The 41,014-nt window shown below is 33.5% G+C and carries 33 protein-coding genes, 1 tRNA gene and 1 pseudogene; 23 read left to right on the top strand and 12 right to left on the bottom strand.

Annotated features, from left to right (window positions below; translation table 11 throughout):
- Window positions 1–33: 33 nt before the first annotated feature.
- Entirely contained in the window at window positions 34–735 is a 702-nt protein-coding gene (locus AC4PRO_RS16310; protein ID WP_492118131.1) for a HipA family kinase, read from the bottom strand.
- 154 nt (window positions 736–889) lie between these two features.
- Window positions 890–1,741, bottom strand: a complete 852-nt coding sequence (locus AC4PRO_RS16305; RefSeq protein ID WP_492118130.1) for an NAD(P)H-hydrate dehydratase — start codon at window positions 1,739–1,741, stop codon at window positions 890–892.
- Between the two features lie 236 nt (window positions 1,742–1,977).
- Here AC4PRO_RS16305 and gcvT point away from each other — a divergent pair, with 236 nt between their 5' ends.
- From gcvT to AC4PRO_RS16285, 4 genes are all read left to right on the top strand, one after another.
- Window positions 1,978–3,060 carry a glycine cleavage system aminomethyltransferase GcvT gene (gcvT, locus tag AC4PRO_RS16300; RefSeq protein WP_492118129.1) on the top strand — a complete coding sequence of 361 codons (1,083 nt, stop codon included), beginning with the start codon at window positions 1,978–1,980 and terminating at the stop codon, window positions 3,058–3,060.
- A gap of 301 nt (window positions 3,061–3,361) precedes the next feature.
- Window positions 3,362–5,398, top strand: coding sequence for a S41 family peptidase (locus AC4PRO_RS16295; RefSeq protein ID WP_492118128.1), 2,037 nt, complete (start codon window positions 3,362–3,364; stop codon window positions 5,396–5,398).
- Window positions 5,399–5,500: 102 nt separating this feature from the next.
- Window positions 5,501–6,214 (top strand): YebC/PmpR family DNA-binding transcriptional regulator, encoded by a 714-nt coding sequence (locus AC4PRO_RS16290; protein ID WP_492118127.1) that lies wholly within the window; start codon window positions 5,501–5,503, stop codon window positions 6,212–6,214.
- Window positions 6,215–6,296: 82 nt separating this feature from the next.
- Window positions 6,297–7,154, top strand: coding sequence for an EamA family transporter (locus AC4PRO_RS16285; protein ID WP_492118126.1), 858 nt, complete (start codon window positions 6,297–6,299; stop codon window positions 7,152–7,154).
- 325 nt (window positions 7,155–7,479) lie between these two features.
- Here the strand turns inward: AC4PRO_RS16285 and AC4PRO_RS16280 are convergent, their stop codons facing one another.
- Both AC4PRO_RS16280 and AC4PRO_RS16275 read right to left on the bottom strand, forming a co-directional pair.
- Complete coding sequence (locus tag AC4PRO_RS16280) at window positions 7,480–7,779, bottom strand: type II toxin-antitoxin system RelE/ParE family toxin (protein WP_492118125.1); 300 nt, start codon at window positions 7,777–7,779, stop codon at window positions 7,480–7,482.
- Window positions 7,779–8,024 (bottom strand): type II toxin-antitoxin system ParD family antitoxin, encoded by a 246-nt coding sequence (locus AC4PRO_RS16275; RefSeq protein ID WP_492118132.1) that lies wholly within the window; start codon window positions 8,022–8,024, stop codon window positions 7,779–7,781. Before AC4PRO_RS16275 ends, AC4PRO_RS16280 begins: the two co-directional genes overlap by 1 nt.
- An 85-nt stretch (window positions 8,025–8,109) precedes the next feature.
- Between AC4PRO_RS16275 and AC4PRO_RS16270 the strand changes: the two are divergent.
- Window positions 8,110–8,373: pseudogene (locus AC4PRO_RS16270) on the top strand (IS91 family transposase); the annotation flags it as partial.
- A gap of 225 nt (window positions 8,374–8,598) precedes the next feature.
- Here the strand turns inward: AC4PRO_RS16270 and AC4PRO_RS16265 are convergent.
- The 5 genes from AC4PRO_RS16265 to AC4PRO_RS16245 form a co-directional block, all read right to left on the bottom strand.
- On the bottom strand, window positions 8,599–10,929 hold the full coding sequence (locus tag AC4PRO_RS16265) for an outer membrane beta-barrel protein (RefSeq protein ID WP_492118124.1): 2,331 nt from the start codon (window positions 10,927–10,929) through the stop codon (window positions 8,599–8,601).
- A 97-nt stretch (window positions 10,930–11,026) separates the two neighbouring features.
- A complete protein-coding gene (locus tag AC4PRO_RS16260) occupies window positions 11,027–11,731 on the bottom strand; it encodes a response regulator transcription factor (RefSeq protein WP_074722481.1) in 705 nt (234 codons plus the stop codon).
- A gap of 384 nt (window positions 11,732–12,115) precedes the next feature.
- Window positions 12,116–13,096 (bottom strand): hypothetical protein, encoded by a 981-nt coding sequence (locus AC4PRO_RS16255; RefSeq protein ID WP_492118123.1) that lies wholly within the window; start codon window positions 13,094–13,096, stop codon window positions 12,116–12,118.
- A gap of 203 nt (window positions 13,097–13,299) precedes the next feature.
- A complete protein-coding gene (locus AC4PRO_RS16250; protein ID WP_492118122.1) occupies window positions 13,300–15,231 on the bottom strand; it encodes an amino acid permease in 1,932 nt (643 codons plus the stop codon).
- 300 nt (window positions 15,232–15,531) lie between these two features.
- Complete coding sequence (locus AC4PRO_RS16245; RefSeq protein WP_492118121.1) at window positions 15,532–18,447, bottom strand: FAD-binding and (Fe-S)-binding domain-containing protein; 2,916 nt, start codon at window positions 18,445–18,447, stop codon at window positions 15,532–15,534.
- A gap of 247 nt (window positions 18,448–18,694) precedes the next feature.
- Here AC4PRO_RS16245 and AC4PRO_RS16240 point away from each other — a divergent pair, with 247 nt between their 5' ends.
- The 15 genes from AC4PRO_RS16240 (at window position 18,695) to AC4PRO_RS16170 (ending at window position 35,146) form a co-directional block, all read left to right on the top strand.
- The gene (locus tag AC4PRO_RS16240; RefSeq protein ID WP_492118120.1) at window positions 18,695–20,272 is read left to right on the top strand and encodes a glycoside hydrolase family 10-like protein; all 1,578 of its coding nucleotides are present in this window, start codon (window positions 18,695–18,697) and stop codon (window positions 20,270–20,272) included.
- On the top strand, window positions 20,256–21,530 hold the full coding sequence (locus tag AC4PRO_RS16235) for an MFS transporter (protein WP_492118119.1): 1,275 nt from the start codon (window positions 20,256–20,258) through the stop codon (window positions 21,528–21,530). Before AC4PRO_RS16240 ends, AC4PRO_RS16235 begins: the two co-directional genes overlap by 17 nt.
- 174 nt (window positions 21,531–21,704) lie before the next feature.
- Window positions 21,705–23,312: a glycoside hydrolase family 3 protein gene (locus AC4PRO_RS16230; protein ID WP_492118118.1), complete on the top strand. Its 1,608-nt coding sequence runs from the start codon at window positions 21,705–21,707 to the stop codon at window positions 23,310–23,312.
- A gap of 209 nt (window positions 23,313–23,521) precedes the next feature.
- A complete protein-coding gene (gene nhaC / locus AC4PRO_RS16225) occupies window positions 23,522–24,979 on the top strand; it encodes a Na+/H+ antiporter NhaC (RefSeq protein ID WP_074722495.1) in 1,458 nt (485 codons plus the stop codon).
- 185 nt (window positions 24,980–25,164) lie between these two features.
- Window positions 25,165–25,803, top strand: a complete 639-nt coding sequence (locus AC4PRO_RS16220) for a peroxiredoxin (RefSeq protein WP_074722497.1) — start codon at window positions 25,165–25,167, stop codon at window positions 25,801–25,803.
- A 184-nt stretch (window positions 25,804–25,987) separates the two neighbouring features.
- Window positions 25,988–26,296, top strand: a complete 309-nt coding sequence (locus AC4PRO_RS16215; RefSeq protein ID WP_074722705.1) for a thioredoxin family protein — start codon at window positions 25,988–25,990, stop codon at window positions 26,294–26,296.
- Between the two features lie 40 nt (window positions 26,297–26,336).
- Window positions 26,337–26,594: a DUF6952 family protein gene (locus AC4PRO_RS16210; protein ID WP_074722499.1), complete on the top strand. Its 258-nt coding sequence runs from the start codon at window positions 26,337–26,339 to the stop codon at window positions 26,592–26,594.
- 188 nt (window positions 26,595–26,782) lie between these two features.
- On the top strand, window positions 26,783–27,280 hold the full coding sequence (gene tpx, locus AC4PRO_RS16205) for a thiol peroxidase (protein ID WP_074722501.1): 498 nt from the start codon (window positions 26,783–26,785) through the stop codon (window positions 27,278–27,280).
- Between the two features lie 10 nt (window positions 27,281–27,290).
- A complete protein-coding gene (locus AC4PRO_RS16200) occupies window positions 27,291–27,665 on the top strand; it encodes a diacylglycerol kinase family protein (protein WP_074722503.1) in 375 nt (124 codons plus the stop codon).
- Between the two features lie 22 nt (window positions 27,666–27,687).
- Window positions 27,688–30,126, top strand: coding sequence for a DNA translocase FtsK (locus tag AC4PRO_RS16195; protein ID WP_492118117.1), 2,439 nt, complete (start codon window positions 27,688–27,690; stop codon window positions 30,124–30,126).
- A gap of 4 nt (window positions 30,127–30,130) precedes the next feature.
- Window positions 30,131–30,772: an outer membrane lipoprotein periplasmic chaperone LolA1 gene (gene lolA1, locus AC4PRO_RS16190; RefSeq protein WP_139174206.1), complete on the top strand. Its 642-nt coding sequence runs from the start codon at window positions 30,131–30,133 to the stop codon at window positions 30,770–30,772.
- Between the two features lie 8 nt (window positions 30,773–30,780).
- Complete coding sequence (locus AC4PRO_RS16185) at window positions 30,781–32,220, top strand: LptF/LptG family permease (protein WP_074722509.1); 1,440 nt, start codon at window positions 30,781–30,783, stop codon at window positions 32,218–32,220.
- A gap of 9 nt (window positions 32,221–32,229) precedes the next feature.
- A complete protein-coding gene (gene ribB / locus AC4PRO_RS16180; protein ID WP_074722511.1) occupies window positions 32,230–33,363 on the top strand; it encodes a 3,4-dihydroxy-2-butanone-4-phosphate synthase in 1,134 nt (377 codons plus the stop codon).
- Window positions 33,364–33,529: 166 nt separating this feature from the next.
- Window positions 33,530–33,617 (top strand) — tRNA-Ser (locus tag AC4PRO_RS16175).
- Between the two features lie 281 nt (window positions 33,618–33,898).
- Window positions 33,899–35,146, top strand: a complete 1,248-nt coding sequence (locus tag AC4PRO_RS16170) for a site-specific integrase (protein ID WP_492118116.1) — start codon at window positions 33,899–33,901, stop codon at window positions 35,144–35,146.
- A gap of 567 nt (window positions 35,147–35,713) precedes the next feature.
- On the opposite strand, the gene AC4PRO_RS16165 is transcribed toward AC4PRO_RS16170, so the two are convergent.
- From AC4PRO_RS16165 to AC4PRO_RS16155, 3 genes are all read right to left on the bottom strand, one after another.
- Complete coding sequence (locus AC4PRO_RS16165; protein ID WP_492118115.1) at window positions 35,714–36,418, bottom strand: hypothetical protein; 705 nt, start codon at window positions 36,416–36,418, stop codon at window positions 35,714–35,716.
- Between the two features lie 5 nt (window positions 36,419–36,423).
- Window positions 36,424–36,633: a DUF6140 family protein gene (locus AC4PRO_RS16160; protein ID WP_074722591.1), complete on the bottom strand. Its 210-nt coding sequence runs from the start codon at window positions 36,631–36,633 to the stop codon at window positions 36,424–36,426.
- Window positions 36,634–36,921: 288 nt separating this feature from the next.
- The gene (locus AC4PRO_RS16155; protein ID WP_492118114.1) at window positions 36,922–38,172 is read right to left on the bottom strand and encodes an HNH endonuclease; all 1,251 of its coding nucleotides are present in this window, start codon (window positions 38,170–38,172) and stop codon (window positions 36,922–36,924) included.
- 743 nt (window positions 38,173–38,915) lie between these two features.
- On the opposite strand from AC4PRO_RS16155, the gene AC4PRO_RS16150 reads away from it, so the two are divergent.
- From AC4PRO_RS16150 to AC4PRO_RS16140, 3 genes are all read left to right on the top strand, one after another.
- The gene (locus tag AC4PRO_RS16150; RefSeq protein ID WP_492118113.1) at window positions 38,916–39,761 is read left to right on the top strand and encodes an RteC domain-containing protein; all 846 of its coding nucleotides are present in this window, start codon (window positions 38,916–38,918) and stop codon (window positions 39,759–39,761) included.
- Between the two features lie 111 nt (window positions 39,762–39,872).
- Window positions 39,873–40,151 (top strand): helix-turn-helix domain-containing protein, encoded by a 279-nt coding sequence (locus AC4PRO_RS16145; RefSeq protein ID WP_492118112.1) that lies wholly within the window; start codon window positions 39,873–39,875, stop codon window positions 40,149–40,151.
- 87 nt (window positions 40,152–40,238) lie between these two features.
- Window positions 40,239–40,946, top strand: coding sequence for a transcriptional regulator (locus AC4PRO_RS16140; RefSeq protein WP_492118111.1), 708 nt, complete (start codon window positions 40,239–40,241; stop codon window positions 40,944–40,946).
- Window positions 40,947–41,014: the final 68 nt, after the last annotated feature.

The raw sequence follows: 41,014 nt of genomic DNA, 5'->3' as shown, positions 1-41,014 counted from the left end.
CCAAAATGCAACAAAAAAACTAACTTTGAATAACTAACTAATTAATGGACTTGTTGCGATAGGTCCTTGAATCCGCCCCAGAGGAATAAGATCTACTATCGATTGCAAGGTTTCTGTCGTTAAAAGAGTTTTGAATAAAGCATCTGCTTCTTGCAACATCGAAGCTTGCGGCAACAATACATGGTCTTTAATAAGCGCAAACGGGCTTTGGGCGTGTTTCTCCCAATTAGTCCAAGAGTGATGAAAGTAAAAACTTGCACCATGATCGATAAGCCATAACTCTTTGTGCCAAATCAACATATTGGTATTCCTAAAGGTTCGATCGACATTAGTGATAAAAGCATCTAACCAAACAATCTGCGAAGCCAGCTTAGCATCTACTACTGTGACCACAGGATCAAAATTGATAGCTCCTGAAAGAAAATGTAACGCTAAATTGAGTCCTTGACTTCCTTGCAACAAATCCTGAATTTCCTCATCGGCTTCCGTACGACCAAAGGCTTCATCGAGATTTGCATACACTAGCTCGGGAATTTGTAACTTTAAAACACGAGCAATCTCCCCTCCTATTAATTCAGCGATTAAGGCTTTCACCCCATGACCGGCTCCCTTGAATTTTAAAACATATTTAAAATCATCATCGGCTTCCGCCAAAGCTGGTAAAGAACCACCTTCGCGCAAAGGCGCAATGTATCGGGTAACATTTACAGTTCTAAGATTGAAGTTGCTTTTCATATTCGGAATTTACTGAGGTACAAACTTACAAATAAGTAGGACTAAATTAATACATGTTTCAAATAATGATTTTCTTCTATGCCTCAATAACTCGTTCTTGGTATAATAAGATTCCTCCTTCGTCGGAATGATATTTTTGCGTTTAAAACAATAATTACTCCAAATTTTCTAAACTTAAATATGCTTTTCCAATAGTCGAAATAATATCGGATGCGAGAAACGATTGATATCCCGTTTCTGGCAAAGCGATATCGGCCGTTAAACCATGTAAATAAACTCCCAAAATAGCTGCATCAATAGATTCATAGGATTGTGCCAGTAAACTCGTAATTATTCCGGTTAAGACATCCCCGCTTCCGGCTGTGGCCAAAGCAGCGTTCCCTGTGGTGTTCCTATACACCGTTTCGGCATCAATAATATGCGTTGGCGCTCCTTTCATGACCACAATCACATCATAATGCAACGAAAACGCAATTGTTTTCTCGAATTTATCTTCCTCTGAATCCCATTCACCTATTAGTCGTTCCAGTTCTTTAGGATGCGGCGTTAGTATCGTTTTTGAAGGTAATAACGTAAGCCAAGATCTATTTTTTGATAAAATATTCAATGCATCAGCATCTACTACTAATGGAATGTTGTTGGTTATCAAGAATTCATGCAGCGCTTTTTGCGTTGGTTCCTCCTGCCCCATTCCAGGACCAATTCCTACTGCCTGCGGTTTGATGTCGAATGCAATCGCCGAAAGGTATTTTTTCTCTACATCCGTTAAAACCATGGCTTCGGGAATAGCTATTTGCACAATTTGGTAGCCGCATTTAGGAACAAAAGCCGTTACTAAGCCACAACCCGTTCTCAAAGATCCTTTTGAAGCCAGTACTGCTGCGCCTATTTTACCATAACTTCCCGCAATAATTAGCGCATGTCCTTGAATGCCTTTGTGCGTATGTGCATCAATTGGTTTGTAACGTTTGAGTATTTCGTTTTGGTCAATGTATATAGGACTCATCTGATCATTTTTTTGTTTAAAATTACGTTTTTTATCTGAAACAGATTCGTTCTGAATCACGAAATTGCCTAGCCCAGATAGAAATGGAAATCCTTTTACTTTTATATTTAAAAAGTAAAAGATTGCAATGGATAGCTGAAAATAGCTCCTAAAAACTATTGAATTTACATAAATAATGCCTTAAATATGATAATTTTTGAATAAATTAGCCACTTCAAATTTTATATACACACACAATGAAAAATACTGCGCTTACGCACATACACGAGAGTTTGGGAGCAAAAATGCTTCCGTTTGCTGGATACAATATGCCTATTTTATATGAAGGAGTGAATGCTGAACACGAAACGGTACGGAATGCTGTAGGTGTTTTTGATGTTTCACACATGGGAGAATTCTTGCTTTCGGGACCAAATGCTTTGGCTTTGATCCAAAAAGTGACTTCAAACGATGCTTCTGTATTGACAATAGGAAGAGCACAATATTCTTGTTTGCCAAACGATAAAGGTGGTGTTGTAGATGATTTAATTATTTATAAGATAAAAGAAGAGCAGTATTTGCTGGTTGTAAACGCGTCTAATATTGACAAAGACTGGGATTGGATTTCGGCTCATAATGATTTAGGAGTGGATATGAAAAACATTTCTGAAGACTATTCATTATTAGCAATCCAAGGACCAAAAGCGGTTGAAGCGATGCAAGCCTTGTCTTCCATTGATTTGGCAGCTATCAAATACTATCATTTTGAAGTAGCTGATTTTGCAGGAATTGATAATGTGATAATCTCTGCAACAGGTTACACTGGTTCAGGTGGTTTTGAAATTTATTGTAAAAATACCGAAGTAGAACAAATCTGGAATAAGGTTTTTGAAGCTGGAGCGGCATACGGAATCAAACCAATTGGTTTAGCGGCACGTGATACTTTGCGTCTTGAAATGGGTTTCTGTTTGTACGGAAATGATATTAGCGACACCACTTCTCCACTTGAGGCTGGATTGGGTTGGATTACTAAATTCACAAAAGAGTTCACTAACTCAGAGAATTTGAAAAAACAAAAAGAAGAAGGAGTAACTAGAAAATTAGTTGCTTTTGAAATGCAAGAGCGTGCAGTGCCTAGACATGACTACGAAATAGTGGACGGAACGGGAGCTGTAATCGGGATTGTAACTTCAGGAACAATGTCTCCATCGATGAATAAAGGAATTGGATTGGGTTATGTAACTGTAGCGAATAGCGCCATCGATAACGACATCTATATTCGCATCAGAAAAAATGATGTTCCTGCTAAAGTGGTAAAATTGCCATTCTACAAGAAATAAATCAGCATTTATTCTATAACCGCCGCTCATTCGCTTATTTTTTACAACATCACTCCATATGTTTTAAGAATCAGCGAATTAGCGGCTTTTTTTTATAATGTGTTTTCGTTTATATAGTAAAATTTTATACTAGTACTTTTTATAAAACAGTCCAATTGTCAGTTCGGACTATATTGTACTTTTTTTGGGTATTAGATTTAAATAATCATAAAAAATTAGCTGAAATCCAGTGCTTTACGTAACTTTATATTTAAGCAAAATTGCTTACTTTTTAGCTTTTTTAGAAATTAATAAAGTGGAGATGAAAATAATTTCACTGGTCTTCTTGCTAACTTCTTTTTCGCTTTTCGCCCAGAGTGATACTAAAACATGTGTTTTACTTTCTAAAATGAATACGCTCATTCAAAGCGAACATATTCAACCAAAACCAATAGACGATAGCTTATCCATTTTTGTATTTGACAACTTTATTGACGCGCTAGATCCTTCCCGAAATATTTTACTAAAATCAGAATACGAAGTGCTTTCCCATAAATACCGTTTGGAACTAGATGATTTAATTCATGCCAACGATTGTTCTTTCCTGTCTGACATTGTCACGGTATACAAGGCCGCACTTATGAGAAACAGAGCTGTTTTAGAAAAAATGAAGAATGACACCATCGGTTATAACGTGAAAGATACGATTCGGTTTTATAAAAAAGCATTCCCTTTTTACCTAGAAGAAAATCAAGTAGAAAAAGCCTTGAGAAAAAAAATAAAATATGAAATTCTTGATGATATTGTTTCTCAGAACAACAATTTAGACACAATATCAACTTCGTTCAATATTTTAGAAGCAGTATCTAAAAACCTAATTATAGCAAATGAAATTTGCAAAATAAATGTGGTTTTGCAAAAAGAATCTGGTTTTGAAGAAAATCTTTTGGATAATTTTTGCAGTTATTTCGACCCACACACTGCCTATTTCAATGTCGATACCAAGTCCAGTTTTGTGGCTTCGTTATCAAAAGAGCAGCTATCATTAGGGATGAACGTAAGTTTGAACGACCGCAATGAAATTATTATTATTAAAATGAACCCCAATGGTCCTGCCTTTCAAACTGGAGGAATTAAAAAAGGAGATCAAATAATTGCTGTTTCCAACCTTAAAGAAACATTACAAGTTTCCTGTGTTACCCTAGAATCTATTTCGAATATGATCCTTTCTGATTCCAATAAGAAAATCCTACTAACTCTGAGAAGAAACTCTGGTAAAAACTTTGAGGTACTGGTAGAAAAAAAACGTTTAAAAGACGATGCCAATGTCGTTTATAGTTTTATTATTGCGAATAACAAACGGAACTACGGCTATGTAAAAATTCCTAGCTTTTACTCGGACTTTGAAGGCAACAGCGGCAAAGGCTGCGCAGATGATACAGCACTAGAAGTTCTAAAACTCCAGAAAGACTCTATTCAAGGTGTTATTATTGATCTAATTGACAATGGAGGAGGCTCCATAGAAGAAGCTATAAAACTTGCGGGAATGTTTATTGACACCGGTCCTGTCTCCATTTTCTTGGACAATAAAAAAGCACAAACTATTGTAAATGACCCTTATCCGGGGATGATTTACAAGGACCCGATAGTGATCCTAATAAACGGAAATTCAGCTTCAGCAAGTGAGTTTTTTGCCTCAGCATTACAAGACTACAACCGCGCGCTATTGATGGGAGGCGCGACTGTGGGAAAAGCAACCATGCAATCTATAGTGCCATTAGAACCAAATGACGCGGAAAACTTTGTAAAAATAAGCACTCATAAATTTTACCGGATTACCGGAAAAAGTAATCAAGCTATTGGAATTATTCCTAATGTACTAGTTCCCGAAATTTATGAAACTATCTATTCTAAGGAATGTAACAATCCTACTGCTTTTATAAATGACAGTATTGTAGCTAACCTTGTTTATAAGGAATACTTAAAAAATAGTGTTATAGCAAAAATCGTTAAAAAAAGTAACGATAGAATTGCCGTTAATTCCAATTTTAATGAAGCAAAAAAAATCAATAAAAAAATTGACGCTTTAATAAAGACCCCAAAATTACCTAGACCAGTGACTATAGACACAATAATTAAAGACCAATCTGAAATCAATGCGATGTGGAAGGAAATTACTGCATTCGATACAAAAAGTAACAATTTGTTTATTCATAATTCAAAACTCAATAATTATCTATTGACAATTAACCCTTCGGAAAGAGCCAATAATGAATTCCAACTGGAGGAATTGAAAAAAAACCACTATTTAAATGAAGCTATTGCGATAATTAATGATTTAAATAGCGCTAAAAAATAGTGAAACGAGAATATTACCCTAATTTCACAAAAAGAACAGAAGAGGGTTTTGGTAGAAATAAGGAATAGCTGTATTTTTGCAGTTCATTATAATAAATAAGAAATGGGAAGAGCGTTTGAATTTAGAAAAGGGAGAAAAATGAAACGTTGGTCAGCAATGGCTAAAGCATTTACAAGAATTGGAAAAGACATCGTAATGGCTGTTAAGGAAGGTGGACCAAATCCTGATGCTAATTCGCGTTTAAGAGCTGTTATCCAGAATTCAAAGGCCGCAAACATGCCTAAAGAAAATGTAGAACGTGCCATTAAAAAAGCAACTGATAAAGATACCGCTAATTATAAAGAAGTTTTGTTTGAAGGTTATGCTCCTCATGGGATTGCGCTTTTAATTGAAACGGCTACCGACAATAATAATAGAACTGTTGCCAATGTGAGAAGCTATTTCAATAAATGCAATGGAACGATGGGAACGCAGGGTTCTGTTGAATTTATGTTTGACCACACTTGTAACTTCCGCATTCCGGCAGACGGACTTGATCCTGAAGAGTTAGAATTAGAATTAATCGATTTTGGTGCCGAAGAAGTTTTTGAAGATGAAGACGGAATATTAATTTATGCGCCTTTCAACAGTTTTGGAACGATCCAAAAAGAGCTTGAAAATCGCAATCTAGAAATCCTCTCTTCTGGTTTTGAAAGAATTCCTCAAAACACGACAAAACTAACAGAAGCCGAAATGGCTGATGTAGAAAAATTGATTGAAAAAATGGAAGAAGATGATGATGTAATGAACGTTTATCATACCATGGAAGAAGCATAAACTTCATCCTGACCCTATATAAAACTCTAGCTTCGGCTGGAGTTTTTTTTGTTTCAAATTGTATAATATAAAATTACCCCCCATGTTATTCCTTATTTTAAGCATTTTATGTAGCGTTACGGTAGGCATTATTTTTAAACTATCACGCAACTACAACATCAGCGTTATTCAAATTGTCAGCTGGAATTACCTTTTTGCTTTAGTATTGTGTTTCTTTACTTTTAGCCCAGATTTGAACGCCATAGATCACACAGCACCGTGGTCCATCTATATCACATTAGGAATTTTGCTACCATCGATATTTATCTTTTTGGCCGCCTCGATAAAACATATGGGAATCGTAAAAACCGATGCTGCCCAAAGGCTTTCTCTTTTCATACCGCTACTTGCAGCCTGGCTTATTTTTAACGAAGAATTCAATCTATTAAAGATTACGGCTTTTTTGATAGGCTTTCCTGCCTTATTACTTATCCTTTCTAAACCAGCGGCCAATACCAACAATAAATGGATGTATCCTGCTGCAGTACTCATTGGATTTGGACTCATAGATATCCTTTTTAAACAAATTGCTTTATACACCAGCCTTCCATTTACGAGTTCGTTATTTGTGATTTTCGCAGTAGCACTAATGCTGATGATTGCAGTAATCTTGTACGATGTTATCGTTCGAAAAACACGATTAACAGCCATCAATATTCTTTTTGGTGGATTAGTAGGTGCTTTTAACTTTGGGAATATCCTTTTCTATCTAAAAGCACATCAAGCTTTTGCTGACAATCCCTCGACGGTTTTCGCGGCAATGAATATGGGTGTTATTATTCTGGGGAGTCTTTTGGGTATTCTCGTTTTTAAAGAAAAAATGAGTAAACGAAACTATGTGGGTCTTGGATTAGCATTAATTTCTATTGTACTGATTGCGCTTTCGCAAATGGATATTTAGCGTGCAGTTTCTATGGCTGTGGCCAAAGAAGGTTGAAAAGCCTTATTTTCAATTTTAGCGTCTCTAGGATTTATGGAACTTTAAAAATTGGAATATGGATGAAACGAATTTTAGATAATTATCAATAATATAAAAAAAACCGTTTTTATCAGTGTCATCCGTGGCTTTTATTTTTGAGTATGTATTAGCTGACACATCGATCTATTACTATCAAGCGTACCTTCTTTGTTTATCTTTAATGATGCAACGCACATCTAATTTTTTTGATTTAGTTTACGGGCACGGAACAAATTATTTAGGAAAGGCTGGTAGCCAGTAGCTTTTTTTACTCCGCTAATCTATTTTCAATATCCATTCTTTCGTATAAAACTCGTACGACTTCAATTTCATTTGTCTTGTCTTTTTTGAAGAAAATTAAATGTGATTTTACTTTTGAATATTTATATGATTTTCTAATGTTTTCGGAGTCAAGAGCCATCTCAAAATTAGCTACGATATATTCAATTTCGTCAATAATTAAGTTATAATATCTATCTGCTGCTTCAACAGACCAATTTTCTGCCGTATAAATCCAAATGTTGTTAATATCTTCTAACGCCTTTTCACTAATTATATACGCTGACATTATTTTTGAAAATTAGCTTTTAGCGTTTCTAGATTTATATCGCGGTCAAAATTTCTAATTTCACTACTCTTTTCTCCCATTTTTAATTCATTTATAAGAGATTTTGCTTTATTTTCTTCTTGCTCAAAAACTCTCAAAGCAGTTCTAACAACTTCACTTACTGAACTATACTTTCCTGTAGAAATTTGTTCATTAATAAAATTTTCAAAATAGTCTCCTAATAATATCGATGTATTACGTGCCATAATTTTTTTTTCAAAGATACCAATAATTGGTATTAAATTCAAAAAAATTCCTTTTTTACGAAAAAGTTAACGCTAACGTTTTGGCTTTGTGTTGCATATTTTGCCCAAACGCTTTGTAAAAATATGTCATTATGGTTTTTTGAGTAGCACTTGGAAACGGGAGAAATTAAAGGTTCTACAGGAAAAACTAAAGGTAAAAATACTGGAAAGAGTAGAGAAGAAACCTTTTCTACCCAAATGTCCTTGTTGCAAGAGGGATAATTTACATAGAATAGCCGTTTTTGACCAGCGTGGTCCGCCTGCTTGGTATCTTGGCGATAGCCAAAGTTCAGGTCCCTGTGAAAATTAACTTTGTGGGTAAGGGAAATTGTGTCTAAAATTCAAGGAAATCACGATAAAAACCACTGTAGTCGTACTGCAAAAAAAAAGAGGAAACTAAGTCCTCTTGTAATCCTTCAAATTATTTTACGATAACTCCATAGAGTTAGTGGAATCTCAACCGGTTCCGTTCAACCGCGGGTTCATTGTTAGCTTTTCAAGCCCAACGAGCCCTTAGCTGTTGTGTGTTGTTTTTTTATCTAATTCTATTAGAATTTTCGTCAATATTTCTTTCTTGATAATTTGAATCTTTAATCCTTCCAAATTTATAACGTAATGAAAATGATATTTCTCGAGTATCAGTATAATATATTCCTTTTGATGCTATATCGTTAATAGTAAAGTTTTCATTAAAATTCATATTCCTAAAAACATCATTAAAGCTCAACGTACAATCAAAATTTTTTAATAATGTTTTAGATAACGCTAAATCCATTATGAATAACGAGTTTCTTTTAAAAACTCCTTCTTTTCGTTCTGTAAAACCCCAACCTGTAATAGAAAAATCAAATTCTTTTGGTAATTCAAAAATATGATTTGAATAATAGTATAAATATGGTTTTGATTCATTAAAAACAGCAGATTTATCTTCAATTTTGTTTAAGATAAAATTAAAATTGTTTGTAGAAGTCCAAAATTTTTGTTTAAATGGTAGCGTAAATTCTAAATTAAAACCAGACTCTTTAGCATAATTTATAGAGTTAAATGAAATCAAATTTATAGAAGAATCAAACGAAAATGCAAAATATACTGGATCTTTACTTTGAAAGAAATTTAGCTTTACAGATTTATTTTTAAACTGAAAAGTTCCAGAAATTTCATCTGATATCGTTGGGTTTAAATTTATGTTTCTTGAAAATACTAAAAATGGATTTGTATAAATTGATACTTGGCTAGTTGATGAATAATTAGGTCTAGAAATACTTTTTGCATAATTAAGACTTATAGTTTTGGTACTGTCTATCGGAATATCAATTTGAAATTTAGGGAAAAAATTAGTGTAATTTTTATTAATTAATAAATTATCATCAATTTTATATTTTCCTTTAATATTTGTATTTTCTGTTCTTATACCAATCAAATAATTTAATTTTTTAATTTTTCCCGATAATTGAGTATAACCTGCTATATTTTTCTCTTTAAAATTATAATTTGTAAATTCATTATTATTTGAAATAAAATCTATAACCTCGAAATTTGTATTTGCTTCTGCTGATAAATATAATGCTCCAATTTCCCATTTTATTTCATTTTTAAATGATTTCTCTAAATCTGTTCTACCTGAGAAGACATTGACATTAAATTTTTGATTTCTGTTTTGTATTAAGTCAAATTGAGTGTTATTATAATTGTTTTGGATTACACTATTTGATTTTTGATAAAAATTGGAGTATTGAAAACCTGTAAATAATTTTGCGTCTAAACTCTTAATTTTTTTGTTGTAATTAATAAATGAATTTAAAAAATTTCTGTTTTCGTCATTGTTATTTAATGTTTCAATATTATTTTGAACATTGATTTGGCTAATGAATGAATTAGTTGTGTTCTTGTCATTGTCTTTTTGAATTTTTCCACTCATATTAAATGATAAGTAATCATCTTCATTTATTTGATGATAAATACCACCTCCAAGAATAAATTGACGTCTTCTTGTGAAAGATTCTGCAATAAAATCTGAGTCTATATTTTTATTTGGAATTTCAAAATTATTCCCAATACTTTCCCAAGGATTAAGTAAATTACAACCAAAATTAGTTTTTATTTCTGTTTTATTCTTTTTAAAACTTGAATTTATGGACAGATAATTATTAAATCTTTTTTTAAAAGAAGCAACTTCAGATATAGTAGTTTCAAAACCATCTTTTTTACTTAACTTTATTGTAATTAAAATTACTGCTTTTCCCTCAGCTTCGTATTTCGATGAAGGATTTTTTATGATTTCTATAGTTTTAATATCCTCAACCGACAAAGCATTCAGGTCATTTATTCCAACCTTTTGATTGTCTATATAAATTAAAGCATTTCCTTTTCCAACAATTGATATGCTCTCTTTGTCTCCACTTATTTGTATACCCGGCAGTTTGGATAGTAAATCCATTGGATTTGGAACCGCTTCAAAAAAAGAAGAAGCAATATCTACTTTTATATTTCCATTAGTATTAGTGAAAATTTTTTTTTCGCTTTTCAATACAATTTCGTTTAATTCAGTAATACTAATTTTAGACAACACTAATTTTAGGTTTAAATTTTGATTTAAAGTAACTTTTTGATCAATATCCTCAAAATCTTTGCATTGAATTTGAATATTGTAATTTCCTTTATTTAACGAAGTAAAAAGGAAATGGCTATCTACTATTGATTCTATTTTAATTAATTGATTAGTTTCTGAATTAAATAAGTAGGCATTACCTTCTTTTATAATTTCATATTTTGAATTAGTAAGTTCTATCTTTAAAGTAAGGTTATCTTGTGAAAATCCAATTAAACAGAAAAAGAATAATGCGGAAGAAAAAATTTTTTTAAACATTTTATTTAGTAAGTTTTTAATTAATACTTCCACAAAGAAAAAAAAAACACTCGTCAAAGTGTTTTTTTTTTGTATGATTTAAGTACTAGTACTGGTACTATTTTTGAAATCTACTAATTAACTCTTTTCTATTAGAGACATTTAACTTATTGTAAATGTTGGTAATATGTGTTTTAACGGTGTTAAGACTAATAAATAGTTCTTCTGCAATTTCTTTATTACTCTTGCCAGCTATTATGTGTTTTTTTATCTTCATTTCTTGATTGCTAAGTTCCTCAATAATTGTTAATCTTTTTTTAGATTTAATTGAGTAAATATTATAGATGAGAACTAATATTATTATTCCAAAGATAAAATTTACAATTAGGCTTAAAGTTTGTTTCTTTTTTGCATTAACCAAATTATAAGTATTCAACTCTCTTTCTAGGAAAAAATATTCAAGATTATTTATTTCACTTGATTTCAATTCATCAAGCAAACGAATATAATATTCTGAATTTAGCGAGATATCTTTTTGAAGTAATTTTTTTTCGTTTAATTCTTTTAGGCTTAGAAGTTTTATTGCTAGGGTTTTTAAAGAATCTTTCGAGTAAATTCTAATTTTTTGTAAATAATCTTCAGTGTTACTATATTTTAATTGTTTTTTAAATTTTTTAAATTTTTGTTTTTCTACACCAATAGATTTATATTCTTTATCGTAACTTTCTGAAAGTGATACTTTTTTTGTTGGTATTATTTTAGTATTATTTTGTCCAAACAGGGTAAAGGTTAAAATCAATAATAGGAAAATATATATTTTCATTTTTTTTTATAAAATTTTGAATTTGAAATTTTTTGTATAACGTATTTTTTATTTAGTATTTATTGACAAATATATTAAATTTAAAATTGCGTTAGATTCCTGACTCTGCGCTAAAATATATTACAACGTCAGTCTGTGAATAAACTCAAAATGGGTCTCTGAGAATCGTCTATATGAAATTTTTCTCAGACAGTCCCCCGAATAACTTCTCTTTTTGACTTAGTTTTTTCACAGCCTGACGTTTCGCGGCTTCAAGAAGTGGCGAACTTCGTAACCGCATATTTTCCACTAAGATAATATTTCTTGCGAAAGATAAACGTGAATTTACCACTTTACTCACCATTTCTTGAAACCGCTGTTGGCAGATCGTTCTTATTTTCTGTATTACTTTTCAATTCCCAATATATTATTTTTATTATCAATAACCATAATTTCATTGTCAAACATTCTATTACCAGTTATTCCGTAAATAATCGATGAAGGTATATAATCCATCATATTGAGTCTGAAAAATCCATAAACATATTCTCTTTCTTTTATAGTTTTTCCAATTTGAATATTTTCGGTTATTTGCTTTCTATAAATTTCATAATCTTTTCCACCGCTACCTATACAACAAAGTTTTTCTATCTCCTTTTTACTTTTTAGTTTTGCTAACCTTTTTTCACTTGTTAGTAAAGAAAACATACTTGAACCTGAATCAAAAAATAACCTTGTGTTTTCTTCTCCAATTTTGGCAGGAATTAATAATGGAAATTTGTCAACGCTTGCATTTTCAATAAAATCAAATGATTTTCCTAGTTGATTTATATTTTTTTCGGTTATTGCAATTTTATTTGTTTTGAAATCTAAAATTAAAGTTCTTCCAACGATTGCATCTAATCCAATACTTCCGATAACAATAAATGAACTATCTATCTTTACGTCTCCACGATTTAGCATTTTTATCTTATCAGCTTTGAATTTCATTTTTCCAATATTTAATATTGGTTTTTTAAGAAATTGAATACTATCTTTTGAATATTCAGTTTTCATAGATGTATTACTTTCAAGCAATTTACTTAATGTTATTCCGTAGAAACAAGTTTCAGAAATTCCAGTGTCAAATTGCATATATAATTTTTGTTTAATTCCTTCAATTTTTACAGGAACAAAGAAAAATGCTTTTTCAACCAGCATATTTTGAATACTATCACTTTTCCAAATTATTTCACTATAGACAATTTCTTTCGGTTCACTGAAAACTTTAAATGTGTTTATTGTTTTACTACTTCTCCAATAATTGTAATATATTGGAATTGAAATCGAGATTATGAGAATTAAAATTAAGAGTGTTTTGAGAGATGTTTTTAAAATTTTATTCATAATTATTTTCTTCGGCTATTTTTTAGTTTTCGTTTTTTAGAATGTCTGCCAACTTGTATATAAGATCAAATATATACAACTTTTCGCATTATTTATTTTAAAAAATACTATTTTTCTTATTTATATTTTACGAATTAAAATAACTCGACATAAAAAAAACCGCCTTGAAATCATCAAGACGGCTTTCTATAAATAGTGTTTTTTTACGCTTCTTTAAAATTCAGTTTACTGTTTTTTCGGCTAAAGCCAAAGTAAATCGTCAGCCCTATCAGCAACCAAGCGGTAAAATAAATCCAGTTCCAAACACTTAGTTCTGCCATCATGTACAAACAACTCACTAAACCTAATAGTGGAATTAAAGATAAGTTTTCAGCAAAAGACCAGAACGTAAGCCCAACTAAAACAATAAGGAAAATCCACATGGGGATTTTGTGTTTAAACAAGCTAAGACCACTTTCATATTTCAGCGCATTGTCTATTGGTAATCCTGCCACAACAGTGGCATATTTAGCATCCTCTTTCTGGTACTGACTCAATAAATTTTCTAAATCTAAATTCGCATCACTCGTTTTTTGCGCTCCAACGCTTACTAGATAATCATATACCTTTGTAGATTCATCTTTATTTAATGAAGTAATAATAGTAGTTGCATCGTTTACTTGGGTTTCATTAGTCAGGAAATCCATGGTCGATTTATTATTATAATTGAAAGCATAATACAAGCCCGCAGCCAACATAAAAGGAATAACGTATTTTGAATTTACATAAGGTGTTTTAAATTTTCCTCTTGGAATATCAGTTCTATTCTGTAATACCAAAACACCGGCACAAACCAAGACAAAGGCAAATAATGTCCCAATACTACACAAATCAGTAACCATAGTCAGGTTTAAAAACAAGGCAGGAACCGACACTACAAAACCAGTTACGATGGTGGCGTAGGATGGTGTTTTATATTTAGGATGCACTCTGGAGAAGCGCTTTGGCAATAAGCCATCACGACTCATACTCATCCAAATACGAGGTTGTCCCATTTGGAAAACCAACAAAACACTCGCCATCGCTATCACGGCGCTTACCGCAACAATACCAGACATCCATTTTAAATCTAATTTATGAAATACAAATGCTAAAGGATCACCCACATTTAACTCACTGTAATTAACCATTCCGGTTAACACTAAGGCAACAACAATGTATAAAATTGTACATATTATAATTGCCCACATCATCCCTCGTGGTAAATCACGCTGTGGATCCTTGCATTCCTCTGCAGTGGTTGAGATCGCATCAAAACCAATATAGGCAAAGAACACTGCTGAAACTCCTTTTAAAACTCCGCTCACACCATTAGGAGCAAATGGAGTCCAATTATCCGTATCAACATAAAACACCCCAACCGAGATTACAAGAAGGATAATACACAGCTTCACGACCACCATCATGTTACTCGCATTTCGTGATTCTTTCATTCCACGATATACTAAAGCCGTAATCAATATAATAATAAACAACGCAGGTAAATCGGCTACAAAGTGGAACGAACCTATTGTTGGCGCAGTTGTCCAAGCAGTATAAGATGCTTTTAAACCTTCTCCTAAATTTTCATATAATTTCCCGCCTTGCATCAAAGCAGTAGCATCTTTGTATCCATTTGAGGCAGTCAGGTAATCCATTTGAACCCATTGGGGCAAGTGAATGCCACCACTCTCTAGTAGTCCTGTAAAATAATCACTCCAAGATATGGCAACCGTAATATTCCCAATGGCATACTCCATGATTAATGCCCAACCGATAATCCAAGCGATCAGTTCGCCAAACGCAACATAGGAATACGTATACGCACTTCCGGAAACAGGAACCATAGAAGCAAATTCTGCATAAGCAAAGGCAGCAAAACTACAGGCAAGAGCCGTAAATAAAAAAAGAAAAATCACTGCAGGACCTCCATCAGAGCTCGCTTTACCAATGGTGCTAAAAATTCCAGCACCCACTATGGCGGCAATACCAAAAGCAGTTAAATCTCTTGCCGTTAAATGTCTACCCAGCGCTTCGTGGCCGTCAGCTTCATTTTTTTCAATCTGTTTTAAGATATCCTGTACGGTCTTCTTACGAAATAAACTAGAAAATGCCATGCGTTACATTTTTACATTAAAAATTAATATTCTGTAAATATCATCCCATTATTGTAGTAATAATGTAGGTTTTATTTAAAAACCAAATGTATAAAACAATTTCAATTTCCAATGTTAAGAGCCTTATTATTTATTAAATTAGAATAAAAAGTCAATTTTTTAATTTTATTCTAATTTAAAAGTCAAACCTGCAATTAAGAATGAAGATAAAAATTAAAAAAAATACAACAGCAATTCCGTCTTCAAAACAAGCTTTTATAAAAGCATCAACTCAGCTCATTTGAAAGTCAAAACAACTACTTATTTCAGGAAATTTTTCAAAATACTTACTGGATGCTGTGCTTTTCTATTAGTGCCATCAAAAATTTGGTGACGGCAACTAGTACCCGCAGCGGCAATGGCAGTTGAGAGTGCCGTATTTCTAATTTTCGGAAATAGAGTGTCCTCGCCCATCTGCATACTAATTTCATAATGTTCTTTTTCATAACCAAAAGAACCTGCCATGCCGCAGCAACCTGAATTATAAATCGAAACCGTACTATTTTTAGGAACGTTCAACATGGCAAAAGTCGCCTCTATCGAACTTAAGGATTTTTGGTGGCAATGACCATGAATTTTGATTTCTCGTACTTCATCAGAAAATTGCTCCGAATGAATTTTTCCTGCCGCGATTTCTTTTTTGAAAAACTCTTCAATTGTCAAGCAGTTTTTGGCTAATTTTTTGGCGGAATCGGGTTCATCAGCAAGACGTATGTATTCATCTCTAAAAGTCAATATTGCTGATGGTTCGATCCCTATCAACGGAGTTTCAGCAGATACAATTCCTTTAAAAATATTCACGTTTTTAGTAGCAATAGCTTTGGCTTCTTCCAGAAAACCTTTGGATATATAGGCTCTTCCACTTTCTTCATGATCTACAACAACAACTTCGTAGCCCAATTTAGAGAGTAATTCAAAAGCATCAATCCCCACCGAAACATCATAATAATTGGTAAATTCATCACAAAACAGAAATACTTTTCCGTTTTTAAAAGAACTCGCTTCCTTCTTTAATTTATTACTTCCGATCCATTTCTTGAAAGTTTTTGGCGCTAATAGTGGCACTTCTCTTTTTGAAGCAACGCCCATTCCTTTTTTTACCAAAGGTTGATTGACCATAAAATTAGTCAATGCCGGAAAAAAACTTCCTAGTTTATTGAGTTTGGCATTATTAGCAAAAATCTTATTTCGAAGTGAAAAACCATTTGCCTTTTGGTATTGGTATAAAAATTCTGCTTTAAGCGCACCCACATCTACGTTAGACGGACATTCGCTAGCACAAGCTTTGCAACTAATACACAACTCAAAAACTTCGTATAATTCTTTATGATCGAATTTATTATCTTTTTCTGAATGAGTCAAATATTCACGTAAGGCATTGGCGCGAGCACGAGTAGTATCCTTCTCGTTTCGCGTGGCTCGATAACTCGGGCACATAGTTCCTCCTGCCGAGGGTAATTTCCGACAATCACCAGAACCATTGCATTTTTCGGCAGCACGTAAAATGCCCATACTATCTGAAAAATCTTGAATGGTTTTGATATTAGGTTCGTCTCTCCCAGTTTCGAAACGGAGATTCTCATCCATTTTTAACGCATTGACAATTTTTCCCATATTCAAAACTGAATTCGGATCGAAAGCTAATTTGACGCGTTTTAATAACTCGTAGTTTTTTTCGCCAATCATAAAAGGCAAAAATTCCCCACGTACAATTCCATCACCGTGTTCTCCACTTAATGAACCGCGGTATTTCTTTACTAACTGCGCCACTTCGGTAGCAATATTTCTAAATTGGTAAACGCCTTCTTTTGTTTTTAAATTCAAAACTGGACGCAAATGCAGTTCTCCAGCGCCGGCATGAGCATAATAAATCGCTTCTTGGCCATGGCGTTTCATCATCGCCGAAAAATCAGCGATATAATTGGGTAAATCACTCAATTCAACAGCGGTATCTTCAATAGAGTCGGCTGCTTTTTCATCACCTACAATACTTCCTAAAAGTCCGAGACCTGCTTTTCTAAGTTCGTTTACTTTCTCGATATCAGCACCGTATAACTTTGGCGAAGCATAGCCAAAATGGTTGTCTTCTAAGTCTTTAATTAATGCATTAGCTTGCATTTCGGCATCTTCCATACTCGTATGTGAAGCGACTTCAAACATCATTATAGCTTTGGGTTCACCCTCAATAAAAAATCTGTTTTTACTCTGTTCTTTGTTTGTTTTAGTACAATTAAGAATCGTATCATCAATCATTTCACAGGTGTACAAATGATGTTTCATAGCCACCAAAACTGCCTCTAAACTCTCTTGAACACTGGTAAAATGTGTTACAACCATCACATTATTTGTGGGCGGTAACAAATCTACTTTTAAAGTAACTTCTGTAGTAAATGCCAAAGTTCCTTCGCTTCCACAAAGCAATTTCCCCACATTTATTGTAGGTTGGCTTCCGCCAAAAAGGTCAGAATGCAATAAAATATCTATTGCATATCCTGTATTTCGTCTGTAGATTTCTGGTTTCGGGAATTCTTTTACAATTTCTTTTTGCGTCGCCTCATTTGATAATTCGGCATAAAGGCTTTTGTAGATGTTACTTTCTAGAGAATTGCCTTTTGTTTTTTTGATAAATTCAGCCGAAGTCAATTCGCCAAAAACAACTTGCGAGCCATCGCTTAAAATAGCTTTTATCTCCACAATTTTATCTCTGGTAACTCCGTAGCGTATCGATGTCGTTCCCGATGAATTATTCCCTACCATCCCTCCTATCATACATCGATTAGACGTAGAAGTATTAGGTCCAAAAAATACGCCATGCGGTTTTAAATATAAATTCAGTTCATCCCTGATTACACCTGGCTGAACGGTAACCGTTTTATTTGCTGCATCGAATGAAACAATCTTCGTGAAATATTTAGAAATATCAACAATAATTCCGCTACCAACGGTTTGCCCTGCCAGAGAGGTTCCCGCAGTTCTTGGTGTTAGGAAAATCTGGTTTTCTTTGGCAAAATGGATCAGTTTTATAATATCCGCTTCATTTTTAGGTAAGGCTGCCGCCAAAGGCAATATTCTATACGCTGAAGCATCAGTCGCATAGAGTGTTTTATGAAGTTCATCGTATAAAAGTGTTCCTTCTAAGGATGTAGCTAATTCTTTTAATTGAGATAAGTTAGGCATTGGTAGAATGTATTGCTTTTGTTTTCACAAATATAAAGATATAGCAATCTATAATTTAAAGAATAGAACAAGAAAAAAGTAAAATTTATTAATTCTTCCCTTTTCAAAATTAACTGTAATGCAAAGTGGTTACTTAATTATTTGGCAAAGAAATTGCAGGAATAGAGTGAGCTAAATTTTAAACCACTTTTTTCTCAAAAACTACACTAAAAAAACTATTTTTGAATCCTATAAAAACATTCCCATAATGAATCCTTACAAACACTTATTTTTATTGCTTTCTTTTATTTTGTTGTCTCTTTCTAATGGAAATGCACAGGAAAAAGTCAGTTATCCTAAAAACGAATTTAGAGCAGTTTGGATCGCCACAGTGGTAAATATCGACTGGCCAAAAAGTGGTTCGGATCCTATTGAGAAACAAAAAGCGGATTATCTTGAAATTTTAGATACCTATAAAAAATTAAATTATAATGCTGTAATTGTCCAAATTAGAAGCGTTGGTGATGCTTTTTATCCTTCGAAACTAGCTCCTTGGTCTAAATATTTGACTGGAAAAGAAGGACAGGCACCTAATCCTTATTATGACCCATTAGAATGGATGATTACGGAAGCTCATAACCGTGGTTTTGAATTTCACGCTTGGTTGAACCCGTATCGCGCCACTATGGATTTAAGAACTGACATTCTAAGTCCGACGCATGATTTTTTCAAACATCCGGAATGGATGATTAAGTATGGTGGAAAGTATTATTACGATCCCGCCTTGCCTGAAGTCCAAAATCATTTAATCGCAGTAGTTGATGAAGTAGTTAAAAACTATGATATCGATGCGATACATTTTGACGATTATTTCTATCCTTACAAAATAGCAGGGGAAAACTTTAATGACGCTGCTTCCTTCAAAAAATATGGTGAAGGAATGAGCTTAGCCGACTGGAGACGTTTGAACGTGAATAATTTTGTGAAATACTGTTCCTTTTCTATCAAAACGATTAAACCTTGGGTTCAATTTGGGATTAGCCCCTTTGGCGTTTGGCGTAATAAATCTGTAGATCCAAGAGGTTCCGACACGAATTCCGGACAAACGAATTATGACGACTTGTTTGCGGATCCAGTAGCATGGATGGAAAACTGCTGGATTGACTACCTGCTTCCGCAATTGTACTGGAGTATCGACCATAAAACGGCTTCTTATGCAAAATTGATCAAATGGTGGTCAGAAAACTCAACAAATGTAGCTATTTACATGGGGAACGGAAGTTATAAAATCAATACTGATTCCGATAAAAAATGGAATATCCCAAGTGAGATTCCTGATCAGATTGATTTGACTAGAACTTATAAAAACATTGGAGGAAATGCTTTTTTCAGTGCCAAATCATTTGTGAACAGAAACAAAGCGGTAACCGATTTGCTTTTGCAAAATCAATACAAATACCCTGCACTTCCCTATGTTGTTCCTAATTCGAGAAGAACAGATATCGAGATGCCTACGGTTTCTAATATTACAACTAACAAATTGATTTCGACTGTCACACTGAACTATCCGTTGCTAAGCAAAATACGTTACGTAATGGTATATGGCGCCAAGGAAAGTTCTAAACTTGACGTCAATAATCCAAGCCAAATTATTGATAAAATTGCTTTCAAGGAAAGAAAAGATAGCATCAGCATCAATATCCAGAAAAGCCTTTTAGAAAAAAATAATATTTGTGCTCTCTCTTTCATTGACTATTACGGTAATGAAAGTCAGGCCATTCTTTTAAATAAAACGACAGAAACCGAAACACCCCAAAGTCCTATAATTAATGAAAACAGACAATAGACCCTGGTATTGGATACCTATATTAAACTTTGCCTCGGGCTTGCCTTACGCTATTATTATCTCGGTTTCGGTTATTATGTACAAAAACCTGGGAATTGATAATGAAGACATCGGGATATATACGAGTCTGTTGTATCTCCCTTGGGTTATAAAACCGTTGTGGAGCCCATTCATTGATATGTACGCGACCAAAAGAAAGTGGTTTTTAGCCATGCAATTAGTAATTTCTATTGCCTTTCTAATTGTGGGATTAACCATTCCCATGAATAATTTCTTTGTGATCAGTCTCGCCATTTTTTGGGTAGCTGCTTTTGCATCTGCTTCGAACGATGTTGCTAGTGACGGTTTCTATATGTTAGCTTTAGAGAAAGAACAACAATCTTTTTTCCTTGGAATCCGCAGCACATTCTATCGCCTTTCCATGCTTACTGGAAATGGTTTGATTGTAATAATTGGCGGTTATCTCGAACAAGAATATGGCGACAAACAAAAAGCGTGGTCTTATACAATGATTATTGTTGGTTTTATTATGGCTGCATTAACCATTTACAATTATTTTTCTACGCCAAGAACTGAAGTAGCGACAGCTAAAGACGAGAAATCGTTAGAACCAAAAGTAAGTTTTGCAGCCGTCTTCGCTAGTTTTTTTCAAAAAAAACAAATTGGCTTTGTACTGGCATTTATACTATTATTCCGCTTGGGCGAATCACAATTATTGAAAATGTTGACTCCTTTTCTAATTGACGACAAAGGTGTTGGCGGAATGGGACTCACCACGCAAGATGTGGGGATTATCTATGGAACTTTCGGAGTGATTGCCTTGACTGTAGGTGGAATCATTGGCGGAATTGCAATATCAAAAGACGGTCTTGGTAAATGGATGTTGCCTATGATTCTAGCGATGCACTTACCTATTATTGGATTTGTATTATTAGCGCATTTTCATCCAGCCTCTATTTATTATATTTATGCTACTGTGATTGCAGAGCAATTTGGTTACGGTTTTGGCTTTGCCGCTTTTATGATGTATTTGATTTATGTAGCTGATGGCGAGTCGAAAACCTCGCATTACTCGATTGCTACTGGATTTATGGCACTAGGAATGATGCTTCCCGGAATGGCAAGCGGATTTATCCAAGAATATTTGGGCTACGGAAACTTCTTTATTTGGGTATTTCTAGCCACGATTCCCGGATTGATTCTGTCAAGATTCTTGATTTTTCCATATGACTTTGGAAAGAAATCGGAGGAGAAATAGCAAGACTATTTTCGATAGCCACTAATTCACTAATTTATTTTTGAATTTGAGAGTTCGCAGTTAATATCGAAGCATATAAATGATTTAAAATCTGCGAAATTGATTAACAATCTTTACTATTTTTAATCTGTGAATTTGTGGCAAAATAATCAGTAGGAAATAATTTTTATCAAAATGACATTAGAACAAAAAATAGGGCAATTCTTTTTTCCGGCCGTCTTTATAAATGACACCGAAGAAAACATTCAAGCAACTGAAGAACTAATAAGAAAACACAACATTGGTGGTCTTACTTTTTTTCACAGTAGAGCTAGTGCTGCCACTAATTATGAAACTAAGAACAAAATTGTGTTTAATGACGACAGTTACCAGCGACTTACAGCTTTAATTGTACGGTATCAAAAGTGTGCTACTACTCCATTATTGATGAGTATCGACGCCGAATGGGGATTAGCGATGCGCGTCGAAAAAACACCACAATATCCTTATGCCATAACATTAGGCGCTTTGCCAATGAGTGAATCCCATTTAGTCTATGAAGTAGGAAAACAAATAGGGCTTGACTTAAAATCAGCGGGGCTTCATTATAATTTAGCGCCCTTAGCTGATATCAACAACAACCCTAATAATCCAGTGATTGGATACCGTTCCTTTGGTGAAAACAAAGAAAAAGTAGCTCAATTTGCGTTGGAATACTTGCGCGGAATGAATGACGTAGGCGTTTTAGGCTGCCTGAAACATTTTCCCGGACATGGCAATACCAATGTAGATTCTCATTTAGGCTTACCTGTGTTAGAAGAAACATTAGCACAATTACTTGAAAATGAATTATATCCTTTTATAAAGGGAATCGAAAGTGATGTTGATTCCATTATGATAGGACATTTGGCTGTTCCTGCTTTGAATAACGGTGCAAATACTTCGGCTACTTTGTCCAAATCAGTGATTGAGACGCTTTTGCGAAAGCAATTAAAATACGATGGACTGGTGATCTCGGACGCGTTGAACATGCATAGCGTTTCTATGCTTTACGAAACAAAAGGCCAACTGGAATGGGAAGCTTTTAACGCTGGAAATGATGTGTTGTGCTTTGCCGAAAATGTACCTGAAGGCATTCAGGAAATACTAAAAAATGCAACTCCGCAGCGCATTGAAGAAAGTTTCAACCGATTAATGAAGTGCAAGGAGAAGGCAGGATTATTCGAAGAAGAAAAAGAAACAACCACTGAATTAGATTTTGCAACAGCTTCCATTTTGAACCGGAAAATAGCTCAAAATTGTATTACAACCATAAAAGACAACGAAAACACGGCGGTTGTTACTGATGCAGCAAAAAAAGGAACATTAGCAAAACTGAGTGTTTATAAAAATACCGAAAACACTTTTTTCAAAACACTTGCTCCTTCCCTATCTGCAAAAGAATTTTCTGTAGAGATGAATACTAAAAATAGCATTGAAGGAATAATAAATAGTCTAACGGATTATGATACTTTACTTATTGCTCTTTTTGTTCCAAAGGCAAAACCAATGAATAATTTTGACATCGAAGAAACTGTTTTGGAATTACTAAAAAAATTATTTTTATCAAAAAAATGTATTTTATATGTATTTGGCAATCCTTATGCTTTACAACTTCTACCAGACTTGCAATCCATAAGCGGTCTTGTTCAAGTATATCAAGATTTCGACGAATTTCAAGAAGCTGCCGCACAGCAACTACTTGGAAACACATCCACTCAAGGAACTCTACCCGTGACCATTAGCAACTTGTACTTAGTTTAAAAATTAGAAAGCACTACTTTTAGAAAAAAGTACTTTATCTCAGTCATTTTAAATAAAATTAAAATCAATTTCCAAAAATAAAAACCGAATTATACCCGTTTTTAGCAAATAAATTACATCTAAATAAATAGAAAAATAGGCGTTTTTACAAAATCTGTTTAGGCTGTTAGGATCTTTTTTATCTATATTGCAAACTCAAACGCTATAGAATGGACACAAAAATTCACAGAAATAAAGAATTATCAATTGGGGAAGCTTTAATTCCTGTTGCTGCACTTATAGTAATGCTCGGTTTTAACGTATATGTTTATGGAGACGAAGCTTTGAGTGGCAGTAATCAATTTGTGCTATTATTAGGTGCTGCTGTTGCCGCTATTGTTGGCTTTTTCAATAAAGTTACGTATCAAAAAATGATGGAAGAAGTGGCTGAAAATATAAAGTCTACTGTTGGCGCCATTCTAATATTACTTATGGTTGGTGCTCTCGCCGGTACCTGGTTAATCAGCGGAATTATCCCTTCGATGATCTATTACGGTTTACAAATTCTAAGTCCCGCCATCTTTTTGCCGGCTACACTAATTATATGTTCCATCATTTCTATTGCGACAGGAAGTTCCTGGACAACGAGTGCTACTGTTGGTATTGCATTAATAGGGGTTGGTGGCGCTTTGGGTTTTGATTTAGGTATGGTTGCCGGTGCAGTCATTTCCGGTGCGTATTTTGGAGATAAATTATCTCCGATGTCAGACACGACCAATCTTGCTCCTGCAATGGCCGGAACTGATTTGTTTACCCACATCAGATATATGACCTTAACGACCATTCCAACCTACATTATCACATTAATCTTATTCATTATCTTAGGATTATCGGTTGATATAAAAGGAGATGTTAATATTTCCTCGTTACTAACCGATATTGAAGCTTCTTTTACGATTTCACCTTGGCTGTTTGTGGTACCTGCAATCGTAATTGGCTTAATTATCAAAAAAACAGAACCTTTAGTTGCATTATTAGTTGGAACCTTATTAGCGGGAATCTTCGCTATAGTCTTTCAACCCCATATCATCAATCAAATTGCTGGAGTCGAGTCAATGACTTTCCAATCTGCTTATAAAGGCGTTATGGATGCTATAACGGGTAAAATCGTTATTCCTACTAATAATAAAACTTTGGCAGATCTATTTACTTCGGGAGGGATGCAAAAAATGTTAGGAACGATTTGGTTGATTCTTTGCGCTATGGTTTTTGGAGGAATTATGGATGCAATTGGTGCTTTAGCCAGAATAAGTCATGCACTATTAAAATTAGCTCATACCACTTTCGGACTATTCGCTTCTACTGTTGGAAGCTGTTTAGCCTTAAACATTACAGCTTCTGATCAATATTTAGCTATTGTCGTTCCAGGTAAAATGTTTGCTAAAGCTTATAAAAACAAAGGTCTTGCGCCAGAAAATTTGAGTAGAACACTCGAAGATGCAGGAACGGTCACTTCTGTATTAATTCCTTGGAATACTTGCGGAGCTTATCAATCTGGTACACTAGGTGTATCCACCTTAGACTACTTGCCATATGCCTTCTTTAATATATTGAGTCCGTTTATGACTTTAATCTTTGCGGCATTCAATATCAAAATTAGACAATTGGTAACTGATGTGAAAAATTAATTAAAAAGACTACTAACCGCACATATATTCCTAATGCCATGACTATCTTACAGTTGTAGCATTTTTTTTACGCTAATAGCATAAAACTATAGCTCTATCAAAATATATAATTAAAATTGATTGTTTGAACATGCCCTTATTCCCTACTTTTGCTACAATATTAATTAATAATAAAACATATAATTATGTCATTAGTAGGTAAAAAATTCCCAAGTATTGCAGTTGACGCTATCTCAGAAATGGGTGACAATTTGAAAATCAACATTTTCGAAGAAGCTACAAAAAACAATAAAAAAGTAATTTTATTTTGGTACCCAAAAGATTTTACATTTGTATGCCCAACGGAACTTCACGCTTTTCAAGCAGCTTTACAAGAATTTGAAAAAAGAAATACAATAGTAATTGGTGCTTCTTGCGATACAAATGAAGTACATTTTGCTTGGTTAAACACTCCAAAAAACAATGGTGGAATCGAAGGTGTTACGTATCCAATTCTTGCAGACACTAACAGAAACTTATCTAACATATTAGGTATTCTTGATATTGACTCTACTGAATACAGCGAAGAAACTGACTCAGTAATAATTGAAGGATCAAACGTAACTTTTAGAGCTACTTACTTAATTGATGAAACCGGTAAAATCTTCCACGAAAGTGTAAACGATATGCCTCTTGGTCGTAACGTAAACGAGTATTTACGTATGGTTGATGCTTATACTCATATTCAAGAAAAAGGCGAAGTTTGTCCTGCAAACTGGGAAGCTGGAAAAGAAGCGATGAGCGCTGACAGAAAAAGTACTGCTGAATACTTAAGCTTAAACTAAGAATAAATCTCAAATTTTAAATTCCAAATCCCAACGGAGATTAATCAATTTCCTAAAGTAGGGATTTGGAATTTTTTAAAATGAAATTTCCCTTTAAAAAATCAATACAGTTTTTAACAATTTAAAGTTTCTAACGTAAGATTGGAATTTGGAATTTAAAAATTGGAATTTAAAAAGAAACGATATGTTAATAGATTTAAACGAAGATACATTACAGGATTTAATATCAAAAAACGAGAAAGTAGTCGTTCAATTTTCGGCATCTTGGTGTGGAAATTGTCGAATAATGAAACCAAAATTTAAAAAACTGGCTTCAGAAAACGATGCAATTACTTTTGTTCTTATTGATGCTGAAAACTCTCCTGAATCAAGAAAATTAGCCAACGTAAGCAACCTGCCTACTTTTGCTACTTTTGTAAACGGAGTATTGGTAAACGAAACACAAACTAACAAACAAGAAGTCCTAATCAATTTAGTACAGGAAATAGTATAATTAATTTAGCCTTTTCATTCCTAAATCAAAATTAAAAAATATGAAATTACCTGTAATAAAGCATTTGACTCAGTTTATAGAAGAAAATGATCAAGACTACATCATCGAAACTATCGATGTTCTAGAAGCGATGACTGAGATTCCTTCTTTGAAAGATGAAGAATTAGATGTTATCGGCGAATTAATTTCTAACATGTATGGCGCATTAGAAGTGCATAAAATGGTGAAAAATGGAACTGACAAAAAAGAGGCCTTAAACACTTTTATGAAACGAGTTTTAGGTTCTATCGATAAATAGAAGTCCTTCAAAGGGTTCAATCATACGAAAAACGCACTCAGAAATGGATGCGTTTTTTTCTTTTACGGTCTATTTATCAAAAAGACACTTGATTACAACCGTTTGTGCGATGTTCTAAAATCTTAATTCTTAAAACCTAATTCTTAAATAATTTTCATACTTTTGAACCACAACGAAAAACAAAAAACATGGCATCAATTACATTAGGAGGAAATCCAATACATACTTCAGGAGAATTACCAAAAGTGGGGACGCAACTAGCTGACTTTAAACTAATACAAAATGATCTTTCTGTAGCTTCACTAAGCGATTTCGCAGGAAAAAGATTGGTACTAAATATATTCCCTAGTATCGATACTGGGACTTGCGCCACTTCAGTAAGAAAATTCAACGCGAGTGCAGGGAAATTAGAAAACACTGCAGTATTATGTGTTTCTAGAGATTTACCTTTTGCTCAAAAACGTTTCTGTGGTGCTGAAGGACTTGAAAATGTAATTAACTTATCTGATTTTAATTCAGGAGATTTTGGTAAAAAAAATGGTCTCGAAATCCTTGACGGTCCATTGGCTGGCTTGCACTCAAGAGCGCTTATTGTGGTTGACACAGACGGCACTATTATCCATACAGAACAAGTTCCAGAAATTGCTAACGAACCTAATTACGAGGCTGCTTTAGCTGTCCTATAATATTACTTTAATGGAATTTCAAAAAGACAATACCTTTGTTACAGGAAGACTGAAAAGTGTCGGTTATGCTGTAAAAGGCGCTATAAAGTTAATCACGACAGAACATAGTATAATGGTTCAGTTTTTCTTAGGGATTTTAGTTACCCTTGCTGGATTCTATTTTCACATTACTGCAACGGAATGGCTTTTCCAAACCTTGGCAATCGGCTTTGTGATGAGTATCGAAGGTCTGAATACGGCTGTAGAAAAAATCGCTGATTTTATTCATCCTAATTATCATGAAAGAATTGGTTTCATAAAAGACATTGCCGCTGGAGCTGTATTTTTTGCAGCTTTAACAGCAATAATTATCGGTTTAATCATATACGTGCCTCTAATTTTTTAAGCATTTGAACATACAATCAAGGATGGCGAAAACAACAAAAAAAGAACCTTTAGACAAAAAAAACAACTCAAAAGCTACAGAAAGAACACCGTGGGTATTGACAAAACAACACAAAATCGTGCTAGGAAGTCTTTTTATCCTATTTTCTGTTGCTTTACTAGTTGCTTTTATATCGTTTTACATTCATGGACAAGAAGATCAAAGTGCCGTATCTGAAATGACAGACCGCTCAGAGACAGTTCAAAATTGGTTAGGTAAATTTGGCGCTTTTTTGGCAGATTTAATTGTCTATAAAGGTTTTGGGCTTGCCTCCTTTCTATTTGTTCGATTATTTTTCTTAACCGGAATCTTTTTCATTCTTGGCATTTCACCTAAGAAACTGAAAGGAATCTGGTTCTGGGATTTATTTGCTATTATTATTTTATCAATTTTATTTGGATTTTTTGCTACTTCACTACCGGAATTAGGCGGAACTGTTGGCTATGAGTTGAATTTATTCCTGCAGGATTATATTGGAAAAACTGGAACCCTTTTAACCTTGATTTTTGGCCTAATCCTTTATGTTATATTTAAACTTAAGCTTTCTCCAGAAAGAATTCAATCCTTTTTCGAAAATACAAAAAAAGAAATCAAGTCGGATTTAGGTTCGAATACATCTGTCAATACAGGGAGTTCTTATAACTTGGAAGAATTTGCTATCACGGAAGAAAAAGAATATGAGGAAACAACACAAGCTTCAAAACCTTCACAGTTTGAAATCAACAAAGAAGCTTTAAAACCCACAATCAGTCATTCTTCAGAAATTAATCTCGACCCTGTTGCTAAACCTAAAGCTGTGGAAGAAACTCTGACCGATAAAAACGCTGTTGATGATTCATTCGTCATTGAAACTGCTCCCGAAGAAGATCTTATTGAAGAGAATCTAGCGTCAAGGCTAGTTTCAGATTTTGGTTTATTCGATCCTACTTTGGATTTATCCAACTATAAATACCCAACAATTGATCTTTTAAAAGAGTATTCAACTGGCGGAATTACAATTAACCAGCAAGAATTAGAAGAAAATAAAAACAGAATTGTAGATACGCTGCGCAACTATAAAATAGAAATTGCACAGATTAAAGCAACTGTTGGGCCTTCTGTCACTTTATATGAAATCGTTCCTGAAGCAGGAATTCGTATTTCAAAAATTAAAAATCTGGAAGATGATATTGCCTTATCACTTTCGGCATTAGGAATTCGTATCATTGCACCCATTCCTGGAAAAGGAACAATAGGTATCGAAGTTCCTAACAAAAATCCAACCATGGTTTCCATGAAAAGTGTAATTGGTTCGGCTAAGTTTCAGGAAGCTGAAATGGAGTTGCCTATTGCATTAGGTAAAACAATTTCTAACGAAACCTTCGTAGTCGATTTAGCAAAAATGCCTCACTTATTGATGGCAGGTGCTACAGGACAAGGAAAGTCTGTAGGTTTAAATGCTGTTCTTACTTCGTTACTTTACAAAAAACACCCTGCCGAAGTTAAATTTGTCTTGGTCGATCCTAAAAAAGTAGAGCTGACTCTTTTTAATAAAATTGAAAGACATTATTTAGCCAAGCTTCCGGATAGTGAAGATGCCATTCTTACAGACAATGCTAAAGTGGTCAATACCTTGAACTCTCTTTGCGTGGAAATGGATAATCGTTATTCGTTGTTGAAAGATGCGATGGTACGAAACATTAAAGAATACAATGATAAATTTAAGGCTAGAAAACTAAATCCTGAAAATGGACATCGCTTTTTACCCTACATTATATTAGTAGTGGATGAGTTTGCCGATTTAATAATGACCGCAGGAAAAGAAGTCGAAGTTCCCATTGCCCGTTTGGCTCAATTGGCTAGAGCGATAGGAATACACTTAATTATTGCAACTCAAAGACCATCGGTAAATGTAATTACAGGTTTAATCAAAGCCAACTTTCCTGCTAGAATCGCTTTTAGAGTAACATCAAAAATTGATTCAAGAACTATTTTAGATACTTCTGGAGCTGATCAATTGATTGGACGTGGTGATATGCTTTATACGAATGGCAATGATATTGTACGTATACAATGTGCTTTTATAGACACGCCCGAAGTAGAAAAGATAACCGATTTCATTGGTTCCCAAAAAGCATATGCAACAGCTTATTTACTTCCAGAGTTCGTAGGAGAAGATAGTGGCATCAATCTTGATGTAGATATTTCTGAAAGAGATACTTTGTTTAGAGAAGCTGCCGAAATTATTGTTAACGCACAACAAGGCTCAGCATCATTGTTACAAAGAAAACTAAAACTGGGCTACAACAGAGCCGGCCGACTAATCGATCAATTAGAAGCTGCTGGAATTGTAGGACCATTTGAAGGAAGTAAAGCACGTGGTGTAAACATCCTAGACATGAGTTCTCTTGATCAATTTTTTAACAATGAACAAAATAATTAATACCATGAAAAAATTTATTCTAATTACATTTATTCTCCTTTTTAGCTTTTCAACACAAGCACAAGACAAAAAAGCAAAAGCGCTTTTAGATCAAGTTACTGCGAGAGTGAGAAGTTATGACAACATTGTAATTGATTTTAAATATTCTTTAAATAATTCAAAAGAAAACATCAATCAAGATAGTAAGGGAAATGTAACGATGAAAAACAATCAATACGTTTTGAATTTCATGGGAATCACTAAAATATTCGATGGTAGAAAAACCTACACTATTGTACCGGAAGATGAAGAAATCACTATTTCGAGCTTTAATGAAAAAGACGATAGCGCTATTACACCTTCAAAAATGTTAACTTTTTTCAATAGTGGTTATAAATACTCGATGGATATACTACAAGATGTAAGAGGTCGAAAAATTCAATACATCAAACTAATTCCTACTAATGCAAGAGATCAGAGAAAAGAAATACTATTAGGTATTGATGTACAAACAAAACACATCTATAATTTGATAGAAATGGGTAAAAAAGGAACAAAAACCACATTAACCGTTAATTCTTTTAAAACCAATCAACCTTTGTCAAAAAATCAATTTATCTTTGCAGAAAGTAAATATCCAAATTACTACATCAATAAATTAGATTAATTCTCTAGGTGAAAATTCTTGACAAATACTTATTAAAAACATTCCTGATTACATTTACTACGGTATTTGTAATCTTGTTTTTTATATTCATTCTTCAAACTGTTTGGCTGTTTATCGCTGAACTAGCGGGTAAAGATTTGGATATCACATTAATTGTTAAGTTTTTGATGTTCTCGATGCCTCGAATAATTCCGTTAGTATTGCCCCTTTCCATATTACTGGCTTCGATAATGACCTTTGGAAATCTTGCAGAGAACTATGAGTTTGCAGCTATGAAATCAGCAGGTATATCATTGCAAAGAGCGATGAGAAGTTTGACCGCTTTTATTCTTTTACTAAGTATTGTCGCCTTCTTTTTTGCCAATAATGTAATTCCGTATGCCGAATACAAATTTATCAATTTCAGAAAAAACATTGCACAAGTAAAACCAGCCATGGCGATAGCCGAAGGACAGTTTAGCAATGTGGGCGATTACAATATCAAAGTCAATAAAAAATCTGGAGATAACGGAAATATTCTGACTGGCATTACCATTCATAAGAAATCCAGTATAGGAGACGGAAGCAAAACGGTAATCAAAGCAAAAGACGGAAAATTAGTCAGCAGTGAGAAATCCAGTATCTTACAATTAGTCCTCAATGAAGGGAATTACTATGAAGATATCGTTCCTAAAAAATATGAAGACAGGTCAAAATTACCTTTCGCAAAAAGTGCATTTAAAAAATACACGCTTAATATTGATTTATCACAATTAAACAAAGTAGATGTTGATGATAATAATATCGCTAACACTAACACAATGCTAACTGTAAATGAGTTAAATTACACTTTGGATTCTCTCCATAAAAATTTGAAAACCGAAATCGTATCTTATTCGGAAAACATTAATTTGAGAACTGGAATCACAAATACGATTGTTGTTCCATCTACAACAATAGAAAAAAAGAAAGCACTTCCAGCAGACATTTTATCAGTCTATACAAATAAACAAAAATTAGCCGTTTTAAAAATGGCGAACAGCAACACCGTAAGCACCGGGTACTCTATTGATGCCACTAAAGTTAATTTAGAAAACAAGCAGAAAAACATAAACAATCATCAACTAGCATTTTTCGATAAATTCGTAATCGCTTATGCGTGCTTTATGATGTTTTTTATTGGAGCTCCACTGGGCGCCATCATTAGAAAAGGCGGCCTTGGATTACCTATAATATTTGCTGTTTTAATTTTCATTTCTTATCACTTTATAAATACATTCGGGAAAAAAATTGCGCAAGAAAACGGCCTATCTCCTTTTATGGGATCTTGGATGTCATCCTTTATATTGTCTCCATTAGCTATATTACTGACCTATCGAGCCACAAATGATATAGGACTAATAAACATGGACGTTATTCTAAGTCCGTTCCAAAAACTATTTCAAAAATTATTTCCATCTAAAAAATAAATACCGATCATGGTTACAAATAAAATACCCCTTAACACAATCGAGGAAGCAATCGAAGACATTCGACAAGGAAAAATAATCATAGTAGTTGATGATGAAGATCGCGAAAACGAAGGCGATTTTTTGGCTGCAGCCGAAAAAGTAACTCCAGAAATGATCAACTTCATGGCTACACATGGTCGCGGATTGATTTGCGCCCCATTAACTGAAAGCAGATGTAAAGAACTAGGGTTACACGTAATGGTTTCTAACAATACCGATCCTATGGAAACTGCTTTTACGGTTTCTGTAGATTTAAGAGGTGGCGGTGTAACAACTGGAATATCGGCTGCTGACAGAGCTAGAACAATTTTGTCGCTAGTAGATTCAGCTACAAAACCACATGATTTAGGGAGACCTGGACATATTTTCCCATTAATTGCAAAGCAAGGTGGCGTTTTACGAAGAACAGGCCATACTGAGGCAGCAATTGATTTCGCGCGATTGGCAGGTTTCAAATCGGCAGGTGTGATCGTAGAAATAATGAATGAAGATGGATCTATGGCGCGTTTACCACAATTAGTGAAAGTGGCTAAAAAATTCAATTTAAAGCTCGTTTCTATCGAAGCTCTAGTAGCCTACAGAATGCAACACGATAGCCTAATTGTTAAAAAAGATGATTTTGATATCCAAACCCGTTTTGGAACTTTTCGTCTAAGAGCTTACCAGCAGACTACAAATAAACAAATACATATTGCTTTAACCAAGGGTACTTGGAATTTCGGAGAGCCTGTTTTGACAAGAATACACTCCTCTCAAGTGAACAATGATTTATTAGGTACCTTGACTAACAATGCAGACCAACAACTGGATGATATGTTTAAAGTAATTAATGAGCAAGGAAAAGGTGCTGTGATATTTATAAACCAAGATATGCAATCTGTAAATCTACTGAACCGTATCGCAGAATTGAAAACTTTACAGGCAGAAGGTGAGATCAAAGCACCAAAAATTAAAATTGACAGCAAAGATTTTGGTATTGGTGCACAAATTTTGCACGACATCGATATTTCCAAAATTCGCTTGGTATCTAATACCGAACAAGAAAAACGTGTTGGAATGATTGGATACGGTCTAGAAATAACAGAATACGTACCTTATTAAAGACGTTATTGTTTTTATAAAAAATATTTCCAGAGCTAAAACAAAGGAAATGAAACAATTAAAAAATAGTTTAAAAAACTGCTTAAATTTTTATCCAAATTGTTTTTGTAAACCGAAAAAGGTGCTTATATTTGCACTCGCAATCAAGTAATGGTTGTCGCTCACTGGAGAAATGGCAGAGCGGTCGAATGCGGCAGTCTTGAAAACTGTTGACTGTAACAGGTCCGGGGGTTCGAATCCCTCTTTCTCCGCCAGTAGAAATACAAATTGAATTAAAACCCTTTAAATCGTATGATTTAAAGGGTTTTTTCTTTTATACTCCCTCCAAAATATTCATTAATGCGTGTACTGAAGGGGATAAAATCGGTTACCCTAAAACTCATGACTTTTGGGTAACCGATTTTTATCTCGGGCTAGTATACACAAGGCTTTTGAACATATTCATTAACATGTTCATTAAGTTGTTCAGAATATGAACATCTTGTGTTGTAGTCATTTTAGATTTAAATTTAATATAAACTAAAAGGTTACCGCGATGAAAACAAAAGTATCAATTCTCTTTTATGCAAAGAGAGCAAAAGCCAGCGTAAACGGTTCAGTTCCGATCTACACAAGAATCACCATTAATGGCAAAAGAATTGAATTAAGCACAAACCGATTTGTCGACATTTCCAAGTGGTCTACAGCAGCAGGCAAAATGAAAGGCAATTCAGAAGAAGCCCGTTCAATAAATAGCCATCTTGATATGTTTAAAATCAAAATTATTGATGGGCAAATGGAATTAATACACAAAAACATTCCGGTTACTGCAGAAACTATCAAAAACAAAATCCTTGGTTTTGAAGAACGCAAACGAATGTTGGTTCCCATCTTCCAAGACCATAACAACAAAATCAAAGAATTGGTAGGTAAAGAATATGCACCAGGAACATTGGAGCGCTACAAGACCTCGTTAAAACATACGATCGATTTTCTGGAATGGAAATACAAAATATCCGATATCGAGATTGATAAAATAAATCATGCTTTTATTACCGACTATGAGTTCTACTTGCGCAGCGTTAGGAATTGCGCCAATAACACCGCGGTCAAGTACATTAAGAACTTCAGTAAAATCATAAAGATTTGTTTGGCCAACAATTGGATTGACAGAAACCCTTTCAGCAACTACAAAGCCAAAATCAGAGAAGTGGAACGGGTGTATTTATCAGAGGAAGAGATTGAGAATATCATCAACAAAGATTTCAAAACAGATAGACTCTCATTAGTACGCGATATCTTCCTATTTAGCTGCTTTACCGGCCTAGCATACATTGATGTCAAAAACTTAACAAAGTCCCACATAAGCCTTGGTATTGACGGGGAGAAATGGATTTTCACCCACCGCCAGAAAACAGAAACCGCTTCGAAGATTCCCATACTTCCAATTACCCAAATGATTATTGATAAATACGAGGATCATCCGGAATGCTGCAATCAAAACAAACTGCTCCCCATTTTGAGCAACCAGAAAATGAATGCGTATTTAAAGGAAATTGCCGGCGTTTGTGAAATCGAAAAAGAACTTACTTTTCATATTGCGCGCCATACATTTGCAACCACAGTAACACTCACTAACGGGGTTCCTATAGAAAGCGTGAGCAAAATGCTTGGACACAAAAACTTAAGAACCACTCAACATTATGCAAAGGTGTTAAACAAAAAAGTTAGTGAGGACATGATGATTTTGAGAAACAAAATGTTAAGCAGTAACAATGATAAAATTATCAAAAAGGCTAATTAGAATTTTCACTAATTGAACTTAGCCTATAATGAGTTTAGAATAGTGACTAGGTCTAAAAAATCGACATTGGATGTAAAATATTAAAAACAAATAACATAGTGTTGGATTCGCGAATCCAACACTATAAATTTTCCTAAAGCACAAAAAAGAGGCTAAAAAGCCTCTTGAATCTTACAAAATCCAATCACGATAGTAATTGTAGTGTCATCACTTCCGTACAAACAAGTCTTCATTGTTGGTTTATTAAACATCAATTAAACCTTAGCAGTTCCACTATGACGTTTATTTATTGCTTTAATAATTGAAAATATCGATTAAGCAAATATTTTATTCTGAAGAAATTTTCATTGAATTGTCACATATGATTAAAGGGTAGCTTTTTGAATACATCAGTAATAACCATTTTTTCTGTTATGTTCATCAACTTTCGGTTCGCAGCTAAAAGAAGTGGCGAACTTCGTGACCGTATATTTTCCACTAAGATAATTTTTCTTACGAAAGACAAACGTGAATTTAGCACATTTCTCGCCTTTTCTTGATACCACTGTTAGCCGTTCGGTTTTTTATTTATATTTTTATTTCATTTATAATTTTTTCATAATATTCATTCAACCGTTTTGTCCTCCACAAATATGTTGGATGATATGTTCTAAATACATTTTCGCCAAAACCTATATTTAATTTTGATAACTGTCTTTTTGAAAATTCAGTTCCTATATTTGCAGAATTGAATTTGCCAAAATTATCTTCAATTACATAATCATAATTTGGACCTGACATAAATAAAATTACGTTTGGTTTTAGTATGTTAAGTTCGTCTTTTATAACATCGAAATGTTTTCTTTCTGTTTTATAAATGTATTGTGGCGGCATATTTTTATTTCTACCTGAACAACCAATTTTGATGACGTTATTCCATAATATTCCAATCGTTTTGTTTGGATATTTTTTTTGTAATAATTCTAAAAATCTTTTTACGCCATTCCAAAATTGTCCACCGTAAGTTTTTAATGCGTAACCATCATTAAAAAATCTTTTGTAAACAGGTAAAAGGCTATCAATTTTACCATTGAAATCTTTTTCCCAATCGTTTGTTTCTTGACCAAAAATGATAAGTTTGATGTCCGCATTTTCGTAATTATTGTTCTCAAGTGAAATTAATAATGGATTTGTCGGTTTAGTTTTTAATTCAGGATTTTCTAATATTTCGTTTAAGTTAATACTTAAATTTTCCCATTTTTCAGAATAGAGTTTTTTTAATTTATCATTCATATTTTTTAGTTTATTTTTTCAAAATCTAAATAAGTAGATGAATGAAGATGTTCAATATCTAAACTGTATTTATTTAAAAAAGCTTCTTTGACTTTTTTTATTGAATCTGAAGAAGAAGTTGCTCCTTGTAAAACAACTTCAACGCTCATTCCTTTTTCAAAATGAACACTTCCCCAAGTTCCTGTCTTTTTTGCTGTAATATTATATAATGCCATAATATATATTTTTAAAATTAATTTTATTAAGTCCCTTATTTCTTTGCGGTGCGGTAAACTGACGGCTAACATTTTACCACTTTGAAATGGCTGGGAATTCATAACCTTTAAGTTTTCGGATACACGAAAACTTAATGCGAAACGATAATCCCACTAAAACCCCAATCTTGCTAAACGGCGGTTGGCGGTTCGGTTTTTTATTTATAATTTATAAATTTTATCTATAATATTTTGCACATATTTTGGTATGTGATTGAAATGTTTAGTTTAGAAGATTTCATTAATATTCTATCTTATGTTTCCTCCCCATATTTCATTTCCACCAATATGTTTATTAAAGTCGTGAACGTCTTTGCGTATTAGTTGCATTACACCTGGTTTTTCACTATGGTGCCAGGTATAACCAAATATTCGGCCTTGAGTATTACTACTTGAATTAGAAATATCTTTTAATTGTATAGCTAAAATTTCATCTTCTGTGTATAAAGTAAAAGGTTTTCCTTTTGGAGTACGTATGAATGTTATTTTATAGGTTCTTTTACGAAGTTCTTTTAACCATTTAGCTTGTTCGACTAAATTGTTGCTTTTAGTTGCTTCTAGCATTTTAGTTTGAACTTCTAATATTGAAATTTTATTTTTTTCAAGGTATAACAAATCTTCTTTTAACATTTCTCTATTTGTATTCTTAAGAAGTTCTATTAATTTTGGATTTTTGAGAAGTTGCTCGTTATATAAATTTGTTGCTTTTCCAAATTGAATTTTATCTGGTTGTAGATAAAAATCTTTTGGTAATTTAGTTTCAGTAATTGAATGTTTTGTAAAGTCTGCAATGTTTACAATTTTTGTTTTTCCGTTTTTAACATAAGAATGTTTGAAATATTTCACTTTCAAAATGCTTTCTGTTGTTTCTTCTGCAGTAGCAATAATTATAGGTTCTGTCTTGCTGATTACATTTTTTTGAGCTAATTTACTAGTTTCTGAAATTGCTAAGCTACTTGCTTTAGTAGCAGTTTCAGCAGTCAAAACAGTAGTAACAATAGGAGTAACTCTACTGATAATTGGTGTCATTTCAGGTACGGCCATACCCAAAAATTGTCCTGCTAAAAGATAAACACCAAGCCAAAGAGCTTTTTGCTCATTTTCTCTTTCAATTTGTCTTTGTTTATCTCCTATAGCTCCAGTAATTAAGCCCATTAGTCCGCTTACAGCGTAAGAATACCAAGGTAATTTTAAGAGTTCAAAACTTAACGCAAAACCAGAGTAATCGAAAAAACCATTATGCGATTTTGAAATTATACACAGAGACATTGCATTAGTAAGATAATTGTCAAAAACCATAATAATAACCATTGTTAGCATACCGCCAAACCAACCAGTTTCTAACGCAATTTCAGCCGCAATAGAGTATAAAATAAAAGGAATTAAAATAATTGTAGTTAAAAAAGCAACCTTGTAATACCAAGGGTTAATTTCAACCCAAACATCTTTTGTTAAATAGCCAATAAGAGCGGAAAATACAATAAAAATAAAAGTGCGCATAGTAAGATTGATTTTTTTTAATTATGTTTTTTTGTTCATTTATAGTGTGTTGCATTCTCCCATCCAGCGCTAAACTGACCGCCAACTAGTCAATAACATCAATAAGTAATACTTTTCTTTTTAAGTTTTACCATAACTCATGCTATTTATCCTAGCTCGTAAATAGACGATTTCCAACCTATACCCACAATACCCACTTTTAGTGATATTGATATCTTTCTATCGAGTAAAAGTAAACCAACGCAATTTAGATTCTTTACGGTTTCCCACATTGTCAAAAAAAATCGGATAAATAAAGACACCATTTTGCGCCTCATCATCCACAAAGCGATCAAAAAATGAATGCGTGTTTAAAAGAAATGACAGTCCATTGTGAAATTGAAAAATAACTCCCCTTCCACATTTCCCGGCACACTTTTGCCAATACAATTAGACTCACAAATGGAGCTCCAATAGAGAGCGTAAGTAAAATACTAATACGCAAAAACGTACGCACTACCCAGCATTACGCAAAAGTTTCAGACAAAAAAATAGGCGAAGACATGAAATTGCTACGAGATAAACTTAATCTGATCGCAGCTAAACAAAAACAGCAACAAACAATAATTTAAGAATTGAAATTATGAAACTAAAAAAGATATTCGGATTTATGCATATTCTTTAGCATTAATTAAACTATTGAACTAATTTGGCGCTTTTTCTTACTAAAAGCTAATAATAATACACCAAATCCAAATTATTTTATGATAAAATTCAGTCGCAAACTACTCTGTGAACTTGAGGACGAACTGCAAACCATATCATTTGATTATGACAATCCAATTGTCATGTGTGACAAGTCGATAGAGTCCATTGTTAAACAGTTGAGAATTCTTAAAAATCAGGTTCTGGATCAACAATTTAAAAGTACTGAGGATGAAATTATGTTTTTCAAAAACATAAAACCAAAATTTACATCAAAAATGATTTATTTCAAAAAAATCAGAAAACTGGAAGCATCAAAACCTTTAGGTGGAAAAAAAACGCAAAGAGAGTATTACGACAATGAATTGTTTAAATTGAATTGTTATTTTATTGATAACACTGAGTTTTACAACTATTACCGTCTGGGAAGTAACTTCCTCGATAACAAATTATTTATTAGATATAATGCCGAAATTGATTTTAATCTTGAAACATTTCATTATGAATTAGACGACCGTTTTTCCACCACGCATGACTTTAAGGTTGCGATGATTATGGCTAATGAACTTTTTATGAGACATCTAGACAATAAGCTCAGAAACTTAAACGAGAATATACCAGTAATGATATTACCCACGCTAGAAGTAAAAACTATAAAATGGACTGAGAGTAAAACAGCGCTTATCGAATTGATTTATGCCTTGCATACCCAAAAAGTATTCAATAATGGGAAAGCAGATATTGCAGAAATCGCAAAAACCTTTGAAAAATTATTCGATATCGAACTAGGTGACATTTACAGAGCCAGTAATGAAATTAAAAATCGTAAAATAAACAAAACTAAATTCTTAGATGTTTTACGCGAAAACCTCAACAAACGCTTCGCTGAGCAAGAATATAAATAATAGCCTTTACTATCTTTTGATTAAAAAAAACACCCAAGGTACACCCAACTTGGGTGTTTTTTTATTTCAACTTCACTTCTTTTGCATCATAACGTATTAAAATACAACAGTATGACAACAGAGAACCCTACCCTATTTAGCCATCAGCTTATTACTAAAGGTGATTTAGTAGAATTCAAAAACAACCTTATAGCGGAAATTAAAGAAATCATCAATCACAATCCGGAACCCAAAAAATGGCTCAAATCTTCCGAAGTTAAAAAACTACTCAAGATCTCCCCTGGCACACTACAAAACCTACGCGTCAACGGAACATTAAACTACACCAAAATTGGAAGTATTATTTATTACAATTATACCGATATCCAAAAATTGCTCGAAATCAATTAATTGTACTAAGCGTAGTAGTAGGACATGAATTTCTCCAAATCAATTAACCATTGAAATTTCAAAAAAAACAAATACAAGATCCAAGTTATGAACTACATCAAACATCTTACAGGTTTCTTTAATCGAATAGCGCTTGAAAACACACTTAATCCAACGCACATCAGTTTATACATTACTATTTTTCAATGTTGGAATGTGAACCGGTTCAAGAATCCAATAACCATTACTCGAGACGAAATGATGAAAGGAAGTAAAATTGCTTCTAATGCCACCTATCATAAATGCATCAAAGACTTACAACGATTGGGTTATTTGGATTACAACCCCTCTTTCAATCCGTATTCCGGTACTTCTATTACAGTCCACAATTTCTCAGAGGGATACAAAGCAAAATCCGATGATAATGCCCTGACCTGTTCAAAAAATGAATCAACCCGTTCAAAAAATGACCGTACTAGTTCAAAAAATGAACAGCCTATTGGTCAGGCAACTGAACAGCTTAATGGTCAGCTCTATATAGAGAATAAAAAAACATATAAAAATAATATAAACAATAGAGAGAGAACACCCGAGTTTAAAATTTTAGATGATAATTTAATTTTAGAAAATCAGGAAAAAAACCAAAAGAAAAAAAGTTGCGCCAAAAAAGAAAAGGTTAAAACTATCACTTCGAACGAAGTGCAGAACCCAACATTGGAATTGACAAAAAAGTATTTCAAGTTTCAAGAATATTCCGAGTTTGAAGCAGAGCGATTTTTTAATTATTACTCCAGCAACGGATGGCTGATAGTTTAGCCCCTTAATAGTTCGGAGTGTTATTTTAAATTTCAAAATTATATATTTGAGATATGAAATACAAGAAA

Source organism: Flavobacterium sp. DW-iso2 (genome assembly GCF_058725285.1).
This window is presented reverse-complemented; position numbering and strand designations above follow the sequence as displayed.

What these genes read in the sequence shown, in the direction of transcription:
- ribB (WP_074722511.1), top strand. Translation starts at nt 32,230, where the DNA reads ATGGTTACAAATAAAATACCCCTTAACACAATCGAGGAAGCAATCGAA.
- AC4PRO_RS16280 (WP_492118125.1), bottom strand. Translation starts at nt 7,779, where the DNA reads ATGTCAGCGTATATAATTAGTGAAAAGGCGTTAGAAGATATTAACAAC.
- AC4PRO_RS16150 (WP_492118113.1), top strand. Translation starts at nt 38,916, where the DNA reads ATGATAAAATTCAGTCGCAAACTACTCTGTGAACTTGAGGACGAACTG.
- AC4PRO_RS16140 (WP_492118111.1), top strand. Translation starts at nt 40,239, where the DNA reads ATGAACTACATCAAACATCTTACAGGTTTCTTTAATCGAATAGCGCTT.
- tpx (WP_074722501.1), top strand. Translation starts at nt 26,783, where the DNA reads ATGGCATCAATTACATTAGGAGGAAATCCAATACATACTTCAGGAGAA.
- AC4PRO_RS16165 (WP_492118115.1), bottom strand. Translation starts at nt 36,418, where the DNA reads ATGAATGATAAATTAAAAAAACTCTATTCTGAAAAATGGGAAAATTTA.
- AC4PRO_RS16250 (WP_492118122.1), bottom strand. Translation starts at nt 15,231, where the DNA reads ATGGCATTTTCTAGTTTATTTCGTAAGAAGACCGTACAGGATATCTTA.
- AC4PRO_RS16265 (WP_492118124.1), bottom strand. Translation starts at nt 10,929, where the DNA reads ATGTTTAAAAAAATTTTTTCTTCCGCATTATTCTTTTTCTGTTTAATT.
- AC4PRO_RS16200 (WP_074722503.1), top strand. Translation starts at nt 27,291, where the DNA reads ATGGAATTTCAAAAAGACAATACCTTTGTTACAGGAAGACTGAAAAGT.
- AC4PRO_RS16215 (WP_074722705.1), top strand. Translation starts at nt 25,988, where the DNA reads ATGTTAATAGATTTAAACGAAGATACATTACAGGATTTAATATCAAAA.
- AC4PRO_RS16195 (WP_492118117.1), top strand. Translation starts at nt 27,688, where the DNA reads ATGGCGAAAACAACAAAAAAAGAACCTTTAGACAAAAAAAACAACTCA.
- AC4PRO_RS16260 (WP_074722481.1), bottom strand. Translation starts at nt 11,731, where the DNA reads ATGAAAATATATATTTTCCTATTATTGATTTTAACCTTTACCCTGTTT.
- AC4PRO_RS16285 (WP_492118126.1), top strand. Translation starts at nt 6,297, where the DNA reads ATGTTATTCCTTATTTTAAGCATTTTATGTAGCGTTACGGTAGGCATT.
- nhaC (WP_074722495.1), top strand. Translation starts at nt 23,522, where the DNA reads ATGGACACAAAAATTCACAGAAATAAAGAATTATCAATTGGGGAAGCT.
- AC4PRO_RS16230 (WP_492118118.1), top strand. Translation starts at nt 21,705, where the DNA reads ATGACATTAGAACAAAAAATAGGGCAATTCTTTTTTCCGGCCGTCTTT.
- AC4PRO_RS16220 (WP_074722497.1), top strand. Translation starts at nt 25,165, where the DNA reads ATGTCATTAGTAGGTAAAAAATTCCCAAGTATTGCAGTTGACGCTATC.
- AC4PRO_RS16240 (WP_492118120.1), top strand. Translation starts at nt 18,695, where the DNA reads ATGAATCCTTACAAACACTTATTTTTATTGCTTTCTTTTATTTTGTTG.
- AC4PRO_RS16295 (WP_492118128.1), top strand. Translation starts at nt 3,362, where the DNA reads ATGAAAATAATTTCACTGGTCTTCTTGCTAACTTCTTTTTCGCTTTTC.
- AC4PRO_RS16275 (WP_492118132.1), bottom strand. Translation starts at nt 8,024, where the DNA reads ATGGCACGTAATACATCGATATTATTAGGAGACTATTTTGAAAATTTT.
- gcvT (WP_492118129.1), top strand. Translation starts at nt 1,978, where the DNA reads ATGAAAAATACTGCGCTTACGCACATACACGAGAGTTTGGGAGCAAAA.
- AC4PRO_RS16245 (WP_492118121.1), bottom strand. Translation starts at nt 18,447, where the DNA reads ATGCCTAACTTATCTCAATTAAAAGAATTAGCTACATCCTTAGAAGGA.
- AC4PRO_RS16160 (WP_074722591.1), bottom strand. Translation starts at nt 36,633, where the DNA reads ATGGCATTATATAATATTACAGCAAAAAAGACAGGAACTTGGGGAAGT.
- AC4PRO_RS16310 (WP_492118131.1), bottom strand. Translation starts at nt 735, where the DNA reads ATGAAAAGCAACTTCAATCTTAGAACTGTAAATGTTACCCGATACATT.
- AC4PRO_RS16255 (WP_492118123.1), bottom strand. Translation starts at nt 13,096, where the DNA reads ATGAATAAAATTTTAAAAACATCTCTCAAAACACTCTTAATTTTAATT.
- AC4PRO_RS16145 (WP_492118112.1), top strand. Translation starts at nt 39,873, where the DNA reads ATGACAACAGAGAACCCTACCCTATTTAGCCATCAGCTTATTACTAAA.
- AC4PRO_RS16210 (WP_074722499.1), top strand. Translation starts at nt 26,337, where the DNA reads ATGAAATTACCTGTAATAAAGCATTTGACTCAGTTTATAGAAGAAAAT.
- AC4PRO_RS16235 (WP_492118119.1), top strand. Translation starts at nt 20,256, where the DNA reads ATGAAAACAGACAATAGACCCTGGTATTGGATACCTATATTAAACTTT.
- AC4PRO_RS16305 (WP_492118130.1), bottom strand. Translation starts at nt 1,741, where the DNA reads ATGAGTCCTATATACATTGACCAAAACGAAATACTCAAACGTTACAAA.
- lolA1 (WP_139174206.1), top strand. Translation starts at nt 30,131, where the DNA reads ATGAAAAAATTTATTCTAATTACATTTATTCTCCTTTTTAGCTTTTCA.
- AC4PRO_RS16155 (WP_492118114.1), bottom strand. Translation starts at nt 38,172, where the DNA reads ATGCGCACTTTTATTTTTATTGTATTTTCCGCTCTTATTGGCTATTTA.
- AC4PRO_RS16290 (WP_492118127.1), top strand. Translation starts at nt 5,501, where the DNA reads ATGGGAAGAGCGTTTGAATTTAGAAAAGGGAGAAAAATGAAACGTTGG.
- AC4PRO_RS16170 (WP_492118116.1), top strand. Translation starts at nt 33,899, where the DNA reads ATGAAAACAAAAGTATCAATTCTCTTTTATGCAAAGAGAGCAAAAGCC.